This window comes from Pseudarcicella hirudinis (genome assembly GCF_900115665.1).
In the GTDB taxonomy this organism is placed as follows: domain Bacteria; phylum Bacteroidota; class Bacteroidia; order Cytophagales; family Spirosomataceae; genus Pseudarcicella; species Pseudarcicella hirudinis.
The window spans coordinates 230,685-288,355 of the sequence record NZ_FOXH01000006.1 but is presented as its reverse complement, the minus strand read 5'-3'; the positions used below and the strand labels follow the sequence as shown (position 1 = coordinate 288,355).

The 57,671-nt window shown below is 39.9% G+C and carries 36 protein-coding genes (2 of these 36 cut by a window edge); 17 read left to right on the top strand and 19 right to left on the bottom strand.

Going from position 1 to position 57,671, the window contains the following annotated elements; genetic code table 11:
* The 6 genes from BM179_RS12965 to BM179_RS12940 form a co-directional block, all read right to left on the bottom strand.
* Window positions 1-396, bottom strand: partial view of a polysaccharide lyase family 8 super-sandwich domain-containing protein gene (locus BM179_RS12965; RefSeq protein WP_092017461.1) — the 5' end (the start) only. Its footprint begins 3,240 nt before the window's first position; only the first 396 of its 3,636 coding nucleotides appear in the window; the start codon lies at window positions 394-396; the stop codon falls past the left edge of the window.
* A 573-nt stretch (window positions 397-969) separates the two neighbouring features.
* On the bottom strand, window positions 970-2,649 hold the full coding sequence (locus BM179_RS12960) for a RagB/SusD family nutrient uptake outer membrane protein (RefSeq protein WP_092017459.1): 1,680 nt from the start codon (window positions 2,647-2,649) through the stop codon (window positions 970-972).
* A 21-nt stretch (window positions 2,650-2,670) separates the two neighbouring features.
* Complete coding sequence (locus tag BM179_RS12955; RefSeq protein ID WP_218159216.1) at window positions 2,671-6,192, bottom strand: SusC/RagA family TonB-linked outer membrane protein; 3,522 nt, start codon at window positions 6,190-6,192, stop codon at window positions 2,671-2,673.
* 143 nt (window positions 6,193-6,335) lie between these two features.
* Window positions 6,336-7,430 (bottom strand): FecR family protein, encoded by a 1,095-nt coding sequence (locus BM179_RS12950; RefSeq protein WP_092017457.1) that lies wholly within the window; start codon window positions 7,428-7,430, stop codon window positions 6,336-6,338.
* Between the two features lie 95 nt (window positions 7,431-7,525).
* Entirely contained in the window at window positions 7,526-8,125 is a 600-nt protein-coding gene (locus tag BM179_RS12945; protein ID WP_092017456.1) for an RNA polymerase sigma factor, read from the bottom strand.
* 181 nt (window positions 8,126-8,306) lie between these two features.
* On the bottom strand, window positions 8,307-9,122 hold the full coding sequence (locus BM179_RS12940; protein WP_092017454.1) for a glycoside hydrolase family 16 protein: 816 nt from the start codon (window positions 9,120-9,122) through the stop codon (window positions 8,307-8,309).
* 609 nt (window positions 9,123-9,731) lie between these two features.
* Between BM179_RS12940 and BM179_RS12935 the strand changes: the two genes are divergently transcribed.
* Window positions 9,732-12,500: a family 78 glycoside hydrolase catalytic domain gene (locus tag BM179_RS12935; RefSeq protein ID WP_092017452.1), complete on the top strand. Its 2,769-nt coding sequence runs from the start codon at window positions 9,732-9,734 to the stop codon at window positions 12,498-12,500.
* A 75-nt stretch (window positions 12,501-12,575) separates the two neighbouring features.
* Here BM179_RS12935 and BM179_RS12930 read toward each other — a convergent pair whose 3' ends face one another.
* The 3 genes from BM179_RS12930 to BM179_RS12915 all read right to left on the bottom strand — a co-directional run bounded on the left by BM179_RS12930 (window position 12,576) and on the right by BM179_RS12915 (window position 17,591).
* Entirely contained in the window at window positions 12,576-14,318 is a 1,743-nt protein-coding gene (locus tag BM179_RS12930; RefSeq protein ID WP_092017450.1) for an alpha-L-arabinofuranosidase, read from the bottom strand.
* A 490-nt stretch (window positions 14,319-14,808) separates the two neighbouring features.
* A complete protein-coding gene (locus tag BM179_RS12920; protein ID WP_092017446.1) occupies window positions 14,809-16,458 on the bottom strand; it encodes an alpha-L-fucosidase in 1,650 nt (549 codons plus the stop codon).
* Window positions 16,459-16,634: 176 nt separating this feature from the next.
* Window positions 16,635-17,591 (bottom strand): helix-turn-helix domain-containing protein, encoded by a 957-nt coding sequence (locus BM179_RS12915; protein WP_218159215.1) that lies wholly within the window; start codon window positions 17,589-17,591, stop codon window positions 16,635-16,637.
* A gap of 82 nt (window positions 17,592-17,673) precedes the next feature.
* On the opposite strand from BM179_RS12915, the gene BM179_RS12910 reads away from it, so the two are divergent.
* The 4 genes from BM179_RS12910 to BM179_RS12895 all read left to right on the top strand — a co-directional run bounded on the left by BM179_RS12910 (window position 17,674) and on the right by BM179_RS12895 (window position 25,154).
* Window positions 17,674-20,895: a DUF1553 domain-containing protein gene (locus BM179_RS12910; protein ID WP_092017442.1), complete on the top strand. Its 3,222-nt coding sequence runs from the start codon at window positions 17,674-17,676 to the stop codon at window positions 20,893-20,895.
* 4 nt (window positions 20,896-20,899) lie between these two features.
* A complete protein-coding gene (locus tag BM179_RS12905) occupies window positions 20,900-22,417 on the top strand; it encodes a DUF1501 domain-containing protein (RefSeq protein ID WP_092017440.1) in 1,518 nt (505 codons plus the stop codon).
* A gap of 118 nt (window positions 22,418-22,535) precedes the next feature.
* A complete protein-coding gene (locus tag BM179_RS12900; RefSeq protein ID WP_092017438.1) occupies window positions 22,536-23,702 on the top strand; it encodes an ATP-binding protein in 1,167 nt (388 codons plus the stop codon).
* A gap of 93 nt (window positions 23,703-23,795) precedes the next feature.
* Window positions 23,796-25,154: a DUF2231 domain-containing protein gene (locus BM179_RS12895; protein ID WP_092017436.1), complete on the top strand. Its 1,359-nt coding sequence runs from the start codon at window positions 23,796-23,798 to the stop codon at window positions 25,152-25,154.
* 77 nt (window positions 25,155-25,231) lie between these two features.
* Here BM179_RS12895 and BM179_RS12890 read toward each other — a convergent pair whose 3' ends face one another.
* The 4 genes from BM179_RS12890 to BM179_RS12875 form a co-directional block, all read right to left on the bottom strand.
* Window positions 25,232-26,668, bottom strand: coding sequence for a RagB/SusD family nutrient uptake outer membrane protein (locus tag BM179_RS12890; protein WP_177219393.1), 1,437 nt, complete (start codon window positions 26,666-26,668; stop codon window positions 25,232-25,234).
* Between the two features lie 25 nt (window positions 26,669-26,693).
* Window positions 26,694-29,960 carry a SusC/RagA family TonB-linked outer membrane protein gene (locus BM179_RS12885; protein ID WP_177219392.1) on the bottom strand — a complete coding sequence of 1,089 codons (3,267 nt, stop codon included), beginning with the start codon at window positions 29,958-29,960 and terminating at the stop codon, window positions 26,694-26,696.
* Window positions 29,961-30,195: 235 nt separating this feature from the next.
* Window positions 30,196-31,311 carry a FecR family protein gene (locus BM179_RS12880; protein ID WP_092017430.1) on the bottom strand — a complete coding sequence of 372 codons (1,116 nt, stop codon included), beginning with the start codon at window positions 31,309-31,311 and terminating at the stop codon, window positions 30,196-30,198.
* Between the two features lie 117 nt (window positions 31,312-31,428).
* A complete protein-coding gene (locus tag BM179_RS12875) occupies window positions 31,429-31,998 on the bottom strand; it encodes an RNA polymerase sigma factor (RefSeq protein WP_177219391.1) in 570 nt (189 codons plus the stop codon).
* A gap of 475 nt (window positions 31,999-32,473) precedes the next feature.
* On the opposite strand from BM179_RS12875, the gene BM179_RS12870 reads away from it, so the two are divergent.
* From BM179_RS12870 to BM179_RS12855, 4 genes are all read left to right on the top strand, one after another.
* Entirely contained in the window at window positions 32,474-34,198 is a 1,725-nt protein-coding gene (locus BM179_RS12870) for a DUF885 family protein (protein WP_092017426.1), read from the top strand.
* 9 nt (window positions 34,199-34,207) lie between these two features.
* Window positions 34,208-35,458, top strand: coding sequence for an NAD(P)/FAD-dependent oxidoreductase (locus BM179_RS12865; RefSeq protein WP_092017424.1), 1,251 nt, complete (start codon window positions 34,208-34,210; stop codon window positions 35,456-35,458).
* Between the two features lie 127 nt (window positions 35,459-35,585).
* The gene (locus BM179_RS12860) at window positions 35,586-35,870 is read left to right on the top strand and encodes an osmoprotectant transporter permease (RefSeq protein ID WP_092017422.1); all 285 of its coding nucleotides are present in this window, start codon (window positions 35,586-35,588) and stop codon (window positions 35,868-35,870) included.
* Window positions 35,871-36,222: 352 nt separating this feature from the next.
* A complete protein-coding gene (locus BM179_RS12855; RefSeq protein ID WP_092017420.1) occupies window positions 36,223-37,452 on the top strand; it encodes a multidrug effflux MFS transporter in 1,230 nt (409 codons plus the stop codon).
* 54 nt (window positions 37,453-37,506) lie between these two features.
* Here BM179_RS12855 and BM179_RS12850 read toward each other — a convergent pair whose 3' ends face one another.
* On the bottom strand, window positions 37,507-38,403 hold the full coding sequence (locus BM179_RS12850; RefSeq protein WP_092017418.1) for an AraC family transcriptional regulator: 897 nt from the start codon (window positions 38,401-38,403) through the stop codon (window positions 37,507-37,509).
* Between the two features lie 432 nt (window positions 38,404-38,835).
* On the opposite strand from BM179_RS12850, the gene BM179_RS12845 reads away from it, so the two are divergent.
* The 5 genes from BM179_RS12845 to BM179_RS12825 all read left to right on the top strand — a co-directional run bounded on the left by BM179_RS12845 (window position 38,836) and on the right by BM179_RS12825 (window position 46,661).
* Entirely contained in the window at window positions 38,836-39,750 is a 915-nt protein-coding gene (locus BM179_RS12845; RefSeq protein WP_092017612.1) for a dihydrodipicolinate synthase family protein, read from the top strand.
* Window positions 39,751-39,774: 24 nt separating this feature from the next.
* Window positions 39,775-41,250 (top strand): aldehyde dehydrogenase (NADP(+)), encoded by a 1,476-nt coding sequence (locus BM179_RS12840; RefSeq protein WP_092017417.1) that lies wholly within the window; start codon window positions 39,775-39,777, stop codon window positions 41,248-41,250.
* A gap of 34 nt (window positions 41,251-41,284) precedes the next feature.
* Complete coding sequence (locus tag BM179_RS12835) at window positions 41,285-42,286, top strand: 4-hydroxyproline epimerase (protein ID WP_092017415.1); 1,002 nt, start codon at window positions 41,285-41,287, stop codon at window positions 42,284-42,286.
* Between the two features lie 46 nt (window positions 42,287-42,332).
* Complete coding sequence (locus BM179_RS12830) at window positions 42,333-43,766, top strand: APC family permease (protein ID WP_092017413.1); 1,434 nt, start codon at window positions 42,333-42,335, stop codon at window positions 43,764-43,766.
* 336 nt (window positions 43,767-44,102) lie between these two features.
* Window positions 44,103-46,661 carry a TonB-dependent receptor gene (locus BM179_RS12825; protein WP_092017412.1) on the top strand — a complete coding sequence of 853 codons (2,559 nt, stop codon included), beginning with the start codon at window positions 44,103-44,105 and terminating at the stop codon, window positions 46,659-46,661.
* 171 nt (window positions 46,662-46,832) lie between these two features.
* Here the strand turns inward: BM179_RS12825 and BM179_RS12820 are convergent, their stop codons facing one another.
* The 3 genes from BM179_RS12820 to BM179_RS12810 all read right to left on the bottom strand — a co-directional run bounded on the left by BM179_RS12820 (window position 46,833) and on the right by BM179_RS12810 (window position 52,764).
* Window positions 46,833-47,954, bottom strand: a complete 1,122-nt coding sequence (locus tag BM179_RS12820; RefSeq protein ID WP_092017410.1) for an efflux RND transporter periplasmic adaptor subunit — start codon at window positions 47,952-47,954, stop codon at window positions 46,833-46,835.
* Between the two features lie 110 nt (window positions 47,955-48,064).
* Complete coding sequence (locus tag BM179_RS12815; RefSeq protein WP_092017408.1) at window positions 48,065-51,361, bottom strand: efflux RND transporter permease subunit; 3,297 nt, start codon at window positions 51,359-51,361, stop codon at window positions 48,065-48,067.
* Between the two features lie 2 nt (window positions 51,362-51,363).
* A complete protein-coding gene (locus tag BM179_RS12810) occupies window positions 51,364-52,764 on the bottom strand; it encodes a TolC family protein (RefSeq protein ID WP_092017406.1) in 1,401 nt (466 codons plus the stop codon).
* Window positions 52,765-53,129: 365 nt separating this feature from the next.
* On the opposite strand from BM179_RS12810, the gene BM179_RS12800 reads away from it, so the two are divergent.
* Both BM179_RS12800 and BM179_RS12795 read left to right on the top strand, forming a co-directional pair.
* Window positions 53,130-53,813: a response regulator transcription factor gene (locus tag BM179_RS12800; RefSeq protein WP_092017403.1), complete on the top strand. Its 684-nt coding sequence runs from the start codon at window positions 53,130-53,132 to the stop codon at window positions 53,811-53,813.
* 22 nt (window positions 53,814-53,835) lie between these two features.
* The gene (locus BM179_RS12795; protein ID WP_092017401.1) at window positions 53,836-55,092 is read left to right on the top strand and encodes a sensor histidine kinase; all 1,257 of its coding nucleotides are present in this window, start codon (window positions 53,836-53,838) and stop codon (window positions 55,090-55,092) included.
* A 4-nt stretch (window positions 55,093-55,096) separates the two neighbouring features.
* On the opposite strand, the gene BM179_RS12790 is transcribed toward BM179_RS12795, so the two are convergent.
* Window positions 55,097-55,975: a LysR substrate-binding domain-containing protein gene (locus tag BM179_RS12790; protein ID WP_092017399.1), complete on the bottom strand. Its 879-nt coding sequence runs from the start codon at window positions 55,973-55,975 to the stop codon at window positions 55,097-55,099.
* A gap of 239 nt (window positions 55,976-56,214) precedes the next feature.
* Window positions 56,215-56,397, bottom strand: a complete 183-nt coding sequence (locus tag BM179_RS25065; protein WP_143095222.1) for a hypothetical protein — start codon at window positions 56,395-56,397, stop codon at window positions 56,215-56,217.
* Window positions 56,398-56,541: 144 nt separating this feature from the next.
* On the opposite strand from BM179_RS25065, the gene hutH reads away from it, so the two are divergent.
* On the top strand, window positions 56,542-57,671 hold the 5' portion of the coding sequence (hutH, locus tag BM179_RS12785; protein WP_229632946.1) for a histidine ammonia-lyase. The gene runs 445 nt beyond the window's last position; the window shows 1,130 of its 1,575 coding nt (coding positions 1-1,130); the start codon lies at window positions 56,542-56,544; its stop codon lies off the right edge, out of view.

Here is a 57,671-nt window from a genome sequence, read left to right as displayed (position 1 = left end):
AGCTGTTCCAACGACTCCTGAACTAGTGGTAAGCACAGCCGATTCTCCTAAAACAACATTATCTGTTACATCATAAACCTGCATTTTTAATTTTAGATACGACGAACCTACTTGATAATATTTTGCTTCGAGATTAATTTGTTCACCAGTAAGCGGACTTCCTGATAATAAATACTGCAATCCTTGTAATGCCGGTGTACTTGCGCTTGATTTAAGGAGCATTGCTCCATCATTAAGACCATCACCATTGTCAGCATCGGTGTAGTCCAGAGCTATAGGAGTGGTATCTTCAATTTTTGACCAATTAAACCCTTGTGTATCTATAGTAATCTGGGCATTGATTCTATTTGAAATTAAAAACACATAAATGAGTAACAGCGTAATTTTAGTCTTCATTGTTTTAGAAAGTTAAAGTTTTCATAATCTATTTAAACTAAACTCAAAATAAAGCCTGATGCTTTTAGGCATATTGAGCGGAGCCTTGTTCAAATTGCTGAACGGTAGTCCTAACTTTTATTCATGATTGGTGCTGTTATAGTGATATTACAAGTCATGAAAATTACAAAGAGTAGCTGTATTTTTTATATATGAAAGAAAATGGCGATAAAATCTGATATATTTTGCACGACTACTCTCTTCTCACTCCTGGTGTGTTTGTTTTGAATTTAATAGAGTCCATTTATAGCCAAATCTCATCTAAGGAGGCTTATTAATATATATTGCAGAAATAAATAGTGTTACTATACATTACCAATAAACATCGGAATCAGCATTACTATCACCGTGAAATGGTCAATGCTTTGCATTTGAATGAATTGCTTTCTCCAAAAATTGATATAGCTTCCTGACAGAAATGAAACTGCCGAATATTTTTTATTTCTGGCAAAAGTGAATGGTTCTTTACATTGTCTTTCTGTGCTGTGGCGGCATGCAACAGAAAGACTGTTCCAGAATGAGGTGTTTAATATGTTACCAGCCCGGATTGTTTTCCGTTATCAAAGGATTAGAGGTTGTTTCTACAGAAGGAATTGGGAACAATAAATGTTTTGTCCCAACGCTTTCTCCCCCTAAAGCTCCATATTGCTGGCTTGGACTTAGCGTCTGCGTTCTGATTTCACTACTGACAGACTTCATCGTAGAAATAAATTTATTCCAACGAATTAAATCCATTTTACGCACATCTTCAAAGCATAATTCACGCATACGCTCATCTTCAATAAATAATTGGAAAGAGGCTTTAGAAGTTGCTGCTGCTGTGGTAGCAGCATCGGATGTCGGATACGGTAATGAGACATTCGTTCGTCCATACGCTCTGCGACGGACTTTGTTAACACATTCAATAGCTAAAGAACTGGGAGAACCATTTACCTGGTTATCAGCTTCTGCATACATTAAAAGAACATCTGCATATCTCAAGAGAGGAAAATCAATTTCTGAATCATTTTTAGCTTTAGGTATTATCTTTTCATATTCCCTTTTCCATTTGGCACAATCTCTACCATAAGGTTGGGTCTTAGCCGTGTTAGCAACCCTTACTACTGCTGTGCCAACAACATTAAGGCTATAGTTTGCTAAAATCCAATCACGACGTAAATCTAGTCCTGAAGCATCATACTTATTGAATAATCGTCCTGTACATTTGTGGAAACCATATGAATATCCTACAGTCGGTGTGTAAGCAACATTTGTAAATGTAATGCCATTCTGAGCTCCTAAACCTCCCCTCTCACTATATCCATCTGTCTGATTTCCTTTGAATTCAATTTCCCATAAAATCTCTTTTGTATCATTAGTTTCTTGTCCTGCATCGATAAATATCTGACGGTATGCATTGTTAGAATTCGCTGGAATAGATGGTACTGTTTCATTAAAACTATTGAAAAAAGGATCGGTATTATAACTAACATTTAAATCCCGTTCGCCGGAATCAATCACTTTTTTTGAATATGCTAATGCATCAGCATATTTTGCAACATCCATCAAAGGATAACCCGCCATTTGCAAATATACCCTTGCGAGAATCCCCTGAACTACTGTTTTTGAAATACGGGCGGAATTATCCCATTTAGCCTGACGAACTTTACCTTCCGCATCTTTCATATCTCTCAATACCTGGGCATAAACATCAGCAGCAGGTGATTTAGCCAATCTAACTCCGTTAGGACTTGTTGTAGGGCTTAGTCTTATTGGTACATCCCCGAATCTACTTACCAGCAAAAAATAGTAATATCCTCTTAAAAACAAAGCTTCTCCTAATATCTGTTGTCTGATAGTCTCATCCATTTTCGGCACATTGATATTAGCTATTAAATCATTGGCTCTCTCAATACCCACATAAAGGGCAGTCCATAAATTTGAAACATCCGCATCGCTTGCGTCATAAACATAAACCTGTGGTCCTGTTGTTTGAGCACTACGAGCATAATATCCCTCATCTGTGCATGCTTCTAATACCAACCATAATTTATTACCATATAAACTACCTGAACCTAGCGGATCATATACCCCGTATAAAACACTTGTCAGACCTGCCTCATCGGTATAATATTGTTCTAACCCAATTTTATCAATTGGTTTGGTATTTAAATAATCTTCACAGGAACTGGTAATAAAACTCAGTAAAACCAATATTATATATATCTTTTTCATTCGAAAGTGATTTAAATGTTATTAAAAAGTAACGTTTATCCCAAAGGCAAAAGTCCGTGCACGAGGGTAAGCAGAAAAATCAAATCCGGGAGTTAATACAGACCTGTACGTATTTACCTCAGGATCCATGCCTGAATAATTGGTCCAGGTCACTAAATTCTGTCCTGAAACAAAGAATCTCAATGATTTAAGGTGCAATCTCCTTGTAAACTTTGAATCAACGTTATATCCTAACGCAACGGTTTTTAATCTTAGATACGACCCGTCTTCAACAGTCCTGGACGAATATCCGGCAGCAATACCATTAGTACCTCCAACACGTGGAATATCAGAGGTCGGATTGTCCGGAGTCCAACGATTTGCATAGCTTGCAAATTGGTTCTTACTTGCTCCGACAGCTCCTTCAAACATAATACGGTTAACATTCATAAGATTATTACCATATGACCACTGAAAGAAGACATTTAAATCAAAACCTTTATATGTGAAATTATTGGAAATTCCACCTGTATGAATCGGTAAACCATTGCCTATTACAGTATAATCCTTTGCATTGACAATCCCATCACCATTTATATCTTTATATTTGATATCACCAGGCTTGATATTTGCCCTTACATTTCCATTCGTTGCAATTTCAGGTTTTAGAGTATAAACAGTTGCTCCGCTGCTATTAACCGAAGTATTAAAATCGTCATATTTATAAGTACCTAACCACTGAAAACCATACATTTGCCCTAATGGCTCTCCTACTTTTGCAATATAGCCGGGATAAGTAACGTTATTGTCCCAAGCTACAGCTGTCTGTAAGTCTGTTTGTCCCTCTGCTAAAGCAAGTAATTTATTACTATTAAAAGATATATTAGCACTGGTAGTCCATGTAAAATCCTTGGTATTAATATTTTGTGTCGTCAAAGTAACTTCCAGTCCTTTATTTTGAACACTCCCAATATTTTTTTGTGCTGTATTAAATCCTACTGAAGTCGGAAGTGGGGTATTCAATAATAAATCTCTGGTTGTTTTTTTATAAACATCTATGGTTAACATGATTCTTTGTTTAAAGAACCCTAAATCAATCCCTGCATTTATTTGTTCTGTAGTTTCCCATTTTAAATCTGAATTTCCGAGTCTGGTGGGCACGATCCCCTGTACATATTGATTGTTTACCACATAGCTATTCCCTATCGGATTGAAGTACCTTGTAAGATAATCAAAATCTCCTATGCGATTATTACCGGTTTGCCCATAACTAAAACGTAGTTTACCATCTGATATACTTTTGGAATTTTTCAGGAAATTTTCCTGGCTAAAGTTCCAGGCAACGGCTCCTGAAGGAAAATATCCCCAATGATTTTCCGGAGGAAATTTAGAAGAACCATCAGCTCTGAACGAGGCCGTAAGTATATATTTTGAGGCAAGCGTATAATTTACTCTACTTAAAAAAGAAGCCATTGTAGATACTGAAGTAGAGGGATCTACCCTTAGCTGAACCCCTTTATCCAGTCCGGCAAGCCCCAGGCTATCAGACAATTGATTGGCTGCCTGACCATAATACCAGGTCTTGGTTTTTTGAAGCGTAAATCCCCCCAAAACATTTAATCTCGATTTCGGGCTCAATTGCTGATTCCAGGTCAAAGTATTTTCATTCAAAAAATTAGTAGAATTGTTATTATCAATTCTGCCATTTACTCCGTTAGTTCCCCTGCCTTGTTGAGTTTTTGAGCTATAGAATTGTCCGCTTTCTGATCTATTGTCAATTATTCCGACAGTTGATCTAAATATTAAGTCTTTAGCTAATAAATACTCAATATATCCATTTGCAATAATGTTATTCGTTTTAGTCACATTATATAGCTGTTGAAGAGCTATAATAGGATTTGTTCTGTAATCATTTCCCGGATTAAAATCAGGGTCACTATATTGTTCAGTTATATCACTATTATCACTTGATAATGGCTTATATCCCCAAACCGAAGACATAATATTCGTAGTAGCGCCATTGTTCCCCCTGCTCGGATCAATCCCCGTTTGTTTCAAAAAGCTATAATTGGCATTAATACCTATCTTTAACTTATTGGTAGCCTGATAATCAACAACTGCGCGCCCCTGGTATCTTTCATATGCTGAATTTATCAAAATGCCATCCTGGTCTGTAGCCGAAGCCGAAAGGGAGTATTTCACTTTTTTTGTTCCACCTCTTACAGCAAAATCATAATTTTTATACAAAGCGGTACGGGTAATCAAATCCTGCCAATTAATAGGGGTTACCGTTTTATAATAATCAAGCGTTCTTCCCGGTCTGGTAAGATAAATCTCTGTTGGAGAAGGATACGGCGAAGTACTAACCAGCGTAGGATCATTTTCCAATTGATATTTTACATATTCATACGGACTCAATACAGCCATTTGTTTCATATTGTTCTGAATCCCGATTGTACTGTTAAAACTATATACAGGCTTACCTTGTTTTCCCTTTTTCGTAGTTATTACAACGACACCGTTGGCTCCTCTGGCGCCATAAATAGCTGTAGCCGAAGCATCTTTTAAAATATCAATAGAGGCAATATCTGCAGGATTAATCACATTATTATTAGGCCCCTCAGTTATAAAACCATCTATAACATACAAAGGACTATTTGCTCCGGTAACAGAGTTATTCCCCCTGATAACGATATCAACTCCGCCACCAGGTCTGCCATCTGCCGATGTAACCTGAACCCCGGCCACACGGCCGGCCAAAGCTTCATCGAATGAACGAACAGGTGCTTTATTAATATCTTCCATGGTTACACTGGCAACAGAACCTGTCAGATCCTTTCTTTTCTGCGACCCATAACCAATTACCACAACCTCTTCAAGCGCTTTGTTTTCGGCTTTAAGACGAACATCTATCTGATTGCGGTTTCCTACCGGAATTTCCTGTTTCCCGTACCCGACGAATGTAAATACAATTACAGCCTTTGTATTCGGGACAGAAAGAGAATATTCACCGTTTGCATTAGAGCTTGTACCTCTGGTTGTTCCTTTTACTGAAATACTTACCCCTGGTAACGCCTCTCCGGTTTCTGCATCAGTTATTTTACCTTTAATGGTAATATCCGCAGCAGTTATTCCTGCCATCTCATTTGCAATCTCCGTTACTCTCTTTTCCAGAAAACCCTGAACCGGAAATTCAATTACCTTGTTTTTTTTTAAAATGAATTGTTTGTCATTAATGATACTGTAATATACCTTCTGAGGGAGAAGTATCTGATTCAGGATCTGCTCAAGCGTCTCATTTCTGAAGTTAAATGTAAATTTTTCATTCGACTCCACTACTTCCTTCCGATAAGAAAACTGTATATCTGCCTGCTTTTCCAGATCTCTCAGAATGTTTTTCAAACTACTTTCTTTACAGATCAGGGTAATCTTCTTTTTCAAACGCTCCTGTGCATACGTTGTTCTCGCATAAGCTATGCTTCCCAGAAATACTACAATAATCAATTGCAATATCGTGATCCTCATAATTTTGAAAACCTCTTTTTTCGTAAATGTTTTTGACATAAATTTAACTGTTTTTGTTATGGAAAAGGCAAAACACTATCAGGGCTGCTTACAGGCAACCTGGTAACTTAGGGAAAATGATGTTACAGCATCTTTTCCCTATTTTTAATATTATTGTACATTGGTGGTTCTGGTTTTCAGTATTACCTGCAACCATTTGATTCAATAATAATTTGAGCATCTACTTCTTTATAAGTTGCTCCGATTGTATTGCAAACAACATCTAAAATTTCATATAATGATTCATTATTAAGCGTAGTAGTTATGATACATTTTGACAATGTTTCTTCATTATATATAATTTTTATTCCATAGGTATTTTCGAGCGTTGAAAGAAGATGTGTGGCGGGCACATCTTCAAAATATTTACTTTCTCGCGCTGTCAAAGGTTTTACCGGCATTGGTATTTCCACTAACCGGCGATCCAGATTTTCATTGGCTCTGTCAAATAATGCTTTCTGATTCGGCAAAAGGACCAATCCTCTTGTTTCCGGGTCAATCAGATTTATTTTGTTATGTTTAAAAACAGACACTTTTCCTGTCTTTACATCAACAGTAATCTTGTCTTCACTCTCATTAGCTTTTATCGTAAAGCTAGTCCCCAAAACCCTCGTAATCAATTCATTAGAATACACATAAAAGGGCTTTTGCGCATTTTTAGCAACCTCAAAAAAGGCTTCTCCGCTCAAATACACTTCCCGTTTACCTGTTTGAAAATGAACAGGATAACTGATTTTACTGTTTTTACCAAGTACAATAAAACTGCTGTCTTCCAGCATTACTTTTAAAGGAGAATCTCCTGTATTAATTTTTTCAATCAATTGGTATCGATCCTTTGCTATACTCGTCAGGTCCTGGTAATCAATTTTTTTATCCGTTCTGAAAAACAGGAAATATGTTGACAATCCTATTATTACTGATATACTTGCCGCCCATTGCCATACAGGAAACCGGAACACTTTTCTTTCTCTCAGCAATTCTGTTTTCGACTCTTCCGGTTTATCAATCTGCTCCTTTAATCTCGCCCAGATCTCTTCTTTATTTAAAGAAGGGTTTGCTTCGTTTTCTGCCAGATGTATTTGTAGAATGAGCTGTTTTGCTTCATCAATGAATTCCTTTCTGTCAGGATTCATTTCCATGAATTGCTGCCAGAATGCATCGCTTTCGTTAAACAAAGCCCAACGAATAAGCAAGTCATCTCCAAGAAAATCATTTGTGTTAAAATATTTATATTTCATCTTTAATGAAGTCTATATTGCTTCTTATTTATACAAGTGCTGTTTTGTAAAAAAACTAACCAAAAAAAATAAAAAATAAATCAAATATTTTTTAACTATCTCATAATGAGCACATAGTCAGATAAGAATAGGAAGAATGAGGCAAGCGCTTTGAGGGTAAGCCGTAATACGGCGTAAGATTTATATTGAAGATTACTGATTACTTGCTTGGTCAAACCTGTTATCTGAGCAATTTCATCCAGACTTAATCCATGATAAAATCGCAAATGAATGACTTCACGCTGCCGCCTTGAAAGATTATCAAGAGCTTTAAGCACCTTTGTAGTTTGAAGATCCCCGCTTTCCTGATTAATAGATTCCTGCTCGGAAGAAATAGTTACCAGATGGTCCAGAAAATCATTGATATCCTCTGAATCTTCAAAAAGGTCTTTTTTAGCACTCCTGCTCATTTGATTCCGTAAAGCCCGGAATAAATAAAATTTTATATTATCAACTTCCGTAAGGTAATCTCTTCTCCTCCATAATTCCAGAAACAAATCATGAATAGCATCTTCGAGCAGAAGTTTATCCTTGGTAAGGCGATATCCATAACTGCTTAACACCTTAAAATAACGCTCATAAATTTCCTGAAAAGCTATATTATCGCCTGTCTTAAAAGCTTTCCATAGCTCGGTATCTGTAAGGCTTGTATTCATGAGTCTGACACATTTTGATTTATTAAACCTTAAAGACAATATAATTTTTAAATTACTCAAAATAAGATTGCAGAACTAGTAAATACTAAAAAATATACCTGTGATGCGAACAAATCTGAGTCTCTTCTTTTTATTAATTTTTCGAAGAACAGATAATCTATTATCCGGATCAGGAAAACCGTTATTTTTGCCACACACGTATCCAGTCAACCTGCATGATAGGGTTTGCATCTGAACCTTTAGAACCATATCCTGTAGCCGGTATAACCCCTGCCCAATAATAATTATGAACTTCACTTGTTAATCTTATGAATTCATTACTAGTTGAGAGTCCGCTGGCTGTCTTCCAAACCATTGTGTTATCTATATAAAAACGATATCCTGTAGCATCCCAAAGTAATCCAACTGTATGCCAATCTGAAAACGATTCTCCGGCAGGGAGTGAAAGCACGTTTGACCCCATAGTCTTGTGCAGGCCGGGGGTATACCCATTCCAATGTATATTACATACATAGCTGTTGCTTAAATCTTTTCCATTATTATTAACGGCTCTGTGTTCTATCATATCAATTTCAACACCTTTTTTAGGGTCAACAGGATCATAAGCTTTATTATTAGCAGATTGAAGCCAGAATGCAGACCATTGACCAGGGCTGTTTTTAAAACGAAGACGGGCTTCTATATAACCAAAAACGGGTTCATATTTCCCGTGTGTATCTATAAAACCTGTATAATTTATTCCATTCTCAGTATAAGTTATAATGTTGAGTAACCCATTAGTGACAGACACGGCATTGGCCGTCTGAGTAGCATCGTCACGTATATTGGCTCCAGTATTCCATCTGGTAATATCAAGATTATTTCCTTCAAACTCATCCTGCCACACAAGTTTGTAATCATTTGCAGGCCCGGGTGTTGAAATCAATGATGAAGCGACGGGTTTTGTACATCCAACTAAAAAATAAAGACACAAATAAAGACATAAGTAGATTTTCATTATCGAAACCGGGCTTAATTTATACTAATCTAAAAAATCGGGGAAAAGATGGTATTATATTTTCGAGCTGGTGAGAGGTAGCTTGAGTAAGTAAATAGTTATTCATATATTTCCGGGTAAAATCCAGATAAATCCATTACACCGTTTAGCTTTTTTGTATCTGTATCTAATCCGGGGTTTAAGTATAACTATTATAAAAGTATTTTCACTAGTCGGGGTTTCATAAATGTCCTTTCTGTTAAGAGAAAAGTCTTTATTGCTATATCAGGCTTATTTCCCCTATTGAAAAAAGTCTAAATTCAACGGAAAAATCTTTAATACAGCTATTTCCCTTCGATCATGTTAATCCTGTCTCCTGAGATAATTTTTTGGAAATATAAGAAATTTACATTTCCCTGCATTTGCATTCCTTTGGTCCGTTATAATCAGGACAGACCCGCTTATACCTTCAAAGATAAAATAGTATAATACATTGAGAAAACTGTACAATTTAGCATTTTTTACTATGCCTAATTTTGTCGTCTGATGCTTTCATCCGGAAAACACATTGATGAAATTAAGTATTTTGATAAAAATCATAAACCAAGATTAAGGTGAAACCCTAAACATATGAAAAAAATAGTATTTGCCTTTTGCTGTCTTCTGTCTTTCGGCTCTTTTGCACAAACGTTACAACTTCAGAATCTGAGATGCGAAAACCGGCCGAACCCTTTAGGAGTTCAGACTAATTCGCCCTTGTTAAGCTGGCAGATTAAGACCAGCCAAAGGAATGTCATACAATCTGCCTATCAGATTCTGGTCTCGGATAAACAGGGCATTCTGGAGAAAAATCAGGGGAACATCTGGAATTCAGGCAGGATTTCTTCTGAAACGTCTATTCAGGTTAGTTACTCAGGAAAACCGCTTCTGGCCGGAAAAACATATTACTGGAAAGTTAAAGTGTGGGATCATCATGGTAATTCTTCCGGATGGAGTAAACCTGTCTTCTGGCAAATGGGGCTTTTTAGTAAAACAGACTGGAAAGGAGCCGACTGGATTGCATATCAGAAGTTACATGATACCTTGGTAAATAGTCATCCGTCAGACGGGAGAAAGGATAAGTTTACCGGAAATGACATCTTACCAATTTTCAGAAAAAGCTTTCAGGTTCAGAAAACCGTGAAAAAAGCCAGCATGTTCATCGCCGGATTAGGACATTTTGAAATGAGCATAAACGGGAAAAAAGCAGGGGATCATTTTCTGGATGCCGGATGGACAAAATATGACAAACAGGTTCAATACGTCACATTCGACCTCACAAGTCTGATCCAAAAAGGTGAAAATGTAATTGGTGTAATGTTAGGTAACGGGTTTTATTTCATTCCTCCTGTGAAAGAAAGATACCGGAAAATGAACGTAATTTTCGGCTATCCCAAAATGATCTGCCGGCTCGTTTTAGAATATACCGACGGCTCTTCCTCAAATATTGTCAGCGACGGAAGCTGGAAAACGTCTGCCGGACCTGTCACATTCTCAAGTATTTATGGCGGAGAAAATTACAATGCCAATTTAGAACAAAAAGGCTGGGACAGCCCTGCCTTCGATGATAAATCATGGAAACCTGCCATGCCGGTAAATGGCGCTGCAGAACTTACTTCTCAAATGCAGGAGCCATTGAAGGTTTTTGAAAATTTTCCGGTAAAAAGTAAACAAAAACTCGCTGCGGATGACTGGGTATATGACCTCGGACAAAATGCTTCCGGTATTCTTCAGCTGAAAGTAAAGGGCAAAAAAGGTGATACGCTTCGGATTATTCCTGCGGAATTGCTGAATGTGGATGGTTCAGCCAATCAGAAAGCATCCGGAAGTCCTTATTATTTTGAATATATTTTAAAAGGGGCAGAGGCCGAAACCTGGCAACCCCGTTTCAGTTATTACGGTTTTCGCTATTTACAGATAAAAGGTGCTGTCCCACAGGGAGAAAACAATCCTGCAAATCGTCCGCAGATTCTGGGGTTAAAAGGATTACATACCAGAAATGCCGCGGAAAAAAACGGAAATTTTCACAGCTCAAATGATTTGTTTAATAAGACCAATGAGCTGATCGACTGGGCTATAAAAAGTAATATGGCTTCTGTTTTTACCGATTGCCCTCACCGTGAAAAGCTTGGCTGGCTCGAAGAACTTCATCTGATGGGAAGTTCTGTCAGATACAATTATAACATTCAGAATTTGCTGAAAAAAGCAATTCAGGATATGAAAAACTCGCAAACTCCTGATGGGCTGATTCCTGCAATCGCTCCTGAATATGTTAAATTTGAAGGTGGTGACAATATGTTCCGGGATACTCCGGAATGGGGAAGCAGCAGTATTATTGTGCCCTGGTATCTGTATCAATGGTATGGCGAAAAAAGAGAACTTGCAGAAAGCTATCCAATGATGCAGCGCTATATTCTCTATTTAGGAAAAAAAGCAAAAAATCATATCTTATCTCAGGGTCTGGGTGACTGGTATGATTTAGGTCCTAAACCTCCGGGGGTTTCTCAGCTTACTCCAATGGGCGTCACAGGGACCGCCATATATTATTATGATCTGACGATTATTTCAAGAATAGCTTCGCTTTTAGGAAAATCAGAAGATGTACTGGAATATAATCAATTAGCGGAAGAGGTTAAAAAGGCCTTTAATTCAACCTTTTTCAATAAAGAAACCAAACAATTTGCCTCCGGTAGTCAGACGGCAAATGCTATGGCGATTTATATGAATCTGGTTGAGCCGGAATACCACGAAGCAGTGGTCGAAAATCTGGTAAAAGAAATAAAAAGCCGTAATAATAGTCTTACCGCAGGTGATATAGGTTATCGCTATGTACTGAGAGCCTTAGAAGAAGAAGGTCGCTCAGACGTTATTTTCGACATGAATAACCGGGATGATGTGCCGGGATACGGATATCAGCTGGCTAAAGGTGCAACGGCTCTTACAGAATCATGGCAGGCATTAGCCGACGTTTCCAATAACCATTTTATGCTCGGGCACTTGATGGAATGGTTTTACAGCGGCCTGCTTGGCATACAGCAATCAGACAATACACAGGCTTTTAAGGAAATAATCATCAATCCTCAACTGGTTGGTGACATACATTTTGCAAAAGGTGCCTATGAATCTTCCTATGGAACAATTCGTTCAGAATGGAAAAAATGTGATGCTTCCTTTGAACTTAAGGTCAGCATTCCCGCAAATACTTCTGCAACAGTTTACCTTCCCTCTACGACTTCCTCAACCATTACGGAGGGTGGGCATTCACTGACCGTGCAAAAGATAGAAAGACTGGATTTGAAAAATGGTAAAACAATCCTGAAAATTGGTTCGGGCAACTACCATTTTATTGTAAAATATTAATTTAAACATCATTTAAATAAAAGATAGCGGCATTCTGATAAGGCTGCTATCTTTTATTTACAAGATTTCTATTCTCTATTTTTTGTCAATCATTACACAAACCGCTCCCCATGCCGGAACGGTAACTTTAACTCCGTTAGTCGTTAAAGCAGACTGGGCCTTTAAACTTGCATAATCCGAGGGACCCCCGGCAGCACTTTTCGTTCCTGATCCGTTGACTTTTACCTTTCTGGAAAACTCACCATTGTCATTCTCTCCTTCCAGGCTATACCAGTAATATCTGTTTCCGAGTCTGAAATTTTTCAGTTTTACCTCAACAGTCTGTGCAACAGACGAGGTATTGACCAAAGTAACATTCGCCTGACCGGAACTGTAAGTTGAAGCATAAGACTTGATTTTATCATTTCCCGTCAAGCTGGTAGCAACCAATCTGTCTCCGATACATTTCTGGAAGAAATACATATAATAGAAAGAAGGCCTCGGATTCCATCTTGGATCATCCGGGCTACCTCCGTCACTGAAAAGTCCGTGGTCATTCCCGTTTTCCCATCCATTCAGTAAATCCCAGCGGGCAGCCAGTCCATAATTGTTCTTCAGAGCTTCTCCCTGTACAAGAATGGCAAAAAGACCACTGGTATTAGAAACCTGTTGTTTAGAGTCCTTTGCCCACATATTCCATTCTGTAAAAGCAATCGGCTTGATTGCCGCTCCATTTGTTTTCAGTTCATTTGTCACAAAATTCATCATTTTTGCCGGAACCGTCAGGGCTGAATTTAAGACCGTAGCAGCGGTTGAATTTTCACCGTAAGGCGTGATATAATTGTGAACAATAAAGAAATCCGCCTGATTATTTAGTTCCGGCATCATGGTCGCATTCCAGGTTTTGGTGGTATTATTCTGCCAGGATTCCGTCTGAGATTCCTGTGTAACGGCCCCGATTTTTATTTTCTTCCCGATTTCAGCAGCCGCTTTCCGCATTGAATCTGCAAAAACCTTGAAATGCTGTGCATATAATTTTCCTGTCAGAAACTCAGGCTGCCCGTCTTTATTCTTGGAAAGATCTATTCTATAGCCGACTTCCCAATCTGCATAATTTTCATTCCCGATTTCCCAGTATTCCGTTCTGCCTTTGTCATAACGAACCCAATCTGCAGCAAGATGCGCTGCTGTTGCTACCGGATTTGCACTTATGCCGTATCTCGCAAAACCATAATTTACGGTAATAACGCCCTTATTATTACTAAGTCTGAGCATATCATAATAATTATCTAAAGAAGCCCTCCAGTTATCTTTGGTTTTTCCGTACCCAAACCAGGCGTCAAATTTATTTCCATCTTTGTCTACATATTTATCCGGTGCTCCTTCCGGTATTTTGCCAGGTTCTGCATTCCAGAAATAACCATCACTCCCGCTTCCGGCCGGCCAACGGATAATATTAGGTTTAAGATTGGTAATATTTGTCATAAAACCCGGTTCATCAACAAATGTGCCCATCCAGGTATTGGCATTATGCCCGAAAATAGTCTGGGGAATTTTGGTAAGAATCGTCGACGCATCCATTGTTACCGTTGTAGCTGTCTGGTCCGGCACTGCTCCATTTACATATTCAGGGGCCGTAAATGTTTTTCCCTGCCAGCCATCCAGGAAAAAACCTACGGTTGAAGCAACAGCAGGGTCAGTTGCCGGAGCTATTACTGTGGTGGTTGTATCTGTAGTTTTAGGTAATGTTTCCTGAACACTTTTTGAACAGGACATATTGGCAAGTATAATGATGGAATAAAGGGATGTCTTAATCGAAAGCTGATTCAGAAATAGCATTTTATATTTCGGCGTTTAGGAAAGATAATAATTAAGTGATTTTATTTCACAAAATTGAGTTTAAATCATGAAATAAAAATCAGGGGAAACCCTCAATTTTGCGCTTTTTTCCTGTAAACCCTGGTTAAATAACTTCATTTCCCTCGTAAAATTCCTAAAAACAAAGAAGCCTGTTGAAAGATGAAGACCCTGGAAGGATTTTTTCAGAGGCCCCCCTTTTTCGCCGATCTTAATATGCAGGAGTTGCATTCAGCCTAAATCAGAATGAAATTCAATATGTTAAAAAAACGAATAAATTTTAACGTATTTTCGATTTGTTTCTCAACTTGTAAGATTTTGAAAGAAGAAAAGATATGTCTGAAAAACAGAGGAAAATTAACACATCAGAGAAACATGTTAAGAAAAAGAGAAAATTTTAACATATTCTGACAAAATCAACAGACAGGAGCGAATCATCTTCTCTTCATCCGCTCCTGTATCTATAGTATTTCTAACTGATTTTTAAGGCATTTGCATAAAATTCAGACGGTTTATTTTCCGGAAAAGTAATCACTAATCCTTCATTCGTACGTTCAAATTTCAGTGCCTGTCTATTCGATAAAAGCTCTACTTTCTTAATTTCGGCCTGATGGTTTTTGCCTGCAGCAAGGCTTTTAATCGTAACTTTCCCGGAATCCGGCCAGCCTAATACCGTGGCATAAAGTGTTGAACCTTTACTGGCAAAGCGGATATCTTCTGCCGTAAATGGCTTTCCTTTACCCTCGTTAAACCCTTGAGCACTTAACGGAGCAGCATTCTCAATAGCCGGCCCTTCTCCGAAAACTTTCCACGGACGGGTTCCGTAAATACTTTCACTATTCAGATGCATCCATTTTCCGATTTCTTCAACAACCTTTCTTTCATCTGAATCTATCGTACCATCTCCCCGCACCGGCACACTCAATAACAGATTTCCATTTTTGCTGACAACATCTATCAGCGTATGCACAACAGTTTTGGCTGATTTATACCCATGACGATCATATACCGCCCGATTATAATGCCAGTCGCCAATACAGGTATCTGTTTGCCAGGGCAAAGGTTCAATGGAATTACTTTGTCCGCGTTCAATATCCCAAACCATACATTGTCTTTGCTGTTCATTCAGGATTTTGCCATTCAGAACGGCTTCGAGAGAACCATGTTTTTTGATACTTTTATTGTATAAATGAGCCGCAATTCTCAGTCCGGCATCACTGACAGGCCAAAGCGGAAGAACCGTATCATCAAAATAGATCATATCAGGATCATAACGATTGATCAGCTCAATGGTCCGGTTAAAGAATTTCTCACAATATTCTTTTGAAGGAACCGCTACACCATTGCCCCAGTCCCACTGCTTATGAATCCCTCCGTTATCCAGGCTATTCTGACTAAGCGGGTGATTTTGGGCATAAAGTTCCTGCGGATCCACGCCTTCCCACCATTTACCTTTTCCATCAGCTTTTGTTATTTTTCCATCATAAGGAATTCCGGCTTTATCTCCAGATTTATCAGAACGTTGCGCTGTTTCCATCCAACTCCAGGCATGGGCGGCATGGACACTTACGCCAAAGTGCATTCCCTGATTTCTGGCAGCTTTTTCCCAGCCTCCCACTATATCCTTCTTAGGCCCCATTTTCAGAGAATTCCATGATTGGTATTTGCTATTGTATAGGTCAAAATTATCATGGTGATTGGCTAAAGCCATAAAGTATTTCGCTCCGGCATTTTTATACAAAGCCAGTAATTCCTCAGGATCCCAGTTTTGAGCCTTCCATTCATTAATGACATCTTTAAAGCCAAACACAGAAGGATGTCCGTATTTCTCCAGATGATATTTATACTGTCTCGAACCTTCCTGATACATGCCCCGTGCATACCAGTCACCCGCCTCAGGCTGGCATTGCGGGCCCCAGTGTGCCCAGATACCAAATTTAGCATCTCTGAACCATTCCGGAGTTTTGTATTTTTGTAATGACTCCCAATTTGGTTCAAATGCTCCTTTCAAAATACTTTCTCCGTTGTTGCCTGCTAAAAATCCGGCGGCATTTACACGGCCAGCCAATAAAGCTGCCGGTAAAACAGAAGATAATTGTTTGATTACCGTTCTTCTTTTCATAAATAATTAAATACGTTTTAAAGCTTGAATAGTGGAGAAATTATAACTCTTTTCAGAAATTGTGTCAAAATTACAATTTTCTCTAATGATAAGAGAGACAGAACTCTTTCGAAATACTCACCTATTCCGGATTTTTAAGCGGGGATTGCACTTGCTGAAACTTCTGAATAAAATGTTTAAGGCTCAACAGCTTTGTTTTTCTGCTTATACTGACTGGGCGTCAGGCCTGTAATATTTTTAAAAGTCCTGGAAAAATACGCAAGGCTTTCAAATCCGGTCTTTATGGAAATTTCATGAAAGGGCAGATCGGTAGTAATGATCAGGAGCTGAGCCCGCTCAATCCTTTTGAATTGAATATAATTCACTGGTCTTTCTCCTGTATTTTCTTTAAAAATTCTTGAAAAATAGTCCGGATTCTGATTGGCACGGTCGGCCAGCAATTCTACGGTCAGAGGATATTCAAGATGGGTCTGAATATGATTTATTGCATCCAGAATTTTAGAAGGAATCTCTCTTTTATCAGTACGCTGAAAATGCTCTTTTGACAAAAATCTGGATAAGAACTGTAAAATAATGCCATGGGTTTCCATAAAGGCAGAAGGATCAAGAAACTTATTCATTTCCTGAAACTCCTGAATAATCCGGCGCTTCTCATACTCCTTCGGATCAGCAGATTTTATGAGCCCCCTTCCCGGATTCAGGTGCAAAATCCTTCTGAAATTGTCAAAATCAATCTGAGTTGCCGGAAACTTCATAATTTTTCGATTCGAAGAAAAAAGAGAGTTTCCATCAGCAGATTCTTCCATAAAATGGACATAATACTGGCTTAAGAAGTCGGAACATTGATAATCACAAATCGTAAAACTTGGGATCAGATACAGGAAACCGCTTTCCAGAACATGCGACTCTCCGGAATTAAACAGACTTCCCTGTCCGCCGTCAATGAGATACAAACGGTAAAAAGGGCTTATAATATGCTTGTAATTCCAGTTTTTATCCAATTTTACATGATCCGCATTTAAAAGCGAAAATGTATTTTTCAAAGTCATTCTCACCATTTCGTATTTTTCATGCCTGACAATAAATGTATATACAAATAATAAATGTACCGACAAAAAATCGGATATGTTCAAATTGTAGTCAATTTTGTGCAATTTAAATAAAAAATAGAATTATACCTTTGTCTGGTACTAAATACCTTAATTTTTTACATTCATGTTCCGTCTGTATCTTTCTTTCATTTTTATACTGTGCATTGGCCTCTCTTCCTGTTCTGTTAAATTGCCGGAAGATGTAGAAACTGCTTATAAAGAACTTCCGGATGCCCTGGATTACAATATTCACGTAAAGCCCATTCTTTCCGATAAATGCTTCGCCTGTCACGGACCGGATAAGGCAAAACAAAAGGCAGGATTAAGGCTCGATCTCCCCGAATCTGCTTTTGCCAGTTTGCCTGAAAATCCTGATAAAGTAGCTATTAATCCTTCTGATCTGGAAGGCAGTGAATTTTTTCAGCGAATTATATCAACGGATCCGGAGTATATTATGCCGACTCCGGGATCACATCTGAGTCTGACTGCCAAAGAAAAAGCTGTTTTAATCAAATGGATTCGTGATGGTGCTGAGTACAAACCTCACTGGGCTTTTGTAAAGCCGGAAATGCCTGATATTCCCAATGTAAATAATGAAAACTGGATCAGAAATCCGGTAGACAATTTTATTTTAACCAGGCTCGAACAGGAGAAGCTCTCTCCTTCCAAAGAAGCAGGTAAAGAGCTTCTACTGAGAAGGTTATCACTCGATTTGACCGGACTTCCTCCTACCCTACCTGAAATTGATGCTTTTTTGAAAGATAATTCGCCGGATGCTTACGAGAAACAGGTTGACCGCTTATTAAATTCTGCCCATTATGGTGAAAAAATGGCTGTTGACTGGTTGGATCTGGCCCGTTTTGCGGATTCACATGGCTATACTGTTGACAGACTCAGAGACATGTCGCCATACCGCGACTGGGTAATTAATGCTTTTAACAAAAATATGCCTTATGATACCTTCATTCATTGGCAGCTTGCAGGTGATTTAATGCCAAAACCAAACAAAGAAATGATGATTGCAACGGCTTTTAACCGAAATCATCAGCAAAATATGGAAGGCGGAATTATTGAGGAAGAATTTCAGACAGAATATGTTATTGACAGAACCAATACCTTCGGAGATGCCTTTCTGGGACTTTCTGTAGGTTGCGCCAAATGTCATGACCATAAATATGATCCCATTTCCCAGAAGAATTACTATGAACTATTCAGCTTTTTCAACAACGTAAAAGAAGCTGGACAGATTTCCTTTGATGATGCTTTGCCCACTCCTACACTCCTGCTGCCGACCAAAGCACAGGAACAAATGCTGCATTTTATCAATACCAAAATTGCCAGACAGGAAACCCTCGTTGAACAAGCTAAAACTCATGCCAAAGCGAGTTTTGAGAAATGGCTGAATGAAAAAGGCTATGCACAGCTTTCAAAGGAAACGATCCCTCAATCAGGTTTACAGGCATTCTATAATTTTGAAAACAACTCCCTTAAAAACGCAGTAAATCCGAAACAGGTCGGGGTGATGAAAAGAGATGCCGGACAAACCGGGGATAAACCATTATTCGAACCTCGGGGAACCGGAAAAGCCATGCTTATGAACGGAGATGTTTTTCTGGATCTGAATGAGGTTGGTGTATTCAGAAAATCTCAGCCATTCAGTATTGGCATCCTGGCCTATATTCCGAAAGAATTAAAAGAAGGTGTGATTTTCCATAAAGGTCAGGCAGAACGTCTCTACAATTTCAAAGGATATCATCTGTATCTGAAAGACAATAAACTGGAATTGAATATGGCGCATACCGCTCCTTCAAATGCTATAACCCGACTTACCCGGCAAAATGTAACAAGAGATAAATGGATCCAGTTAACCGTAACTTATGACGGATCATCCAAAGCCAATGGCTTGAAATTGTATCAGAACGGGCAGGAAATGGCTATGGAAACGATGATGGATCAGCTGACAAAAGATATTCTGTTTCCTTCAAAAACTCAACCGGGCTTACAAATCGGTGGCTGGTGGAGAGGTTCCGGATTCAGAAACGGGAAAGTGGATGACATCTGTGTTTATAACCGGGTGCTGAGTCCTTATGAGTTAAAAATACTGGCACAGCAGTCCGGTTGGTCAGTTATTACTGCAAAAAACCCAAAACAGCTTTCAGCTCAGGAAACCAGTTATTTAAAAGAATATTACCTTTCAGCGGTTTATCCTGAACTACTAAATGCTGAGAAAGCATTGGCTCAGGCAAGAAGTGTTTTAGCTGATTCCACAGAAGGAATCAATGAGTTAATGATTATGCAGGAAATGCCTAAACGGAAGAAAGCCCATATCCTTCTGAGAGGGAATTATGATGCATTTGGGGAAGAAGTCTTCCCAAACACCCCGGAATCTATTCTCCGTTTTCCCGGAAATCTTCCTAAAAACCGTTATGGCCTTGCACAGTGGTTAACGCACGAAGATCATCCGCTTACTGCCCGCGTAGCGGTTAACCGATTCTGGCAAAATTTCTTTGGTACCGGTTTGGTAAAAACGACAGAGGATTTTGGTAACCAGGGTGAAATGCCCAGCCATCCGCAACTACTCGACTGGCTCGCCGTTACTTTCAGGGAATCAGGCTGGGATGTGAAAAAACTGAATAAAACAATCGTCATGTCTGCCACCTACCGACAGGATTCCAGAGCAGATAAAGAAGTCCGGGAAAAAGATCCGGAAAACCGGTTGTTAGCACATGGACCAGCCAACCGTATGTCAGCGGAGATGATTCGGGACAATGCTTTGATGGCGAGCGGATTAATCAACAAAACAATCGGAGGAAAAAGTGTAAAACCTTATCAACCGGAAGGACTTTGGGAAATCAATAATACTACTTACAAGGCGGATTCAGGGAATGCGGTTTATCGGAGAAGCCTTTACATCGTAACCAAACGATCCGTTCCTAACCCTACCCTTTCTACTTTTGACGCCACTTCCCGTAGTTTTTGTGTAGTAAGGAGACAGAAAACCAATACTCCCCTGCAAGCACTTGTCGCATTAAATGACCCGACTTTCATAGAAGCGACCAGGGTAATGGGAGAACAAATGGCCGGGATCCCGGATAATCGGAGAGCAATTATTACCATTTACCGGAAATTAACCGGAAGAATGCCCGGTTCGGGTGAGGTAAATTTACTGATAAATCTTCAGCAATCTGAGCAGAAGAAATTCAGTAATAATCCTGAAAAAGCCAAAGGATGGCTAACGGCCGGTCAATATAAGGTTAATCCCAAAACGGACTATTCTGTCGTAGCTGCCAATGCAGTTGTAGCCAGCACTATTTTAAACTCAGACGCCACTTTAACCAAACGATAGTATTATGTCACATCATCATGAGGATGAATTCAGATTACATACTCCTGAGTTCAGCGATTTGAATAAAAAACTCGACAGACGTAATTTTCTGACTAAAACATCTTTGGGTCTGGGTGCCCTGGCTGTGGGTTCCCTCATTGCCGGAGCGAAAGGATTTGGCGGAACGTTGTCAAAACCTGCTGTTGAAGGTTCCTCTGATTTGGAAGAAGAAATCCTCAGAGCTTTGCCCCATATTGCTCCGAAGGCAAAAAGAGTGGTGTATCTGTTCATGAGTGGCGGGCCTTCCCAATTCGAAACTTTCGACTACAAGCCAAAACTTGTTACGATGGCCGGGCAAAATCTGCCTGATTCTGTCAGAAAAGGGCAAAGGCTTACCGGAATGAGTGCAAATCAGAGTGCTTTGCCAATGGTTCCTTCTATTTATAAATTCAACCGGCATGGTAAAAATCAAACCTGGATCAGCGAGTTGTTACCCCATACTGCTCAGGTAGTTGACGATCTTTGCATCATTAAATCCATTTATTCCGAGGCAATTAACCATGATCCGGCTATAACCTTTTTTCAGACAGGGAATCAGCTGCCGGGCAGACCTTCAATCGGTTCATGGATAAGTTACGGACTGGGTTCCGACAACCAGAATTTACCGACATTTATTGTTTTGGTATCAAAAAATGGTCAGAAAGATCAACCGCTTTACGCCCGTCTCTGGGGAAACGGGTTCCTGCCTTCCAAACACCAGGGCGTCCAGTTCCGCTCAGGAAAAGATCCTGTTTTGTTCCTCAATAACCCTGAAGGTTACGATGGAAAAGACAGGAAAGAAATGCTGGAATATCTCTCCAAACTCAACAAACTCCAGAATGACCAATTCGGAGACCCGGAGGTGGACGCCAGAATTGCCCAGTATGAAATGGCATATCACATGCAAACCTCTGTTCCGGAAGTGATGAATACTGCTGACGAACCTGATGAGGTTTTTGAAATGTATGGTCCGGATAGCCGTGACTCAGGGACTTATGCTGCCAATTGTCTTCTGGCCAGAAAGCTCCTCGAAAAAGATGTAAAATTTGTGCAGTTATACCATCAGGGCTGGGATCAGCATGGTAGTTTGCCCAAAGGCATTGCACAGCAATGTAAAAGCACCGACCAGGCTACTGCAGCTTTAATTAAAGATTTGAAAAGACGGGGTTTATTAGAAGATACTTTAGTAATCTGGGGGGGAGAATTCGGTCGTACGGTCTATTCTCAGGGGAAATTGTCTGCCGATGATTACGGCCGGGATCATCATCCGAGATGCTTTACCATGTGGATGGCAGGAGCAGGTGTAAAATCAGGCATCAGCTATGGCGAAACAGATGATTTTAGTTACAATATTGTCAGAGATCCGGTTCATGTTCATGATTTTCAGGCGACTATGATGCATTTGATGGGTATTGACCACGAGCGTTTAACTTATAAATTTCAGGGAAGGAGGTTTCGGCTTACCGATGTGCACGGAAAAGTAGTCAGGGATATTCTGGCATAATTTCCTGAAAAGCCTTTTTTTAATTCCTGGGGATCTGCCTGTCTCAGAATGTGTTGTATTTTAGAAGATTTAATCATAAATTTACATTGAAAAATTAAAATACAACTTTACTATTTCAATGTTCAAAAGAACGATTACTTCGCAATTAATTGATGATTTATCATTTTTTCCGGTAGTTGGAATTATTGGCCCAAGACAGGTTGGTAAGACAACTTTAGCAAAATGGCTACAAAAACAGATTGATATATCAACTCTTTATCTTGACTTAGAATTAGATACTGATTTAAGGCGTTTGGATGATGCTGAAACTTTCTTAAATAGTCATTCTGATAAATGCATAATCATAGACGAAGTGCAACGAATGCCAAGGGTTTTTGCACTGATCCGGGCATTGGTTGACCAGGACCGTCGTCCGGCCCGATTCATTCTGCTGGGTTCGGCTTCTCCGGACCTGATAAAGGGGGCATCAGAAACATTGGCGGGAAGAATAGCTTATACTGAGCTTTCTCCCTTGTCATTAACAGAGGTATTCCCACAGGTTTCCATGGAAACTCACTGGCTGAAAGGGGGCTTCCCGGATGCGCTGAATGCTCCGAAGGAGTCGCAGAGTTTTCGCTGGCTTGGAAGTTTCATCCAGACTTTCATAGAGCGGGACTTACAAACACTGGGCTATGGAGTGAGTACTGAGATAACCCGGAAGTTATTAGAAATGCTTAGCCATCTGAATGGCAACTTAGTTAACATGAACGACTTAAGCAGGTCACTGGGCGTCAGTTCTCCGACAATTAACAGATATTTAGATTTATTGGAAGGAAGTTTTATTATCCAACGCTTACAACCATATCATGTAAATATCACAAAAAGACTGGTAAAATCTCCAAAAATATACTTCCGTGATTCAGGTATATTACATCAGTTAGCACGTGTGATTAGTTACGACCAGTTACTGCAAAATCCAATAGTTGGCGCTTCCTGGGAAGGCTATGTAATAGAACAAATAAAAAGAAATCTCGGGTATGACTGGCAATTGTTTTTCTATCGTACACAAGTGGGAGCAGAAGTAGATTTGGTCATGATCAGTCCTACAGGTAAAAAAATATTTGTAGAAATAAAATTATCCAACAGTCCGACTGTCTCAAGAGGATTTTTTGAGAGTGTAAAAGATTTAAGCCCTGATAAACAATTTATCATTATTCCGGGCGGAGAAAGTTATCTTAAGATGGAGGGACTGAAAGTATATAATTTATATGATTTTTTAGAAAATGAATTACCACAAATAAATTAACCTTGGGGTTTGACTATAACAGGTAAAAATTCTTTCAACAGAATCAGACCAGTACCATTTTATGGTCACTTCAAAGGCTCAATCCATGAATAAATGATTCTATTAGACATTATTACTTTTTTCGGACGGCTGCATCCTTTGATTGTCCATTTACCCATCGGTTTTTTGCTGCTGGCAGTAATTTTTGACCTGGTTTCATACTTCCCGAAATACCAGGTTCTCAAAAGTGCGGTTTCATTTACACTTTTTGCAGGTTTCTGTTCAGCTGTTATTGCCTGCATCTTTGGCTATTTATTGTCCTTAACCGGGGATTATGACACTACATTACTCAGACATCATAAGAACTCGGGAATTGGCATTGCCCTCTTTTCCGGGATTTTATTCCTGTTAACTCATCCAAAAGTCAGGCTGATTATTCCTGTTTCTTCCAGAATTTTCAGTGCACTCTCTGTCTGTTTACTGGGTCTCATGAGCTACAGCGGGCATCTGGGCGGAAATCTGACGCATGGAAGCGATTACCTTAGTTTAGCAGAATTAACCAAAACAAAAAGGGAGAAACCTGTTTCGGCAGAACAAGCCTTTATCTTTGAAGACGTTGTTCAGCCGATACTCGAAAAACGCTGTTCCCAATGTCATCAGGGCGGAAAACTCAAGGGAAATTTATCTGTCGAAAGTTTGACAAGCCTGAAAAAAGGCGGAAAAAATGGTCCGGCGGTTGTAGCCGGAAAATTAGCCGAAAGTGAACTCTTCAAACGAATTACGCTTGATCCTGCCCATAAAGAATTTATGCCTTCAGATGGAAAAACACCCCTGACAAAAACAGAAACCGAAATTATAAGATGGTGGATTGAAAAGGCTATGGCAACCGAAGGAAAGAAATTGGCAGAATTGAAAGGAAATGAAATCATAAAACCTCAGATTGCTTCATTTTTAGGATTGGGAGGACTTGTTCCGAATGAAAAGGAAACGGAAATTTCTCAGAAAATTAATCCTGCTATTCCTCTGACACTGGATAATAATCTGGTGATAAATCTTAGAAATTCGGGTTTCGAAGCCCGGGTGATGCTTCAGAAACCAGTAATGCTCGACATCACCCTGCCTTCCAATTCAGGTAAAAAAGGTTCAGAATTAAGGAAATTACTAAGCCCTCTTGCCAAAAATATCATCTGGCTGAATCTTTCCGAAAACGGGCTGACAGATAATGATTTTGACTTTTTGAAAGATTGTACCAATCTGGAAAAACTTCGTGTCGAAAAAAATCCGGTTTCAGATGCTTTCAGTAATTATTTAAGTAAAATGCCTCATCTTGAAGCGCTCAACCTTAACGAAACCAAAATTACAGAAAGCAGTCTGACTCAATTGAGAAAACTCCCGTCTTTAAAGAGAATTTATACCTTCGGAACATCCATAAAAGGCCCGGAGGACGGAGTTATCAATCTCGGTTCAAAATAGTATTTTCACTTGCCTGTAATAAGAAAAGGCTGCCTCAGCATTTCACCGGGGCAGCCTTTTGTGTTCATTATCAGGTATTAATATCCTTTATTTTGTGTAAGCTTAGGATTAATATCTCTTTCCGCCTGTGGAATCGGAAGTAATTCACTGATTCCATCTCTGAAATTGGTTTTTCCGATAGACTTCAGATAAGTAGCGGCGTCGCCCCAGCGAACTAAATCAAACCAGCGGTGGCCTTCCAGACCTAATTCGAAATTACGTTCCTGTTTAATAGCAGTCCTCATTTGGTCTTGTGTAAGCCCTGTCTGAATCGGTGCAATATTGACATCTTTTCTGGCATGAATGATATTAATCGGATCCGCTGCTTCAGTAGTTTTTCCGGACTCGTTTAATGCTTCCGCATAAATCAGCAGCAAATCGGCATAACGCATAAGAATATAGTTTTTAGGGTCATCACTTTTCCCGATATTCGCACCTTTTCCTACTACATATTTTCTTGGGCTGTATCCCGTCGGAGAAGTAGAAGAACTATACGTAATTCCCTGAAAAACATCTCCGTTTCTGAAAATACTATATCCCAGACGCGGATCATTAGGCGCAAAAGAATTTACAAAAAATTTAGTCGGGGAACCATACCCATAGCCTCCGTCCAATGTAAAGCCAGAGCCTCTCGGCGCATCATAGTTATTGGTCTGATTTCCCAAACCGCCCAGAAAAGAAGCATATTGTACTTCAAAAATCGATTCTTTCCCATTTTCTGTGGCCAATTCAAAATTATCGAAATAACGATCAAAAAGGCTGTAAACCTTAGAATCAACCACCTCTTTCGCTTTGGCAGCAGCTTCCGGCCATTGTTTTCTATACAGATACACTTTGGCTAAAAATCCTTTGGCCGCACCCTGTGTAACTCTTCCCAGATCCGCTGCACCATATGACAAAGGCAATCCAGCTTCTGCTGACTGCAAGTCTTTGATAATCTGCTGATACACTTCTTCTTTGGCATTTCTCGGAACAAGAAACTCACTTGGATTAACCTGCTGCCTGGTAATTAACGGAACATCCCCGAATAGTAAAATCAGATAGTGATAATAGATTGCTCTCAGGAAAGAGGCCTCTGCCAGCACTCTCTTTTTGAGGGTCGCATCCATCGTAATTCCCGGGACTTTTTCCAAAACCAGATTGGCCCTCAGAATCCCCTGATAAGCTGCATTCCAGGTACTTCTGATAGCTCCGTTATCAGCAGTTACTGAAAGGTTTTCTACCTGTGCCCAATCTGCATTATCTCCCGACGACACCGCATCACCAGCCAGATAGTTCCCGAAACGATCCAGTCCAAACTGCCCTAATCCATTATACATCAATGGTTTGTAAGCAGCGTTTACCGCTCTTATGGCATCATCGGAAGTTTTATAAAAATTGTCTGTAGTAACAACATTTAAAGGTTGTTTTTCAAGAAAGTCTTTGTCGCAGCTTGTCATTATTAATGCGGCTGCCAGAAAATATATTTTTCTCATGTTTTTCATCGTTAAAATTCCTTAATTAAAAGCCCAGATTGATGCCGAATAAAATTGTACGTGGTTGAGGATAAGTCATCAAACTCGTAAAATTATTATCTATCCCTGCCCCGACTTCAGGATCAAACCAAGGGTAAGGTGTGAATGTAAGCAGGTTCTGACAGCTTGTGTAAAGTCTGATTCTTTCAAGTCCTAAAGTACCTTTTGGAAAAGTGTATCCTAACTGAACATTTTTAATACGGGCATAACTGGCGCTATAAACCCAGAAATCTGAAGTTCTGCGGTTATTACTCGGATCACCCCAGACTATGCGCGGAACATGATTACTTGTGCCGGGGCCTGTCCAGCGACCCAGATAATCGGCCGTGGTATTGTCAAAATTATCCATCAGGCGGCGTCCTCCGGTTCCATCTATATAAATTTCCCTTCCGGCAATTCCCTGAATAAAAATACTCAGATCAAAGTTTTTGTAACTCATATTTGAAGTAAAACCAAAGCTTAATCTTGGAATCGTATTTCCGATATAATCACGGTCAAGGTCATTAATTACCCCGTCGTTGTTAATATCCTTCCACATAATATCTCCCGGTTTGGCATTTAACTGGGTAGCATGTTTGTTGATATCTTCCTGAGTCTGGAATACACCTTCCTGCACATAGCCAAAAATCGAGTTGATCGGATGCCCTTCAGCTGTTTTAAATACGCCGGAAATAATCGGTAATCCTGCCAGAGAAACCACCTCATTTTTAATGGTAGAAACATTGGCGTTCAGATCATATTTGAAATCTCCTGTGCCTTTGCGATACGTAACCCCTAATTCAAATCCTGAATTTCGTACAGATCCTACGTTCTGATAAGGAGCTGTTGACACCCCGGTTGTTCCCGGAATCGGAACCTGTACCAGCATATCTGAAGTAAGTTTTGAGAAATAATCGGCCGTAACTGTAATCTGATGATTGAAAAGTGATAAATCAAATCCGATATCCTGCATCGTAGTAGTTTCCCATTTGATATTCGGATTCCCGATAGAAGTTGGTGCTGCACCCGGAGCAATCCCCTGTGCTGTACCAAGTACATAGTTCTGGCTTAAATCCAAACCACTGGTAAAGGCATATAAACCAATTTCCTGATTCCCCAATTGCCCCCAGCTTGCACGAACTTTCAAATCTGAGATAGCGTTAATTTCCTTCATGAAATTCTCATTGGAAACACGCCATGCCGCTGCAAAAGAAGGGAAAACACCATAACGGTTAGATGGCCCGAATCTCGAAGAACCATCCACACGGACATTGGCAGAAACAAGGTATTTATCATCGAAATTATAATTCAGCCGACCGATATAAGAACGGATTGACCATTCCGAAGCGGTTCCTCTTGCCCGGTCATTCAAGGCTCCGGCATCCAATACTCTGATATCATTATTCGGGAAACTCTCACGGTGTGCAGAGAATAAATCATAACGGTTCGATTGCTGGGTATAACCTACCAATGCCGAAACAGCATGTTTTCCGGTAAAAGTATGGTCATAGGAAAGGGTATTTTCGTTAAGCCAGGTAGTGCTGTTTGCATAGGATCTGTCTAAGGTATTGACGGTATTGGTACGACCACCGAAGGCATAAGTCGGTGTAAAGTTAATTCTGTCATCAATCAGCAAATCTGTTCCTATCGTCGTTCTGAACTTCAGTGATGGCAAAATCAGGTATTCTGCATAAAGATTTCCCAGCAAGCGGTAACGTGCCAGATCGTTTTGAATCATATAGGCATTCGGCACAGAAGCCAGGTAACCAAGCTGCTCTCCCGGGCGTACGCCATAACCATAGGAACCGTCCGGAAATTTGTAAGGAATAGTCGGTGAAAAACGGATTGCATTTACAAAAGTCTCATTCCATTGTCCGCTGGTTTCCTTCCCTTTAGTTAAAGAAAGGCTATTTCCAAACTTGAATTTGCTTGTAAGCTGGTGGTCTGAAGTAACATTTAATGATAAACGATTGTATTTTACCCCGATTCCTATTCCTTCCTGGGCAAAGTATCCCATTGAAACAGCATATTGAGATTTCTCAGAACCCCCGGAAATGGACAGATTATAGTTCTGGATCGGAGCTTCCTGAAACACTTCCGCTACTTTATCATTGCCTACACCCAAGGTATCCAATCTGCCCCAATAAACCGGTAAACCGGCATTGGTACGAGCCTCATTCTGTAAGGTAGCAAATTGGGTGGCATTTAACATAGTTGGCAATCTCCAGGCTTTCTGCACCCCGTAATAACTGCTGAAATTGATTTTTGCCTGTCCGGCCTTTCCTCTTTTTGTCGTAATTAAAATCACACCATTTGCGGCACGGGCTCCGTAAATTGCAGAAGAAGCGGCATCTTTTAAAACCGACATACTTTCGATATCATCAGGGTTGATGTTATTAATTCCCTGATCTGTAATAACACCATCTATAACATACAAAGGATTGCTATTCCCTGTTGTTCCGACACCACGGATCCGGACAACCGGAGCATCTCCCGGACGGCCTGTATTCTGGGTAACCTGAACGCCCGTAGAACGTCCCTGCAAAGCCTGGCCAACGTTTGTATTTACCGTATTTTGAAAATCTTTCGAAGAAATTGTAGTAACCGCACCCGTCAGATCGCCTTTCTTAACGGTTCCATAACCTACCACGACCACCTCGTCAAGCGATTTATTGTCGGTTTGCAAAACAATGTCAATAATTGACTGATTTCCAACTTCCACTTCTTTCTTCAGATAACCAACAGAAGTAAATACAAGCACCGCCTTTTCATTCGGAACAGTGATTTTATATTGTCCGTTTACATCACTGACCACGCCCCTGGTTGTTCCTTTAATCTGGACACTTACTCCCGGAACAGGTTCTTTTTTATCATCAGTTATTACCCCTGATACATTTCTTTCCAGTATTTCAACCTCCTGCATAGATTCTTCTTTCGCATTTGAAGATCCGGTTTGCAGTCTTTTCAGCAGAATCTGTTCTCCGAAAACCTCATATCTGATGTTTAACGGGCCAAAAATTTCAGACAACACAATAGACAAAGGTCTGTCTGAAGCTTCTACCGAAATTTTTCTTTTGGATTGTATCAGCTCCGGACTGTACATGAAGTTTACCCCAACTGATTTTTCCAGTTTAAGTATTACTTTCTCCACTTCAACAGCCTTAAGATGAAGCGTTACTTTCTTATTAAGTAGTTCCTGAGCGTTACTGGTGTGTGCAAATGAAGCACTCACAAACAGCATAGACAGGACAATTTGTAGCAGACTGATTTTCATGATTTTTCGCAAAAGTTGATGCGATCGTACATTTTTTTTCATACATTTGAATAATTTGCTGGTTGGAAAATTTGGCAAAAAGGATCCCTTCATCCTACTACATTAGGATGCTTACAAAACAGTAAGAACGGGGATTGATTTGGGGGTGAATGATGTTGGCGCATCTTCATCCCTTTTTTGGCATACTTGGTTAGGAAGAATTACAAGTCATTTTTTTTCGTTTAAAGATTTATCATTAGCAAGGTTTTCCTGAAATTATAATCTGGCCGTCGCTCACCTGGTAACTCGCTTCAATAATTGAGCAAATCCAATTCAGCTTTTCAAATAATGGTTCATTTCCCAGTTTAGCGGTGATTGTACATTTTGCCATCACTTCTTCGTCAAAGACGATATCAACTCCGTAGGCTCTTTCAAGTGTCTCCAGTACTTCGGAAACGGGGGTAGCATTAAACTCAAACTTCTGATTTTCAACCGGTAACATCAGTATTTCCGGATTGGGGATAATTGTTCTGACCAACCTTACCTCATCCCTTTGAAAAATGGCCTGCTGATTAGGGGTTAATAGCATTCCGGTCAGTTCCCGGTTATTTTTAAGGCTTTTTGCCTTCTCATCATTCATCGTAAAAACAGCAACCTTCCCGGTTTTCACAATTACCCTGATTTCCTTATCTTTTCCGAAAGATTTTATCCTGAAGCTTGTTCCCAAAACTTTGGTTATCAGCTCATTTGAATACACAAAGAATGGTCTTTCCGGATTTTTGGCAACTTCAAAAAAGGCTTCCCCGATCAGATATACTTCCCTTTTTGAACCATCGAATTTCCTTTGATAACTCAGCTTACTTTGCTGGTGCAGCGCCACGGAACTTCCATCAGGCAATCGGATTAATTTATCAGTATTTCCGTCGTTTGTGATTTCTACCAGATCATTAAGTTCTCCGGCTTCTGTTACCTGCCGATGATACAATTCTTCTTCCGGTTTTATATTGTTTTTGAGCAGCCCATACCAGCTCATTCCCAATAATAACAATACAGAGGCGGCGGCCATCCAGTATCTCGACCACAATAAAGGCAAAACAGGCTCTTCCTCAGCAGAATTCAATTCCAGTCGTTTGGCCTCAAAGAGTGCTTTTTGCACTTGCTCTTCAATATACTGTTCATCTAATCCGGCGGGTTTTCCATGCAATTCCCTGATAATGGTTTTTGCCTTTTCAACCTCTTCCTTTCTTGTTCCTGAAATGTCTTCTTTAATCCAATTAATCCAATCGTTCTCATCCTGAGGTCTTTCTCCTAAAACCCAGGCCCTGAAGTTTGGATTTTCCAAAAGATGATGGTAATCCTGATTTTCTTTCATAAAATGTCTGCTGTAGCTTTTCTACTGCTAACATCCGGATTACCTGTGGCGGATACCCACTAAAAGATAATTTTTTTTAAGAATTATACAAAAAAGTTTAAAATACTGATTTTCTGGCTAGATCGTAAGCCATAAAAGAAGGGAAATCGTCAGTTGCCAGCTTTCACGAAGATTGGCTAAAGCCCGCTGAATAACATTACTGACTGACTGAGGTTTGATATGAAACAGCTGAGAAATTTCCTCGACAGATAGATCCTGATAAAAACGCAGATAGATAACTTCTTTCTGACGTTCAGGCAGCTGGCTCATTGATAAAGAAATGCTTTCCTTAAAATGTTTATCGGTTTCTTCCTTAATATAAGATTCCTCAAAAGAAAAAACCACATCTGTTTCTTCTATTGAAGTATTGTCTAATTCTGAAGCCTTAAATTTTTTAAGATTTTTGAAAAGTTGATTTCTGAAAGACTTTAACAGGTAAAATTTAACAGACTCTATTTCTTTCAAAGAGGCTCTTTTTACCCAAAGACTAATCAGCAAGTCCTGAATGGCATCCTCAATAACCTGAGAATTAGGCGTAAATTTGCCTCCGTAATGAGCAAGAGTACGATAATATTGTCTGGAAATCTGAGCAAAGGCCTTCTCATCTCCTTCTCTGAAACGGTTCCAAAGCAGGAGTTCTCCATTCATACTTGTTGGTTTTACAGGGCTACTCATTCAAAAATCCGTATTTACCTTACAAAAACATATTAAGACTTGTACTCTCGGGCTTGCTATGTCTTGCAGGGAGCAGTATTTAAAGAGGTTTTACATTGTTTTTGAAAGACTTTCATATTTAAAAGCCTTTTAACCTAAAGTAGCCTCACAATATAAAATACTCTAAAAACAATAAATTTTTGAATGATTCTTATGTAATCGCAGAAATTCCTGATATTCCCGGCCTTTTTACCTGAACCGGAAAGCTTCTCTTTTTACATTTTTCAGGTCATGAAAGTCTCCCATGTGGTTTTCATTAAAATGCGGATTGCCAATCAGGTTAATATTGAATAATTATCTGGTAAAATGTAAACATCCGGCCGGATAATGATAACTTAATTTTACAATTGTATTTTTCTCTTTTGGAGGAAATATTACGCAGATCATTTCTTAGCAAAAGCCTGAAAAAATGAATAAAACAATACTTCTTTTCTTTTTTGCATTCCTGTGCAAAACACTGGTAATGGGTCAGGGGAATTTTAAAGAGACAGATCAGCCCAACCCGCAACTGACAGACCTTTTGCTGAATTATCAGGCCGATCAGGGAAGCTTGTCGAGGTTTTATTTCGTAGAAAATGCTCCGGAGCGCAGAGAGAGACTCAAAACACTTGTTAAAGATTATGAGTTAAGGTTGTCAAAAATTAATTTTAATTCTCTGAATACCGGTTCAAAGGTTGATTATATTCTGTTTAACCGAAATTTAAAAGAAGCGTTATACCAGTTGGATCTGGAAGAAAAAGAATACAATCAGCTGAAAACCTGGTTTCCTTTTGCAGATTCGGTTTATCAGATTGAAAAAGCAAGAAGACGTGGAAACGTCCCGGATTCAAGAGCAATTGCTTTACAGTTCAGCGATATCAGCAAACAGTTAATGGCCCTGAAAAAGCAGTTAAAACTAGACAGCCTCATGAGTAAAGACCTCGCCATCAGAGGAGAAAATACGGCCAGAGGATTGATCGACGCCCTGAAATCAGTTTATGAGTTTTACAATGGTTATGATCCGCAATTTACCTGGTGGATTCCGAAACCTTATGCCAGACTGGATAGTCTGCTCAATGATTATGCTGCAACTTTCAAAAAGAGCGGAAAAAATCTTAAAATTCAGAAAGATGACGGAAGCGGTATCATCGGAAATCCTATCGGAAGAGATGAACTGAACCGAAGATTACAATTCGAGATGATTCCTTATACACCTGAGGAACTGGTTGACATAGCGAACAAAGAGTTTGCCTGGTGTGATGCAGAAATGCTGAAGGCCAGCAAGGAAATGGGATTAGGGAATAATTGGAAAGCAGCTCTGGAGAAATTAAAAAATCTTTATGTTTTGCCATCGCAACAGCCGGATGCTATGGTGAAAATCTATCAGGAATCTATTGATTTCCTTAATAAAAACGACCTGATTACCATTCCCCCGCTTGCAGAAGAAACCTGGAGAATGATTATGATGACTCCCGAAAGACAATTGGTAAACCCTTTTTTCACGGGCGGAGAAGAATTCAGCGTTTCATATCCTACAAACACCATGACGGAGGAACAGAAACTCATGAGTATGAGAGGGAACAATCCTCATTTTTCAAGAGCAACGGTTCATCATGAACTGATTCCGGGACATGCTTTGCAGGAATTTATGACTTATCGTTACAAAAATTATCGCCATTTCGAAACACCTTTCTGGATTGAAGGATGGGCTTTATACTGGGAAATGTTACTTTATGATCTGAATTTCCCGAGATCGGCAGAAGACCGGGTAGGAATGCTCTTCTGGAGAATGCACCGATGTGCCAGAATCATATTTTCACTTAATTATCACACCGGAAAATGGACTCCCCGGGAATGTATTGATTTCCTCATTAACCGGGTAGGACATGAACCTGCCAATGCAGAAGGTGAAGTAAGAAGGTCTTTTGTCGGAGGATATGATCCATTGTACCAGATTGCCTATATGATTGGCGGATTACAGATTCGTGCCATGAAAAATGAATTGGTTGATACAAAGAAAATGACGTACAAACAGTTTCATGATGGCTTTATGCAGCAAAATATGTTACCGATAGAAATGGTCAGAGCCATTCTGACCAATCAGCCATTGCCTAAAGACTTTAAATCGAACTGGCGATTTTACAAACTAAAATAATCAGAATTTATGAAACACATTGCAGTAATCGGAGGGGGAATCATTGGACTAAGTGCCGCTTATTATCTACAACAGGCTGGTTATAAGGTGACTGTATTGGATAAAGCTGACTTTTCCGACAACTGCTCATATGGTAATGCGGGTTATGTCTGCCCAAGTCATTTTGTACCTCTTGCCGCACCGGGAATTGTCTGGCAAGGGATAAAATGGATGTTTAATTCCAAAAGTCCGTTTTATGTAAAACCTTCTCTCAATGCATCACTGATCAACTGGGGATGGAATTTTATGAAAAGTGCGAATGCACAGAATGTTGAAAAAGGTGCTGTTCCGCTCCGTGACATTTCTTTGCTTAGTCAGCAGGAATTTGAAAAATGGGCAAAACTCCCGGGATTTGATTTCTCTTATGAACACAAAGGAATGCTGGAAGTTTTTCAGACGCACGCTGTAGGAGAGCATGCGCACCATACGGTAGAAAAAGCACAGGAATTAGGATTGGATGTCAGTTTGTTGAATTTTGAGGAATTGCAAGCCCTTGAGCCTCAAACCAGAATCAATGCACTGGGAGCCTTATTCTTCAAATGCGATGCCCATCTTTATCCAAATCAACTGATGAAAGTTTTACTGGCGCATCTTCTTGAAAACGGCGTAAATCTTAATGCTAACGAAGAAGTGCTGAAATTTGAAAGCCAGAATAATCAAATCAGCAGGATTATAACCAATAAAGAATCCTATGAGGTCGATTCCGTAGTAATTTCAGCTGGTTCATGGAGCCGGGAATTAACCAATATGCTTGGTGCTGATATTCCTTTAATGCCGGGGAGAGGTTATTCTATTACCCTGGAAGATTCTCCCTATAAAGTGAATCATCCTATCATTCTGGCAGAAGGAAGAGTTGCACTTACGCCCATGAATGGAAATAAGATCAGAATGGGTGGAACGATGGAGGTTGTTTCAACCAAAACACCGCCACAATACAACAGAGTTGAAGGGATTCTGAAATCTGTGAAAAATTTTCTGCCTGAATTTGACATTTCCCGTCCTTCCAACGACCAGATCTGGTATGGCTACAGACCTTGTTCTGCAGATGGCTTACCTTATATCGGAAGAACCAGAAAACACAAAAATGTTATCGTAGCAACAGGTCATTCTATGATGGGGCTTAGTCTGGGGGCAGGAACAGGAAAGCTGGTAGAAGAGTTAATCAGTGAAAAACAAACCAGCATAGATATTTCCGCCTTCGAGGCAGAACGCTTCGGATAGTCTGTACCCATATGATCTTTCCCCTGTAAAATTCATAAAAACATAACGTTCAATAAGTTATCTGTATAAATCAACTCTTTTCAGAGAAAGCTTTGTACCTTTAATTTCATCATTAAGTGACTGGGACATGACGTTTTTCTGGATTTTATGGGGAATTGATGCCATTCTCTCTCTTATTTTCTATTATTTTTTTCTGATCGGCCTGGCTGATGGTTCGGTTTCTTCTTTTAACATCGGGCTTTGGCTAGCTATCATAGCTATTACCGGAGGTTTATTATACGGAAGTCTGCTGTTGAAAAAGAACAATCGTTTACGCCTGGCTCAGGGGCTTCTTCTGATTTTTGCCATTCCCGGTGTTTTATCCGGTGTCTTCTTTCTTTTATTAATCATCATGAATCCCAACTGGCATTAACAGTATTATTAAATATTAAAAGATAAAATCACGGAAAAATCATATCTTTGCTACGGTTTTGAGAATATCCGTATTTCTGTTTTATGTTTCCATCAGAACGGAACCTTTTTCCTCTCAATGCAATTAACAGATTGTGTAATGTGATAATCTTCACCGAAAGAATCCAGGCTTCAGATACTGAGCAATACAGCCCGCCCGATTCTTTAGCTTAGAAACTTAATTTCCCTTTGCTGAATCTTCCTGTTTTCTCAAATAAATGAGGTTTATAATGCTTTTGAAGTAGCCAGTGCTGCTTTAAAATGGAAATTTTTAATCGGATCCGGAGAGAAAACGCTCAATAAATTTTAACATTATGACTAAAAAAACTTACTTTTCCTTAATTCTGATACTGGGAAGTTTAACAGCCCTTGCTCCATTTTCAATTGATATGTATCTCCCGGGTTTTCCGGCCATTGCCAAAGATCTGAATACAAGTGCCGCCAAAGTTGCCCTTACTTTATCCGGTTTTTTCATAGGAATTTCGGCAGGACAACTTTTATACGGGCCGTTACTGGACCATTTCGGCAGAAAAAAACCGCTCTATTTCGGACTGGCACTTTATATCATTGCTTCAATAGGTTGTGTAATGATTAAAGACATCGACAGTCTGATTATTCTTCGGTTTGTTCAGGCAATCGGGAGCTGTGCCGCAACCGTTGCTTCAGTAGCAATGGTCCGTGATCTTTTTCCGGTGAAAGACAGTGCTAAAGTTTTTGCCTTGCTTATACTTGTACTCGGAGTCTCTCCGATGGTTGCTCCGACGGTGGGAGGTTACGTTACAGCGGCATTCGGATGGCATGCCGTTTTTATTGTTCTGACTGCAATCGGAAGTGTTTTATTGATTGCTACCTTACTTTGGCTGCCCGACAGTTATAAACCGGACCCTTCACATTCCCTGAAACCAAGGCCAATTATTAACGATTTCCTTTCTGTTATCAAAGAACCGCAGTTCTATACTTACGCATTTACCGGTGCAATCGCATTTGCCGGACTATTTGCTTATGTTTCAGGCTCTCCCGTAATTTTTATGACGGTTTTCAAGGTAGATGAGAAAGTTTACAGCTGGATCTTTGCCTTCCTGTCCATTGGATTTATCGGCTCAAATCAGGTAAACAGTCTCTTACTCAGGAAGTTCAGAAGCGAACAGATTATTCCTGCTGCGCTGACCGGACTCGTAATCATTGGTGCAATATTTTTTCTGGCCTCCGTTAATGGCTGGCTGAACCTCGGACTAACCATTACATTTCTGTTCTTTTTCCTTTCTTGTATCGGACTGGCAAATCCGAATACAGCGGCACTTTCCCTTGCTCCTTTCTCTAAAAATGCGGGAAGTGCTTCGGCATTAATGGGTGCTTTACAAATGGGAATGGGATCGCTTATTTCTGTGATAATCAGTGCTTTTGATGTTTCTTCAACAGTTCCGATGGTTTCAGCAATGGCTGGTTCAGCTGTTCTGGCCTCATTGGTCTATATGCTGGGAAAACGTACGATCAAAGAACGGGTTGAGGTAAAAGAATCTGTTGAGGCAGGATTAATGCATTAATATTGAAAAAAGCGGATACTTTCCGATCTGAGAAAATATCCGCTTTTTAGCACATCAGGCTACCATCTGGTCGTCAACATTTTTAAAGTAACTATCAAGGTATTCACTCGGGGATTTCCCGGTTACCCTTTTAAAGATTCTGTTAAAATTGGTAATGCTGTTAAATCCGCAACTGTAAGCTACTGTGGCAATTCCTGTATGTGTACTATTCGTTAATTTCTTACAGGCTTCATTGATCCGGATTTCGTTCAGAAAAGAAAGAAATGTATGCCGGGTATGTTTCTTAAAATACCTGCAAAAAGCATGGGGAGTCATATGTGCAATATTGGCAGCATCTTCTAAAGTAATTGGTTTTTCATACTCCTGCATAATGTAATTGTAAATATTACTCATTCTCAACCCTTCATATTCACTGAATTTCTGTGGCTGGGCACCTGTTGAGAGCGGTGTAAGCAAAGGCATTTCTCCAACTATTCTCAATAACTCCACAAAATACATCAGTTGCTCCACTCCTGCCTTACTATTCTTAATCTGAAGCATTTTATTGGCAATTTCAGTCACATTCTCCTGCGGGATTTTGAAACCGTTGGTATGTTGCTGCAAAAATCTCTTAATGCTCCCCATTTCAGGCAAACTGAAAAATGAAGCAAGCTGTCCGTTAGGATTAAAAAAAATTACCGTTGCGATTACCCTTTTTTTACTTTTCGGAGAAAAATATTCGGGGGCACTTTTAAAAATATGGGGCTGATTGGCCCCAAGCCAGAATATTTCGTTCGACTGAAAAGAATGCATATTATTATCTGCAATCAAAGTTCCTTCTCCTGTCTGAATCCAGGTGATCTGAATTTCCTCATGTCTGTGCAAATGCGGATAAAAGTACGGCAGAATATCCTTCTGAACAATGATAGTCTTGTCATGAGGAACAGGAATGGTGAATTGAAGTACTTTCATTGTCTTTCGGAATATAATTTATCTATTTAATCAAAAACCTAAGCCTCAAACCTTTGCTGAATTGAAAATAAAAAATTAACCCGATATTAACAATAAAGCTTTTACATATTTCAATTATGTGTTAATATCTGACTATATCAAATTAATTTCCTGCTAGGTATCGCCCTTTTCCCTGGCTATTCTTTATATCAATACATCCTTCTTTTCAGAGCAATCTTTATTATAAATCGCTGATCTGATAGATTTCAGGCATTATTCAGGTTAATCTTCCAAAATCATCTTCATGAAATACCACGTTTCAGCTTAAAATTTCACCCTATTCCTATCTTATTCAGAAACAGGTTAAAATCCTCTCAGGATTGATTAAAAATGGTAAGTCGTTCTTGTCATTCAATCAGTAATTTTGAGAAAAAACAAATAAATTTTATGGCTATAGATTGGAAAGGGGTATTTCCCGCAGTCACAACAAAATTTGGAGAAGACGATCAGTTGGATTTTCCTTTATTCGAGAAAAATCTTCAGTTTCAATTAGATGCCGGAGTAAACGGAATTATTCTGGGCGGAACCTTAGGTGAATCAAGCGTATTAAGTCTGGAAGAAAAAGGGACGCTTGTAAAATTTGCCGTGGAAAAGGTAGCCGGAAAAGTTCCTGTCATTCTCAATATTGCCGAAGGTGCTACAAGAGATGCCATAGAATTGGCTCGTCTGGCAGAAGAATGGGGTGCAAAAGGACTCATGATGCTTCCTCCGATGCGTTATAAATCAGACCATCGTGAAACGGTTGAGTATTTCAGAGCAACTGCCAAATCTACCAGTCTGCCTATTATGATTTACAACAATCCTGTCGATTATAAAATTGAGGTTACTCTTGAAATGTTTGCTGAACTGGCAGACCTGGAGAATATTCAGGCGGTGAAAGAATCAACCCGTGATCTTACCAATGTCACCAGAATGAGAAACCTTTTCGGAGACAGATTCAAGATTCTTTGCGGAGTAGATACCATTGCGATGGAACAATTGCTGATGGGTGCTGACGGCTGGGTGGCAGGTCTGGTTTGTGCTTTTCCGGCAGAAACAGTTGCTATTTATAAACTGACTAAAACCGGAAGATTAGCCGAAGCACTTGAAATTTACCGCTGGTTTATGCCGCTTCTGGAACTGGATATCCATCCAAAACTTGTTCAATACATCAAATTAGCTGAAGAAAGAGCCGGTGTAGGAAGCGAGGCTGTCAGAGCTCCGAGACTTACTTTAATCGGTGAAGAACGGGAAAGGCTTATCAGCCTGATCGACGGAGCAATTGCCAAAAGACCTGTTCTTCCAGAATATCATTCCATTGTTGTTTAAGGACTTGTTTTAAAAATAGTACACATGTCAGATACAATCTCAGCAATTCCTGAAATAATGTCGAATGCCAGGTTGGCTTTCGAAAAATACAGCCGGGTTTCTGCCGGCAAAAGGGCTGTTTTTCTTGAGACAATTGCCGAAGAAATTGAAAACAAACGGGAAGCCCTTGTTAATCTGGCAAATCTTGAAACGAATTTACCTCTTCCCCGATTGAACGGAGAGATTGGCAGGACAACAGGACAACTGAAAATGTTCGCCAATCTGATAAAGGAAGGTAGCTGGGTGGAAGCGGTAATAGATCTTCCGGATGCTGAAAGAGTTCCGGCAAAACCGGATACCCGCAAAATGCTGGTGCCGCTTGGTCCTGTAATTGTTTTCGGGGCAAGCAATTTTCCTTTTGCTTTTTCAACGGCGGGAGGAGATACAGCCAGTGCGCTGGCTTCCGGTTCAACGGTGGTAATAAAGGGACATCCTGCTCATGCAAAAACTTCTGAAATGGTTTTTGAGGCTATTCAGATTGCCATAAAAAAGTGTGAAATTCCTGAAAATACTGTTCAGCATGTTCCCGGTGACTCTCATGAAACCGGAAAAGCATTGGTAATGCACCCGCTTAGTACGGCTGTCGCCTTTACCGGTTCGCAGGCAGGCGGAAAAGCATTAATTGAATATGCCCGCCAAAGAGAAATCCCTGTTCCGGTTTATGCCGAAATGAGCAGTATCAACCCGGTTGTGCTTTTACCGGAAACTTTAGGCAGCAATACAACCTCGCTGGCAAAAACTTTTGCAGGTTCCGTTACGCTGGGTATGGGTCAGTTTTGTACCAAACCCGGTCTGTTCTTTGCTTTAAAAGGAGAAAATCTGAATCAGTTTATCTTGCTTTTACTGGAAGAGCTGAAACTCATCAGCAAACACAAAATGCTTCATGAAGGAATTGCACAGGCTTATGAAAAGCTTTTGCAGCATTTAGGTACTCAGCAAGAAGTTTCTTTTCTAAGCGATTCTGAAAAATTTACAGAAGAGATGAAACCTGAAGCCATAATTGCTAAAGTTAAGGCTGAATCTTTTCTCAAAAATCCGGGATTAAGTGAGGAAATCTTTGGTCCTTATGCGCTTATTGTTGAATGTGAAGACCTGAATGAGCTAAAAAGTGCCTTAAAAAGCCTGAAAGGACAACTTACGGCAACCATCATGGGTACAGATCAGGATTTTGATCTGCATGCGGATATTATTGAATTACAAACTTCATTAGCAGGAAGGGTAATCTTAAACGCTGCTCCAACCGGAGTTGAAGTATGTGCCAGCATGGTACATGGCGGTGGCTACCCTTCTACTTCAGATGAAAAGTTTACTTCCGTTGGTTCTTCATCTATCAAACGCTGGGTAAGACCCGTTTGCTTTCAGGGATTCCGTAACAATATGCTGCCGGATGCCTTAAAAAATGAAAATCCATTAGGAATCTGGAGAATCATTGATAACAAGTTTACACAAAAGACAATCTGAGATTACGTGTAACATTGTCCTAAATCGAAAAAACTTGAAAAAAACATTCTTTTGCATAGATGCACATACCTGCGGAAATCCGGTCAGACTGGTAGCCGGTGGCGGACCTAATTTATCAGGAAATACGATGAGTGACAAACGTCAGCATTTTCTGAAAGAATATGACTGGATCCGGAAAGGTCTTATGTTTGAACCTCGCGGGCATGATATGATGTCGGGAAGCATTCTTTACCCGCCTCATGATCCTGAAAACGATGTGGCCGTTTTATTCATTGAAACAAGCGGATGCCTGCCTATGTGCGGGCATGGCACAATCGGGACGATCACCATTGCCATTGAAGAAGGTTTGATTTTGCCTAAAACTCAGGGAATTGTAAAAATGGAAGCGCCGGCAGGGCTCGTTTCAATAAGCTATAAGCAGGAAGACAAAAAGGTAAAAAGCGTTAAACTTACCAATGTTCCTTCTTTTCTGGCGGCCGAAAACCTGCGTGTAGAATGCCCCGATTTAGGGGAATTGACCCTAGATGTTTCTTACGGAGGAAATTTTTACGCCATTGTAGATGTGCAGGAAAATTTTAAAGGAATACAACACTACACCGCAGATCAGCTGATCAGCTGGAGTCGGGAATTGCGTCGGAGGATTAACAATCTCTTTACCTTCATTCATCCTGATAACCCTACCATCAATGGCTGTTCTCATATTCTTTGGACAGGCGATGTACTGGATAAGACCTCAACCGCAAGAAATGCAGTGTTTTACGGAGATAAGGCGATAGATCGTTCTCCCTGCGGAACCGGAACTTCTGCCCGTATGGCACAATGGTATGCAAAAGGCAAGTTGAAAAAAGGTGACGAATTTATCCATGAAAGTATCATCGGGTCTAAGTTTATCGGCCGGATCGAGGAAGAAACCTCAGTCGGTGGAAAACCTGCCATAAGACCAAGTATTGAAGGCTGGGCAAGAATCTATGGATATAACACCATCAGTATTGATCCGGATGACGACCCCTATGCCTTTGGTTTTCAGGTTTTGTAAATAATTGCATTCAATCATTTTCAGGAAAAACAACTAATTCACCTACATGAGAACAGCGCCACAACCAGATACTTTTAAGCGTTCATTCAGATTGTTTGATGCTACCATGATTGTGGCAGGTTCCATGATAGGTTCCGGAATATTTCTGGTCAGTGCTGATATCACCCGTAATGTAGGTTCTGCAGGTGGATTACTCCTGATCTGGCTTGTGACGGGTTTACTTACCGTTGCTGCTGCGCTTAGTTATGGTGAACTGAGCGGCATGTTCCCAAAAGCCGGAGGACAATATGTGTATCTGAAAGAAGCTTTTAATCCTTTAACCGGATTCCTTTATGGCTGGAGTTTCTTTGCAGTCATCCAAACAGGTTCTATTGCCGCTGTAGGTGTGGCATTCAGTAAATTTTCGGCTTATCTCTTTCCTTTTTTAAGTGAGAAAAATATTCTTTTTGAAGTCTTCTCCCTCAAAATTTCAGCAGCCCAGATTACGTCTATTCTGCTTATCGTATTTTTAACATTCATCAATACAAAAGGCGTCAGAAACGGCAAAGTTATTCAAACCGTTTTTACCGTAACCAAATTGCTTGCATTATTCGGGCTGATTATTTTTGGGCTGATTGGTTCTGCAAATCATGAAATCTGGCATAGCAACTGGGAAACAGGTTTCTCCATCAGTCAATTCGACGGAACAGCTCTTATCCCCTATTCAGGAATGGCGATAATGGGTGCTGTTGCAGCCAGTATGGTTGGCAGTTTATTCAGCAGCGATTCCTGGAATAATGTAACATTTATTGCCGGGGAAATTAAAAATCCGGAAAGAAATATCGGGCTTAGCCTGTTTCTGGGAACATTAATTGTTACAGGAATCTATTTGTTTACCAATATCATGTATCTGAGTATCCTGCCTTTGAAAGAAATTGCTTTTGCTGAAAACGACCGGGTTGGGGTAGTTGCATCCCAGCATATTTTCGGAAATGCGGGAACAGTTATTGTAGCCATTTTCCTGATGATTTCAACATTCGGCTGCAATAACGGATTGATTCTTTCCGGAGCCAGAGTTTATTACACGATGGCAAAAGATGGCTTATTCTTCGAAAAAGTGGCCAGACTGAATAAAAATGCCGTACCGGAAAAAGGGCTCTGGATTCAATGCATCTGGGCATCAGTCCTATGCCTCAGCGGACGCTATGGCGAGTTGCTTGATTATGTAATTTTCGTCGTCCTGATTTTTTATATTCTGACCATCTTCGGCATATTCAGGCTGAGAAAAAATAAACCGGAAATCCATCGCCCGTACAAAGCATTCGGTTACCCGCTTATTCCTGCACTTTACATTATTTCAGCTTCACTTATCTGTGTTCTTTTACTGATTTATAAACCTTCATTTACCTGGCCCGGACTTGGCATTGTACTCTTAGGCATTCCGGTTTACTATTTTATTCTTCGTAAAAAGACACAATCTGTTCAGGAAACTATTCTTTAGGATCTGATCATTCAGAACTTTTCTGGCTGTCAGCAAGAATCGTTTTCTCTTCATTGTCAGGGAATCAGCAGATATTGCACTTCATCTTACTCTCTTCTGCTCCTTTCCCTGACCTTTTTTGTTTCGAAGTTATCAACTGAATAATTTAGAAATTTGCCTTTAGCGTTATATCTTTGTGAAAATAACGGAAACGTATTTTAATACAACAAGGATTGCTCCCCCAATTATCCTTATACCAGTACATTTTCCCTCCCCCTGCTGAAAACACTCAAACTCTGTTCATACTGGGCAGGATAAAATACGGGCATCGTTATATCTAAAAAAATATATCGCTATATGAAAAAAACATTACTATTAATATTGGGGTTACTCGTAATTTCTTATTCAGATTTTGCACAAAAACAAAGTACCGTTGAAAAGGACAGCGTAATCCGACTTTCGGAAGTGGTGGTAACTGCTTCAAGAACTCCGGAAAGCATTCTGAAATCTCCTGTAAGTATAGAATTACTGGACGCTAAACACATCAAACAATCTCCTGCGCCAAGCTATTTTGATGCGATTGAAAATATAAAAGGCATTCAGTTACTTACATCAAGTCTGGGATTTAAGGTGTATAACACTCGTGGATTTGCCAATCCTACCAACGTCCGTTTTGTTCAGTTGGTAGACGGAATCGACAATCAGGCTCCTCATATCGGTGCTCCGATCGGTAGTGCCCTTGCTCCGACTGACCTAGACATTTATCAGGCGGAGATCATTCCGGGAACAGCCTCTGCGCTTTACGGAATGAATTCTTTAAATGGCATGCTTAACCTTTTCAGCAAAAACCCATTTGATTATCAGGGATTTAGTTTTCAACAGAAAACAGGTGTTAACCATTTGAGCGATCAGAACGCCTCTGCTCATCCTTTTAGCGAAAGCAGTATCCGCTGGGCAAAAGCCTGGAATAATAGATTTGCCATTAAAATCAATTTTGATTATCTGACAGGCTACGACTGGATTGCAGATAACACAACGGATCTTAACCCAAATGGAAATGCCTCCTTAAATTTACTGGGAGCAGATAATCCGGCTTCAGATCCTGTCAACTCTTATGGAAATGAATCTTCCAACCGGAAAACGCTTACTTTAGGAGGCAAACGCTATTCGGTGGCCAGAACCGGTTACTACGAAAAAGACTTAGCAGATTTTTCCCTGAGAAATATGAAGGGGGATTTCTCTTTTCATTATAAACCAGTTCAAAATCTGGAAATTGCTTATACTTATCGCTTCGGAATCCTGGATAACATCTATCAGCGGACAAACCGTTTTCGTTTAAATGATTACAGAATTGACCAGCACAGCCTTTTTATCAAATCTCCTTCTATCCAGATTCGTGCGTACACAACCAGTGAAAACACCGGAAAGTCTTACAATATTCGCTCAATGGGTGAAAACATTGATCGTACATTTAAATCTGATGACCAATGGTTTAAGGATTTTTCTGCCCAATTCAACAGCAGTGTGCAGGCAGGAAGCAGCGTAACAGATGCCCTCACTCAGGCAAGAAACAAAGCAGATGCAGGAAGACCTCAACCCCATACAGCCCAGTTTGATGCATTGATTGACAAATTAGGAGATATAAATAACTGGGATGCCGGAGCAGCTTTAAGAGTGAAATCCTGGATGTACCATCTTGAGGGACAGCTGGATCTGACACAGGATTTACTGAAAACCTTCAAAGAAAAATCTGGGATTCAGTTAATGACAGGTTTTGATTACAGAAATTACGAAGTTTATCCGGACGGAAACTATTTCATCAACCCGGTTGAAGCCGGCAAAAATCTCAACTATTACAAATACGGTGCTTTTTTACAGGTTTCCAAAACATTCTTTGAAGAAAAGGTCAAACTCCAGGGATCTCTCAGAGCTGACAAGAATGAATATTTTGACCTTCGCTGGAATCCGAGAATTGCGTTGGTTTACACTCCTCAAAATGACCATAATTTCAGGATTTCTTACCAAAACGGATATCGCTTCCCAAGTCTTTTTGAAGCTTTCTCTAACGTAAACAGCGGCGGGGTCAAACGTGTGGGAGGACTTCCTATTATGTCACAGGGGATTTTTGAAAACTCATATTTCAAAACTTCAGTAGATGCTTTCCAGACGGCTGTTACTGCTGATGTAAATACAAAAGGGCTTACCACTGCTCAGGCTATTACAGCTAATAAAGGACTGTTAAAGAAAAACGATTACACTTACCTCAAACCGGAACAGGTTAATAGTTTTGAGATAGGATACAAAGGAAACTGGCTTGACAAAAGGCTGTTCGTTGATGCTGATTTTTATTACAATCATTATCAGAACTTTATGGCTCAGGTGGAAGTTTCAATTCCTAAATCAAAAACTATTAACCCTGATTCCATTGCTATTTATCTCAACGATAAAAACACGCAGGACCGTTATCGCTTGTGGACTAACTCCAAAACCACTGTTTACAATTACGGAGCCAGTTTGGGATTACGTTTCAGAGCGGTTGATAATTTTATATTGTCAGGAAATGCTTCATTTGCCAAATTAGACAGAAAAGATTCAAATGACGGTCTGGAAGAAGCGTTTAATACTCCTCAATGGATTCTTAATGTCGGGATAGGAAACAGAAAACTGACTGATCATTTAGGTTTTAACCTGAATTTAAAATGGCAGGATACTTTTTTATGGCAATCTTCTCTTGCCACAGGAAACGTTCCGGCTTATTCAAGTCTTGACGGGCAAATAAGCTATGCTTTTCCGAAACAAAAACTTGATGTTAAACTCGGAGGAACAAATTTATTAAATAAGTATTATTTCAACTTCCTGGCAGGCCCATCTATCGGTGGTTTCTACTATCTGACATTAACGCTGGATGGACTTTAAGACAAATTTTTCCTAAAACTCACCGTGGTCTTGTGGCACACAGACCACTTCCAGTCTTGTTCGTAGTATTCTTGAGTTACGGGTACGACAGACCTCTCAAAAAAAACCTTCATTCCTGTGAAAATCAGGAATGAAGGGAAGTTTTAAGTATAATTATTGAAGTGGAATTTACTATTTATGGATAATTAATTTAACCGGATCCCCGTTACGGACTTCCTCGCTGGCAATTTTAACCAGTTTATCCCCTGGTTTAAGGTCACCAAAAATTTCGATTTTCCCGTCCGTTTCACGTCCTTTCTTTACATCGATCCATTCAGCTTTTCCATCCTGAGTAACTCTGATTACAAAAATTCGCTCCGGGGTATTGGCAACAGCAGCTTTTGGCACAAAAAAAGTACTGTCTGTAGCAGGCAGGTTAACTTTTACTTCGGCAATCATCCCCGGTAAAAGTTTTTTGCGACTATTATCAATATCCATTTCAATTCTTTCCGAACGCAAACGGGTATCCAATGCTCCGGCAAGACGTTTGATATTTGCCTTAAATTCCTCACTCGGAAGTGCTTTCACCGTAAATTTTACTTCACTTTTATCATTCAGATAAGAGGTATAAACTTCAGGAATGGAAACAATTAAACGAAGTCTTTTTTGCTCCTGCAACGTAAACAACGGAAATTCTGATCCTTTTCCGGATGGCCCCACATAGGCTCCCGAGCTAATGTTACGGGCAGTTATAATTCCACTGAAGGGTGCTCTGATTTCCAGGTAGTTTTTGGTATCTGCTATTTCTTTATAGCTTGCTTTAGCCGCTTCCAGCTGTGCCAGATCTGCATTCTTTCTGGCAGCAGCCTGATCCAGGTCATTCGGAGAAATTGTACCCGGGGTCTGGCTTGTTTGAAAAAGACGGTCGTAGTTGGCTTTACTGGCAATATACAAAGCCTCCTGAGATTTCAGTCTGGAAGAAGCTCCGGCCAGCTGAGAAGAAATTTCCGGTGCATCAAGACTAACCAGTAATTGTCCTTCTTTCACTTCCGAACCAACATCCACATTCATTTTTCTGACAAAACTGTTTACTTTGGCATACAAATCAACATGCTGTTTCGCTATCAGCTCTCCCGGAATCTGTATAGAAGATGAGACCATACTCTTTTCCAGAGAAAATGTCTCAATACCGTGTGCTTCCGGCGTTGTTTTTTCTTCCGTTTTTGCCTCGGAAGAGCCACAGCTATTCATCAAAAACATGGCAGAGATAAAGCCAAGAGCAATGATTCCGGTTCTGATATTATTTGATTTCATTTTGGTAAATATTCAGTGATTTCAATGATATATATTTTCTGGAAAATGACAGATAATGAATTATTTAAACTCCTAATGTTCCATTCACTATTTGTCATTTCTGCATTTTTTTAGCTTTTTACGCCAGGTCCAAACAAAGTCGGAATATAGTGCTTACTCTCTATATCTTCAGGATCTAATGAAACGGAATCTGTAGAAGTTTTGCCCTGGAACCACGCAAAAACCAACGGTAATATGATCAGTGCCGCAAAAGTTGAAGCGATAAGTCCACCGATAACCGCTCTTGCCAGCGGAGAAGCCTGATCTCCACCTTCCCCAAATCCGGCAGCCATCGGAATCATACCAACTACCATCGCCACACTTGTCATTATAATCGGCCTCAAGCGAAGTGCCGCTGCCTCTTTTGCTGATTCCAGAGCATTTCCATTATGAATTCTTAAATGCTCAGCATTGGTAATTAATAACACGGCATTGGCAATTGATACCCCAACTGACATAATGATACCCATATAAGACTGAAGGTTAAGCGTCGAATTAGTAAGTCTTAACATGATCAGCGAGCCCAATAACACCGCAGGAATGGTCGTCAGTACCACGAACGAAACCTTAAATGACTGGAAATTAGCAGAAAGCATCAGGAAAATAACAATAATCGCTACCAGCAAACCAGACTGTAAACTATCCAGCGTTTCTGTCAGAACCTTACTTAACCCGATTGGCTCAACTGTTAAACCTCTTGGTAATTCTCCCAAAGACTTAATTGCAGCTGACACATCAGTTGCTGCAGTTCCCAGATCCTTTTTATACAGGTTTGCTGTCACAGAAACTACAGGCACCGCCCCAAGGTTATCATTCTCTCCTGTAATTGTATCAGACTGAATCGTTGCCACATCCCCTAAAACCGGTCTGCTTGAATTTCTCAGCAAAGGAATTTCACCTATATCGTTAATGCTCTTCATCTTGTTTTCAGGAACCTGTACCTGAACGCTGTAGCTCAACCCTGATTTTTCATCTACCCATACATTCTTATCTGTATAACGTGAAGAAGATGTTGAAGTAATTAAAGACTTCGAGATATCCGTAACATCCACACCCAACTGAGAAGCTCTTGTACGATCAATGTTAATCGTTACAGCAGGATATCTGTTAGACTGACCCAACTGAACGTCTCTCAGATAACCGATCTGCTTTAATTTATCAATCATTTTATATGCGTATTCCTCATTGAGCTTTTTATTTCTTCCCGAAATACGAACCTCTATCGGAGTCGGGGAACCCTGACTCAAAATCTTGTCCGTCAACTCAATCGGTTCAAAAGAAAGCTTTACATCAGGCATCTCAGCTCTCATCTTTTTACGAAAATCCTCTTTCAGATCCTCCAGATCAACCTCATATTCTTCTTTAAGCTGAACCTGCAACACCGCTTCCTGCGGACCACTCATGAACAGATAAATCGGACTGGTTGAAAAAAGACCCGGGTGTTGCCCTACAAAAGCGGAAGTAATGGAAATGTTCTCTTTTCCTACTATTTTTTCCAGAATCCTGACAGACTGTAATAACTTCTGTTCCGTTCTTTCTATACGGGTACCATCCTTTGCTCTTAGTCTGACCTGAAACTGGCTCCCGTTCGTTTTTGGCAAAACATCACGTCCAATGGTCGTAATCAGCAAAACCGTCGCAGCACTCGCCAGGATAATATACCCCACGACAATCGGTTTACGATAAGGAATAATTCTGTTGATAAATCTCAGGAAACGATTCCTGAATCGATCAAAAAGACTGATTTTCCCATCGTTATTACTATCCTCTCTTTCAACAAGTATTTTCTTTTGATTGAATGTATCTTTTTCAGATTCTACAGTAAGGTCTGATGCCAGGAAATCCTCATTATCTTCCAAAACAACCTGATCTCCTTTTGAATGTTTATGCTTATGTTCTTTCATGATCCAGTTTGCCATGATCGGAACAAAAGTCTGAGATAACAGGAAGGATACCAACATTGAGAAACCAATAGCCAAAGCCAATGGAAGGAACAATGATCCAGGAATACCCGTCATAGTAAACGCCGGAGCAAACACCGCCAGAATACAGAATAAAATCAACAATTTAGGAAAGGCGATTTCCCTACAGGCATCCCAGATGGCCAGAGCCTTGGGTTTTCCCATATCCAGGTGCTGGTGAATATTTTCTATAGTTACCGTGGACTCATCGACAAGAATACCAATCGCCAGAGAAAGTCCGCTCAGGGTCATAATATTAATGGTCTGGCCTGTCAGCTGGAGAAACAATACTCCGGAAATAATAGAGGTCGGAATCGTCAGAATCACAATTAAAGCTCCTCTCGGGTCACCTAAAAACAGTAACACCATAAGTCCGGTCAGAATTGCACCTATTGCTCCTTCACTTAACAAACTTTTTACAGAATTGATTACATAAACCGACTGGTCAAATTCATAAGAAAGTTTTACATCTTCAGGCAATAGACTCTGAAAACGGGGCAACGCTTTTTTCAGGTTTTGTACTACTTCCCAGGTTGAGGCATCAGCTGATTTGGTAATAGCCAGATAAACTGATCTTTTCCCGTTAACCAGGGCATAACTTGTTGTTACGTCAGCGCCATCTTCCACAGTTGCAACATCTCTCAGGTACAGGTTTTGTACGCCTCCTTTAAATAGTGGAATGGTTTCAAAATCCTTTATCGTTTTGATCGTGGTGTTAACCGGAGTAATGTAATTATAATCTCCGATCCTTACGTTTCCGGAGGGCGATGTCTGGTTATTTACCCTGATGGCTTCAACAATCTGGTCTGGTGTCAGGTTATGCGAACGCATCAGTTCCGGATCAGCTTTGATTACTACGGTACGGATATTCCCTCCAAAAGGGGGCGGTGCCACCAAACCCGGAATAGAGGTAAATGATGCCCGGATATAAACGTTAGCTAAATCCAGTAATTCATTATTGGAACGTGTTTCACTACTCAATACCAATTGTCCAACAGGCAGCGTTGACGCATCAAACCGCAGAATAAAAGGCGGTTGCGAGCCGGGTGGGAAAATAGCCTGTGCCCTGTTGGTAAAGGCCGACACCTCTGCAGCTGCCTGCGCCATATTGGTTCCCTGATAAAAAGTAAGTTTCATCAGTGTAAGCCCCTGAATGTTCTTGGTTTCAATACTTTTTACCCCGGAAACATATAAAAGAAGGTTTACATATTGCTTTCCGAAGAAGGACTCCATTTGGGTTGGTGTGTAACCCCCAAATGGATGTGAAATATAAATAACCGGTAAATTCATGTCAGGGAATATATCTACCTTGACATTTCTGATGGAATTGATTCCAAAAAACAATAGTCCTGCGACTAATACCAGTATGGTGATAGGCTTACGTAAAGCGGTTCTTATTAAATTCATTATTATCTGGCTTGTTTTATTAGCAAATCAACATCCCCGTTGGCAGCAGCTTTCAATACAAGTGCCTGCCACACATTGGCATATGCCACACTAATATTTGTTTCGGCTCTGTTTAAAACAAACAGCGCCTGGGTTAAGTCAATGATATTCGAAAGTCCGTTTTTATACAGCTCTGCTTTCTGTTTATAGGCATTTTGTGCAGCCTTCAGCTGAATCGGAGATTCTCTGTAACTAAGTAAAGCATTTTCTATCCGCTGATCTGCCAGAACAGACTGACTTCTCAATTGATTTTCAGTCAGATCATATTCACTTTTCAGTCCTTCGGTAATGAATTGCTGAGCTCTGATCTGCATATTGATTTTAGTCGGTGCCATAAAATTCCAGAAAATCCCTGCTCCTACCAGATAGTTACTTCGTGTGGGATTCACACCTGAAAAATAATCTCCGGAAACATTATGATTTGCCGCAGTGTAATCATAGCCAAAACCGGAAGCCTTCGATTGAAATGCTCCGAACAAACTGATTGTCGGAAGTTTATTCCTAGAAAGTAATTTCTGGGTATTATCTGAAATGCTAATCCTTGATTTATAGAACAAAAGTGTCGGATTATTCTCTACAGGAACCGATGATTCAAGCTGCTGAGGAATACTGGCAAAATAAATGCTGTCAAGCTCAAAATGCCTCGGCTCCATATTAAGTAACTGAGCCAGTTGATTTGTAGCCTGTAATTCCAGATTCTGTGCATCAATTTTACTCAGACGGGCATTTGAAACTTCTGCATTGGCAATAGAAGAATCAACACCCGGATTTAAACCATTTTTGGCTCTGGCTTTTACTACCTCCTGCAAAGCAGTCACCCTTTTCAGGTTATCATCACTTATTTCAACAAATTTCTGAGCGGCCAGCAGGTTAAAATATGCTCCGCTTACTCTGACGGTATGTGCAAACTTTTCCTGTAAAAGATCAAGGGAATCTCTGTAAATCTGAGATTTCGCCACATCTACGCTAGCCTTTAAACGACCAAAGGTATAAACATCCCAGTTGATGTTGGACGCATAAAGTGCACCAAATGCCGCATTCCAGTTTTGGGAAGAAGAGGAAGGTCCGGAAGCCGCAATTCCAACACCACGATAAGAGTACAAAGGACCAAACTGGCCATTTGCGGTACCATAGTTATTCTGAATAGCTGTATTCACATCGGGTAAAAACTGCCTTTGCGCATTTACAGCCATAGCATGTGATGCTTTGAGGTAACTATTTTTGGCCTTGATCGAATTATAATTCTTCAATCCGGTCTCAATAGCTTCCGATAATTTAAGGGTATTTTGGGCGAATGTTTTCATGCCTGCAATCAGGCAGAAAAAAATGGTTATTATCCGCACATATTTTTTTGGAAACATCATGGTAAAATGGTTAACCTGACAAATCAGACGGTCTTATTTATTCCAAAGATTTTGTAAGATTTTGATGAGATTTTGAAGTTCAGGACTTTTTCGGGCTATTTTCTTTAAACAAAAGCAACATATTCCCGATTCATGAATAACTAACTATAAACATTTTTATATATTTTTTAATTTTATACTGACAGCCAAAAATTCATGTGTAATGAATTCTAAAAATATGCTTTTATCTGACCCAAAAGAGCTGTTTTTCAAAAAAGTATTCAAATTTTGCAGCTACTTACTGAAATTCAGAGGCAGTATAATTCAGGACAGGCTCAGATTTTCTTCAAATTTCCTTCAAAAAGCATTTTCAACTTGCAGACATTATGAAAATACTGGTAATAGAAGATAACAGGGAGCTTGCCGGAAACATGCAGCAGTTTCTGAGCAGGGAAGGTATTATTTGTGAATTTTGCCATACCTATAAAGAGGCTGAGGATAAGTTAATTTCTTTTCAGTATGATTGCGTCGTGTTGGATATTATGCTCCCGGACGGAAACGGTCTGGATATCCTGCGATTTATCAAATCCAATAAGATTCCATGCAGTGTGCTGATTATTTCTGCCAAAAATGCACTGGACGATAAAATAACCGGACTTGAATTAGGGGCTGACGATTACCTTACCAAGCCTTTTCATCTCCCGGAGCTTCATGCCCGTTTAAGAGCTGTTTACCGGAGGAATATCCTTGAAGGTGATAATATCATCAGTTTTAATGAAATCAGCGTAAATACCCTTACCTTAGAAGCCAAAGTAAACGGGATTCTGCTGGATTTAACCCGCAAGGAATTTGATTTACTTCTTTATTTTCTGGCCAATAAAAACCGGGTACTGACCAGGCAATCCATTGCAGAACACCTTTGGGGGGATTATACCGATAATCTGGCTAATTTTGACTTTGTATATCAGCATGTGAAAAACCTGAGGAAGAAAATCAGTAATACAAAAGGAAGAGACTATATCGGTACAGTTTACGGACTTGGCTATAAATTTGAAACAAACACCAAATAGAGATTCCAACATTATTTTTTAAATGAAGTTAATCAATCAGTTCACTTTATGGTATTTAGCAATATTCGCTTTCGTGTTACTCGTCGGCGGGGTGCTGATTTATTATAAGTTTGAATCCCAAATTGAATATGCTCAATCCAAAGAGCTTGAAAAACAATTAGTTCACATCGCCCAAAAGATCAAAATCGGGATACCCGCCAATAAAATTGTCAGAGAACAAATCCAGATACGGGAATTAAAATATTCAGCACCCACCGTCCGCCTTCACCTCTCGGATACAATTGCCTGGAGCAGGCAGTTACAGCGAATGGAAAGGCAGATCAAAGCTGCCAGCTCCTATAAAATTAACGGGAAGCACTATTACATTTCAGTTTATAACATGATGATCCGGGCGCAGGATGTCACAAAGCTCGTTATTCAGGCTATGCTTTGGATTTTTGTGCTGCTTTTAATTCTGTTACTGATCTTCATAAGAATAGGTTCTGAAAAAATTCTCTCTCCTTTCAATCAGTCTCTTGTTGCCATTCATAAGTTCTCTCTGAAGCAGAAAAAGGCTATTTCTTTGCCGGAAACCGGTATTCTTGAGTTTAAGGAATTAAACCATTTCCTGCAAAAAATGACGAAAAAGGCACTTTGCGATTATAATTCCCTAAAGGAGTTTTCAGAAAATGCTTCCCACGAACTGCAAACGCCCCTTGCGATTATTCAGGGTAAACTTGAATTGCTGATGGAGTCAGATATCAATGATGAACAGGCTACATTGATTCTTACTGCGCTTAATGCTTTGGATAAACTGACCAAGACCAATCAGTCTCTTATTCTGCTGACAAAACTTGAAAATGAGGAATATGAAAGCATTGAACAAATCAATTTCAGTCAGCTGGTAAACGAAACCATGAAAGGTTTTGAGGAATTAATCGACATGAAGTCCATTCATCTTGAAAAACAGATTTGCGATAATGTACTTTTGAAACTCCATCCTGTACTGGCGAGTATTCTTTTGAACAATCTGTTGAGCAATGCCATCAGACATAATAATTTCGATGGCTGTATTTCTGTACAACTGAGTACTTCGAAATTACTGATTGAAAATTCGGGAAATCCTCCAACCATTCCAACAGAGGAGTTTTTCCATCGTTTCAAAAAAAGCAATCCGGATTCCATTGGTCTGGGGCTTTCCATCGTGAAACAGATCTGCGAACTTCATTTATTCAATATTCAGTATCTTTTCAGAAACAATAAGCATGCAATTGAAGTAACCTTCAACAAAAGAGCTTAAGCCGTTAAAAGGTATTCTGTATCAGTCCAAGAAATCTGTGCAGACTCGGATTGGGATTTTTCTTATCCCACAGGGCTGTTATTTCTGCTCTCTGGGGAATATTTTTCAACTCAATAAATCTGACGTTGGCATTCGTTACTGACCGGAAAGAAGTAGGCAGAAAGGTAATCCCAAGTTGATGATCTATGAGTTTTAATACTGTGTGCCCATGAACTGTTTCGTGGGCAATTTTAGGGGAAAACCCTGCATTTTCACAGATACTTAATTGCAGCTGGTAATATATTTCGCCATCCATGCGGGTAGGCAGAATAAAATCTTCATTGGCTAACTGATGAATCCCTTCAAAATTAGAGCCTGTAATAAAGTGATTGTCAGGGACAACGAGAGAAAAGGTTTCACTGAAAACCATTTGCTGTCCGAAATGATGATTTGGTGCAGGGTTTCGCAGAAAGGCAATATCCAGCTCTCCGTTTTGAATCCCGAGAATCTGAGAAGAAGAGGTCATTTCATTGAGATAAGTCTGGATATGAGGATATTTCTCATGCAAACCGGAAAGAATATCCGGTAAAAAAGTATGGATACAGGACCCGACATAACCTATTCTCACTTCTCCTTTTTCTCCGTCTTCGACCAATCTTGTCCGGTTTTTTACCATTTCTAATTGCTCAATAATCCCTTTTACTTCATGGCTGAAATATTCTCCCGAAACGGTAAGCTGCACACTTCTCTTGTTTCTTTTAAATAGGCTGATTCCCAGCTCTTCTTCCAGTAACTGGATCTGTCTTGTCAGTGCCGGCTGTACAATAAACAGTTTCTCGGCAGCTTTGCCGAAATGCAGTTCTTCTGCCAGTACAAGAAAATATTTCAGTTGACGTAATTCCATTTTTTTGCGTTCTGCAACCACATCGGCATATAGGTCATATGGAAAGGTGAATTGTACCCTTATTAACTCATTGCAACCACATTGGCATATAGGTCATATGGAAAGGTGAATCGTACCCTTATTAACTTATTGTAACCACATAGGCATATAGGTCACATAGAAAGGTGAATTGTACCCTTATTAACTCATTGTAATCACATTGGCATATAGGTCACATGGAAAGGTGAATTGTACCCTTATTAACTCATTGCAACCACATTGGCATATAGGTCACATAGAAAGGTGAATCGTACCCTTAACCACATTGGCATATAGGTCGCATAGAAAGTGAATCGTACCCTTAACCACATAGGCATATAAGTTGCATAGAAGAAATCATTTGTATCCACACAGGCATATAGGTCACGTGGTTTTTTGTTCACTCTTATTCCCTTTCATCTAATATTCTCTGTCTCAAATCCATAGCTCTTTTTTATGATTCCAGCTTCTTTTCTTTTTTTTGTTTAATCATTTATTAATCAAAAAAACTGATTACAGAGCAAAAATAATACTATTTCTAAGTATTAATGAAAAAACTCAAATTTGTTAAAAATAATCAGCAAATGATATCAGTAGCAAATACAAATAAGACACACCTGATAAAACATGAATGGCTCAGTCTTGAAAATCTGATGGAAATCGTTGAGAATCCGGGAGACCTGGTTCTTTCCGGAGAAGCACTTGCCAAAGTAAGCGCTTGCCGGCAGTACCTCGACGAAAAGCTAAGCCACGAATCATCACAGCTATTTTATGGAATTAATACCGGATTCGGGTATCTGCAAAATGTAAGAATTGAGCATGACCAAATCAGGCAGTTACAATATAATCTACTTCAATCTCATGCCTGCGGCGTCGGAGATAAAGTGCCAAAAGAGATTGTAAAACTCATGCTTCTGACCAAAATTCAGTCTTTGTCATACGGGCATTCCGGTATTCAGCTTATTACACTTCATCGCTTAATTGATTTTTACAATCACAACATCCTGCCGGTAGTTTACACTCAGGGTTCATTGGGAGCTTCGGGAGACCTGTCTCCCCTCTCCCACCTAAGTTTACCACTGATTGGTTCAGGAGAAGTTTACTTTGAAAATCAGGAACTTACGGCCTCAGAAGTACTGGATAGTTTTGGCTGGCAACCGATTGAACTTCAGTCGAAAGAAGGGCTTTCTCTCATCAACGGGACACAGTTTATGACATCGTACGGCATTTATTGCCTGATGAAAACCCGCAGACTTTTGCAGTTTGCAGACTTCATTTCTGCTATTTCACTGGAAGCATTCAACTGTACATTACAGCCATTTGCGGAACCAATTCATGCCATTCGGCCGCATCAAGGGCAGGTTCAAACCGCACAGATTATCCGTAATCTTCTGAAAGGCAGCCAGATTGCAGAGTCGCCGGATAAACAGGTACAGGATCCTTATTCATTTCGCTGCATTCCTCAGGTTCACGGAGCTTCTAAAGATACCTTTCATTACGTTCAGGGTATTTTCGAACAGGAAATCAATTCAGTTACGGACAATCCCAATATTTTCCCGGATCAGGATCTGATTTTGTCCGGAGGAAATTTCCATGGTCAGCCTTTAGCATTAGGTTTCGATTTTCTGAGCATTGCTATGGCTGAAATCGGAAGTATCTCAGAAAGAAGGACTTATCA

Excerpts from the sequence above, each read along its gene's own strand:
- BM179_RS12830 (WP_092017413.1), top strand. The coding sequence starts at position 42,333 with ATGAGAACAGCGCCACAACCAGATACTTTTAAGCGTTCATTCAGATTG.
- BM179_RS12910 (WP_092017442.1), top strand. The coding sequence starts at position 17,674 with ATGTTCCGTCTGTATCTTTCTTTCATTTTTATACTGTGCATTGGCCTC.
- BM179_RS12790 (WP_092017399.1), bottom strand. The coding sequence starts at position 55,975 with ATGGAATTACGTCAACTGAAATATTTTCTTGTACTGGCAGAAGAACTG.
- BM179_RS12840 (WP_092017417.1), top strand. The coding sequence starts at position 39,775 with ATGTCAGATACAATCTCAGCAATTCCTGAAATAATGTCGAATGCCAGG.
- BM179_RS12890 (WP_177219393.1), bottom strand. The coding sequence starts at position 26,668 with ATGAGAAAAATATATTTTCTGGCAGCCGCATTAATAATGACAAGCTGC.
- BM179_RS12900 (WP_092017438.1), top strand. The coding sequence starts at position 22,536 with ATGTTCAAAAGAACGATTACTTCGCAATTAATTGATGATTTATCATTT.
- BM179_RS12930 (WP_092017450.1), bottom strand. The coding sequence starts at position 14,318 with ATGCTATTTCTGAATCAGCTTTCGATTAAGACATCCCTTTATTCCATC.
- BM179_RS12800 (WP_092017403.1), top strand. The coding sequence starts at position 53,130 with ATGAAAATACTGGTAATAGAAGATAACAGGGAGCTTGCCGGAAACATG.
- BM179_RS12810 (WP_092017406.1), bottom strand. The coding sequence starts at position 52,764 with ATGATGTTTCCAAAAAAATATGTGCGGATAATAACCATTTTTTTCTGC.
- BM179_RS12850 (WP_092017418.1), bottom strand. The coding sequence starts at position 38,403 with ATGAAAGTACTTCAATTCACCATTCCTGTTCCTCATGACAAGACTATC.
- BM179_RS12960 (WP_092017459.1), bottom strand. The coding sequence starts at position 2,649 with ATGAAAAAGATATATATAATATTGGTTTTACTGAGTTTTATTACCAGT.
- BM179_RS12795 (WP_092017401.1), top strand. The coding sequence starts at position 53,836 with ATGAAGTTAATCAATCAGTTCACTTTATGGTATTTAGCAATATTCGCT.
- BM179_RS12945 (WP_092017456.1), bottom strand. The coding sequence starts at position 8,125 with ATGAATACAAGCCTTACAGATACCGAGCTATGGAAAGCTTTTAAGACA.
- BM179_RS12815 (WP_092017408.1), bottom strand. The coding sequence starts at position 51,361 with ATGAATTTAATAAGAACCGCTTTACGTAAGCCTATCACCATACTGGTA.
- BM179_RS12940 (WP_092017454.1), bottom strand. The coding sequence starts at position 9,122 with ATGAAAATCTACTTATGTCTTTATTTGTGTCTTTATTTTTTAGTTGGA.
- BM179_RS12950 (WP_092017457.1), bottom strand. The coding sequence starts at position 7,430 with ATGAAATATAAATATTTTAACACAAATGATTTTCTTGGAGATGACTTG.
- BM179_RS12895 (WP_092017436.1), top strand. The coding sequence starts at position 23,796 with ATGATTCTATTAGACATTATTACTTTTTTCGGACGGCTGCATCCTTTG.
- BM179_RS12860 (WP_092017422.1), top strand. The coding sequence starts at position 35,586 with ATGACGTTTTTCTGGATTTTATGGGGAATTGATGCCATTCTCTCTCTT.
- BM179_RS12885 (WP_177219392.1), bottom strand. The coding sequence starts at position 29,960 with ATGAAAATCAGTCTGCTACAAATTGTCCTGTCTATGCTGTTTGTGAGT.
- BM179_RS12865 (WP_092017424.1), top strand. The coding sequence starts at position 34,208 with ATGAAACACATTGCAGTAATCGGAGGGGGAATCATTGGACTAAGTGCC.
- BM179_RS12870 (WP_092017426.1), top strand. The coding sequence starts at position 32,474 with ATGAATAAAACAATACTTCTTTTCTTTTTTGCATTCCTGTGCAAAACA.
- BM179_RS12935 (WP_092017452.1), top strand. The coding sequence starts at position 9,732 with ATGAAAAAAATAGTATTTGCCTTTTGCTGTCTTCTGTCTTTCGGCTCT.
- BM179_RS12955 (WP_218159216.1), bottom strand. The coding sequence starts at position 6,192 with ATGTCAAAAACATTTACGAAAAAAGAGGTTTTCAAAATTATGAGGATC.
- BM179_RS12825 (WP_092017412.1), top strand. The coding sequence starts at position 44,103 with ATGAAAAAAACATTACTATTAATATTGGGGTTACTCGTAATTTCTTAT.
- BM179_RS12855 (WP_092017420.1), top strand. The coding sequence starts at position 36,223 with ATGACTAAAAAAACTTACTTTTCCTTAATTCTGATACTGGGAAGTTTA.
- BM179_RS12820 (WP_092017410.1), bottom strand. The coding sequence starts at position 47,954 with ATGAAATCAAATAATATCAGAACCGGAATCATTGCTCTTGGCTTTATC.
- BM179_RS12905 (WP_092017440.1), top strand. The coding sequence starts at position 20,900 with ATGTCACATCATCATGAGGATGAATTCAGATTACATACTCCTGAGTTC.
- BM179_RS12880 (WP_092017430.1), bottom strand. The coding sequence starts at position 31,311 with ATGAAAGAAAATCAGGATTACCATCATCTTTTGGAAAATCCAAACTTC.
- BM179_RS12920 (WP_092017446.1), bottom strand. The coding sequence starts at position 16,458 with ATGAAAAGAAGAACGGTAATCAAACAATTATCTTCTGTTTTACCGGCA.
- BM179_RS12875 (WP_177219391.1), bottom strand. The coding sequence starts at position 31,998 with ATGAATGGAGAACTCCTGCTTTGGAACCGTTTCAGAGAAGGAGATGAG.